Raw genomic sequence first — 56,461 nt, forward strand, 5'->3', positions numbered from 1 at the left:
AAATCCGGCGACGACGTCCTCCTCCCTGACAACGTCTACAACCCGAACCGCGAACTCGGCCGCTGGCTGCAGCAGGACTTCGGCATCACCGCGCGCTACTACGACCCCATGGTCGGCGCCGGCATCGCGGAACTGATCCAGCCGAACACAAAACTGATCTGGACCGAAGCCCCCGGCTCGGTGTCGATGGAAGTGCCCGACCTGCGCGCCATCTGCGCCGCCGCCCACGAGAAGAACGTGCTGGTGGCGCTGGACAACACCTGGTCCGCCGGCCTGGCCCTGCGCGGCTTCGACCTCGGCGTCGACATCGTCATGCATGCGCTGACCAAGTACCAGTCGGGCGGCTCGGATTTGCTGATGGGCGCCGTCATCACGCGCGACCGCGCCGTGCACGACAAGCTGGCCACCGCGCACATGCGCCTTGGCCTGGGCGTGAGCCCCGACGATGCCTACCTGGTGATGCGCGGCTTGCCGACCATGAAGCTGCGTTTCGACGCCCACGACCGGGCGGCGCGCAAGGTGGCGGCGTGGCTCAAGAATCGTCCGGAGATCGTGCGCGTGCTGCACCCGGCGTTCGAGGAGTGCCCGGGGCACGCATTCTGGAAGCGCGACTTTACGGGCGCCGGCGGGCTGTTCTCGGTGATCTTCGACGAGCGTTACACCGAGGTGCAGACGGACCGCTTTGTCGATTCGCTGGAATTGTTCGGGCTGGGGTACAGCTGGGGCGGGGCGAACAGCCTGGTGGTGCCGTACCGGATGGGGGCGATCCGCGGAAACTGGCAAGAGAAGGGGACGCTGGTTCGCTTCAATATCGGGCTGGAGGAGCCGGAAGATCTGATTGCGGATATCGAGCGGGCGTTGTCGGTGCTGTGAAACTGGCGCTAACTCTGTTCCGATGGAGTAACCGCGTGGGCACAAGTGCCCACCCTACGAAAACCGGGCCGGTAGGGTGGGCACTTGTGCCCACGCGGTACGGCGCCCGATCAATCGAAACCTGACCGGGGCGCATATACAGTCCCTGGGCCACAATCAATTACTGCTTCAACACCCGGCGCAAGGTGGTCGCCAAATCCTCAGCCGAGAACTTGGCCACATACGCATCCGCTCCCACATTCTTGACGTGCTCTTCGTTCGTGGTCCCCGACAACGACGAATGAATCACCACCGGGATATTCCCGAAGCGCGCATTCTTCTTCACGTTGCGGGTCAGGGTAAAGCCATCCATCTCCGGCATCTCGAGGTCGGTCAGCACCAGGGCCACCTTGTCGTTGATGCTCTTGCCTTCGGCTTCGGCCTGGGCCGCGATGCTGTTGAGCTGGTCCCAGCATTCCTTGCCGCTCTTGGTCATCACGTAGGGCAGGCCCATCGCGTCCAGGCCCTGCTCGATGAGGGCGCGCGCCACCACCGAGTCGTCGGCCGCCAGCACGATCGAGCCCGGCTTGATCTGGATGCGTGCACCGACCGCCTGCTGGCTGATGTCCGGGCCGGAGTCCGGGTTCATGTTGCGCAGGATGGTTTCCACGTCGAGCACCTGGGCCAGGCGGCCCGCTTCGCCGTTTTCGCCATCGAGGCGGGCGATGCTGGTGACCATGCCGCTGCCGGCGCTCTTTTCGGCCGACATCACCTGGCTCCAGTCCAGGCGCACGATTTCCTCGACGCTCTCGACGGCAAAGGCCTGGGTGGTGCGTGCGAACTCGGTGACCAGCATGATGTTCAGGCCGGTCTTCGGCTTGACGCCGGCAATCGCCGGCAAGTCCAGCACCTGGATGATCTGGCCGCGCAGGTTGACCACGCCCAGCACCTGCGGCGGCGAACCGGCCACCGCGGTGATGGTCGGCATGGCGACGATCTCGCGGATCTTGAAGACATTGATGCCGAACAGTTCGTTGCGCTCGCCGTGCTCGTCGCCGCCGAGGCGGAACAGCAGCAACTCGAATTTGTTGGTGCCCGTGAGGTTGCTGCGTTCGTCGACTTCCTGCTGTACCGATTTCATTTTTCGCCCTGGAGATTAGTGATGCCCTCAGGAAAGCATTCTAGCTGCGAATTTGCCGAAATGTGTAAAGACCACCTCAAAGAGGCATGGGTTTGTTGCTGTTCAGATCCAAAAAACCACGAATCAGACGATATGCCTTCCATACCCAGGCCACGCCCCAGACCAGGAAGGCCAGCGGGATGCCGACCACGGTGGCGAAAATGATACCGCCGACCACCATCCACAGCACGTAATACCAGAAGGAACGGATCATCCAGCTGTGGTGGCTGTAGACCATGCCCACGGTGTCCGGGCGTTTGACGTAATTCACGATCACCGGCAGGATCGACAGCGTGCCGAGCGAGAAGAAGAAGGTGGCTGCATGCACCAGGTAGAGGATGCGCGCGAGTTGCTTGGCGTCTTCGGTATCGCCGTCGAGTACGAGTTGTTGCGACATGCTTGTCTCCTTCGGATCGGCCACGTTTGTCTCGATTGTAGCAGCCGCCCGTGGTAATTTCGCCAACTGCCCCAAGCGTGCGTGGCGTCCTACAGGTGCGACTCGACCCAGGCAGTGATGCGCCCGGCATCCATCGCCCCAGCCTGGCGCGCCACCTCGCGCCCGCCCTTGAACAGCACCAGCGTCGGAATGCTGCGGATTGCGAAGCGCGCCGACACATCCTGGGCGCATTCGGTATCGAGCTTCAACAGGCGCACCCGCGGTTCGAGGCGCTGCGCAGCCTGCGCGTAGTGGGGCGCCATCATCTTGCACGGCCCGCACCAGTCGGCCCAGAAGTCGACCAGCACCGGAATGTCGTTGCGGCCGACGTGGCGCGCAAATTGCTCGGACGTGACGTCCAGCGGTTTACCTGTGAACAAGGCTTGCGCGCACTTGCCGCAGACTGGGTTGTCGGACAGGCGCGCCGGCGCCAGGCGGTTGACGGCGTCGCATTGTGGGCAAACGATGTGGATGGGGTCGCTCACGGATTCTCCTCCGATGGTTGTTGCCGTGATTGTAAGCCGGCCACCGGAATCCTGTTGTCCTGGCGTCCCAAGCATGCGCCGCAGAAAGGACGCCGCGCGTAGAATCCGTCTTATCAATATTGCAAAATAGCGGACCACGATCCAATGACTGCGCCTGACCATGCCTGCACCCACCTCATCGGCTGCGCCGGCTGGAGCATCCACAAGGATGCTGCCCCCGCGTTCCCGGCCGAGGGCAGCCACCTCGAGCGCTACGCCGCCGTGTTCCCCATGGTGGAAATCAATACCTCCTTCTACCGCCCGCACCAGCCCAAGACCTATGCGCGCTGGGCCGAGTGCGTGCCCGAGGACTTCCGCTTCGCGGTCAAGGTCCCGCGCGCCATCACCCATGACGCCGCGCTGCGCGACGTCGATGCGCTGCTCGACAGCTTTGCCGGCGAAGTGCAGGTGCTCGGCCCCAAGCTGGGCGCGCTGCTGGTGCAGCTGCCGCCCAAGTTCGGCTTCCACGACCTCACCGTGCGCGACTTCTTCCTGCGCCTGCAGGAACGCTTCGGCTGCATGCTCGCCTGCGAGGGCCGCCATCCGAGCTGGTTCGGCGACACCGCCACCGAACTGCTGCGCGAACTCGGCGTGACGCGCGTGATCGCCGACCCGGCCGCCGGCCAGCCGGGCCCGCACGTGCCGACCACGCAGGACGTCTACATGCGCCTGCACGGCACGCCGCGCATCTATTATTCGGCCTACACGCCCGCCTTTTTGGCGGACCTGGTGCGCGAGCTGGCCGACTACGCGGCGGCCGGGCGCCGCGCCTGGTGCGTGTTCGACAACACGGCCGCCTTCCAGGCGGTGCCGAACGCCCTCGACGTCTTGCGTGCGTGCCGGGACGGAACGCCGCTGGCGCCGTAATACTGCGATACTGCGGCCATGGTCACGGCGACGTTTCGCTTCTACGACGAACTGAACGACTTCCTGCCGCGCGCGCGGCGCGGAAGGGAATTCGCCACGCCCTGCGCGCAGGCTGCCACCGTCAAGCACATGGTCGAGGCGCTCGGCGTGCCGCATACCGAGGCCGCGCTGGTCCTGGTGAATGGCGAAGCGGGCGGCTTCGGGCGGCTGCTGGAAGAGGGCGACCGGGTCGCGGTGTACCCGCGCTTCGCGACGCTGGACGTGACGGCGCTATCGCACTTGCCGCAGTTGCTGAAAGGGTCGCGTGGCTCGCAGGCGCCGCAGGAGTCCCAGGCTGCGCCGCGCTTCGTGGCCGACGCCCACCTCGGCGGCCTGGCGCGCCTGTTGCGCATGGCCGGCTTCGACACCCTGTACGACAACGGTTATCGCGACGACGAGATCGTCGCCATCGCGGCCGAAGAAGACCGCATCGTGCTCACGCGCGACCGCGAGCTGCTGAAGCGGCGCGCCGTCAGCCAGGGTTGCTACCTGCATGCCATCAAGCCGGAACTGCAGTTGCGCGAACTGTTCGGGCGCCTCGGCCTGGCGCCGGGCGCCCAGCCGTTTTCGCTCTGCCTGCACTGCAACCTGGCCCTGCGCGCGGTCGACAAGGCACTGGTGCTGGACGGGTTGCCGCCCTCGGTGCGCGAGTTGCATGAAGAATTCACGACCTGCGAGGCGTGCCGGCGCGTGTTCTGGAAGGGTTCGCACCACAGGCGCATGCAGGCGCTGCTCGACACGGTGGCCGAGGGCGCCAGGCATGGCGAACGGGGAGAGCCGGCAACATGAACGAGCGCGCCGTCCTGCCGTTCCCGGTGCGGGTGGAGTGCCCGCCCGGCGCCTGCGTGTGCGAGCGCGAACGTCTGCTGGCCGATCCCGCGGGCGACCATCGACCGCTGGCCATCGACCGCAAGCAGGAACAGAACCTGGTGGCGCGCATCGAGCGCGTGAGCGATTACCGGGACCTGCAGCACGTGCAGGCCCTGATCCGCCAGAACGTCGGCGCCGAACTGCGCATCGCGCCGGGGCCGAACGAGGTGCGCACGGTGCGCGGCATCATCGTCGTGCTCGAGGAAAAGCCGGGCCTGTGCAAGAAGGTGAGGCAGTCGGTGCCGGCCGCGGTGCGGCGGCTATTGCAGGAGCGGCCCGAGATCGCCTACGCCATCCTCGACGCGCACGATTTGTTCGGGCAATAGCGGCTCAGCGGTTCAGGAGCGCTGCAGCCCGCCGATCACGCTCGCGACCTTGGTGGTGATGACATCGACCGCCGGGCCGTTGGCGCCGTGCGGCAGGATCACGTCGGCGTGGCGCTTGGTCGGCTCGATGAACTGCTTGTGCATCGGACGCACCGTTTCCAGGTACTGGTTGACGATGCTTTCCACGGTACGGCCACGCTCGGTGATATCCCTTTGCATGCGGCGGATGAAGCGCACATCGGGCGCGGTGTCGACGAAGATCTTCAGCGACATCATCTTGCGCAGGTCGGCATCGTACAGGGCGAACAGGCCTTCGATCAGGATGATCGGGGCCGGCTTGACGGGAATGGTCTTGTTCGAGCGGTTGTCGATCGTGAAGTCGTATTCCGGCATTTCGATCGCTTCGCCGTTGCGCAAGGCGCGCACGTGCTGTACCAGCAGCGGCCAGTCGAAGGCCTGCGGGTGGTCGTAGTTCTGCTTGCGGCGTACTTCGGGGGTGAGGTCGGACTGGTCGCGGTAGTAATCGTCCTGCATCACGACCGAGACGACGTCGGAGCCGAACGAGGCGAGGACTTGCTGGGACACCGTTGACTTGCCACTGCCGCTACCGCCGGCGACACCAATGACAAACGGAGGGGTAAAGATTGCATTCATCCCGACATGATACCGGAGCAGCGGCTGAACCAACAAGGCTGAATGCGGCGCGTGGCGCATCGGCCATGCCGCGCCGCCCCCTGGCTGCTTACATCTTGACAAGGTATTTCAGGACGAAACCGGCCACCAGCGAGCCGGCCATCAGCAGCGACAGGCCGCCGTGCAGCGCATCGCTGCCGATCGACACCTGGCGCGACATTTCTTCCTTGCTGATCTTGCCGGGGCGCGACAGCACGACCGGACGCAGCAGGCCCTGGATGCCGAGCACGATCAGGCCAAAGCCGATCAGCGATTCGCCCACCAGGGCGCGCTGCAGGCCGAAGAAGAGCCCGCTGACACCCAGTATCATGCCGAACAGGAACCAGAAAGCGCGCGAGCCGGCGTAGAGCGTGAGTTTGGAAAAGTCCATGGATTTGTCGGGAGCGTTAAACCGGACATTATAGCGGTGCGCCCGGCCCGCGCAGGCGCAGCTGCCAGCGCGGGCCGAACACGACGAGCGCCAGCGACAGCACGACCAGCACGATGCCGGCCCATTGCCAGGGCGTGACGCGGTCGCCCAGCGCGAGCATGCCGGCCGCGATGCCAACCGGCGGCACGGCGAGGCTGAAGGGCGCCACGCGGTTCGCCGGATGGCGTTTCAGCAAGCCGGTCCACATCGCATACCCGAGGATGGTGGCGAACCAGCCGAGGTAGGCCAGCGACGCCCAGCCTGTCGGCGACAGGCCGCGCCAGTCCCAGCGCGTGCCTGGCGGATCGAAGACAAGCGACAGCAGGACAAAAGGCGGCACCGCCACCAGGCTGCTCCAGACCATGAAGGACAGCACGTTGAAATCCGGCGCGATGTCGCGGATGCGCCGCACCACGATGTTCGAGGCGCCCCACATCGCGCCCGAGGCGACGGTGAGGACCAGGCCGATGACCGTTACCTCCGAGCCGCGCCCGAAGAAATCGGCGCAGAAGCAGGCCAGGCCCAGCGCCGCGATCGCCATCGCCGCCTGCAGCGGCCGTCCGACGCGTTCGCCCAGCAGCACGTAGCCGAGCAGGGCGGTAAAGAAGACCTGCATCTGCAGCATCACCGGCGCCAGCGCCGCCGACATGCCGGCGCGCAGCGCCAGGAACAGCAGGCCAAACTGGCCAACGCCCTGGAACAGCCCGTACAGCAGCACCCAGCGCGCCGGCAGGCGCGGCGGGCGCACGAACAGGGCCAGCGGCAGGAAGGCGAACAGGTAGCGCCCGGCGCCGAGCTGGAAGGGCGTCAGCTCGCGCAGGCCGAGCTTCATGGCCACGAAGTTGGTGCCCCAGACCAGCACCACGCACAGGGCGGCGAGATAATCCTTGCCGCCGAGCGCGCCGCCGGACGTGGGACCGGGCTCAGTGCGCGTGGCCGCCCCCGAGGTAGGCCGCCACCACCTTCGGATCGTGCTTCAGGCTCTCGGCCGGGCCATGCACCGAGATGCGGCCGTTCTCCAGCACGTAGCCATAGTCGGCTACGTTCAGGGCGGCGGCGGCGAACTGCTCGACCAGCAGCATGGTCACGCCCTCGGCCTTCAGGCGCGTGATGATGCGGAAGACTTCCTCGACCAGGATCGGCGCCAGGCCCATCGACGGCTCGTCGAGCAGCACCACGTCCGGGTTCAGCATCACGGCGCGCGCCATGGCCAGCATCTGCTGCTCGCCGCCGGACAGCGTGCCGGCCAGCTGCTCGCGCCGCTCCTTCAGGCGCGGGAACAGTTCCATCGCCCGTTCCAGGTCGCGCTGGACGTCGCCTTTCGGCCGCGCGCGGGTAAAGCGCGGAAAGGCGCCCAGCAGCAGATTGTCGGTCACGCTCATGGTGGCGAACACGCGCCGTCCTTCCGGCGAGTGCGCCAGGCCGCTGCGCGCGATGCGGTGCGAGTCCAGGCCGGTGATGTCCTTGCCGTCCAGCGTGACGGTGCCGCCGCGCGGCTTGATCATGCCGGAGATGGCGCGCATGGTGGTGGTCTTGCCGGCGCCGTTCGAGCCGATCAGGGTCACCAGGCTGCCCTTCGGCACCTCCAGCGAGATGCCGTGCAGGACTTGCACCTTGCCGTAGGCCGCTTCCAGATTCTGTATGCTCAGCATGGTTTTTCCTCTCAGGTGCGCGCTGCGGCGCTGGCCGATGTTGGGGCCGATGTATCAGGCTGAACCGATTCGCTGGCGCCGCCCAGGTAGGCCTCGATGACTTTCGGATCGGCCTGCACGCTGGCCGGGTTCCCCTCGGCGATCTTCTGGCCGAAGTCGAGCACCGTGACCGTGTCCGAGATCGACATCACCACGTCCATGTGGTGCTCGATCAGGATGATGGTGATGCCATGGTCGCGGATCTTGCGGATGATGGCCATCAGCTCGCGGATGTCGGGGGCGGTGAGGCCGGCGGCCGGCTCGTCGAGCAGCAGCAGGCGCGGGTTCAGCCCGAGCGCGCGGCCGATCTCCAGCAGGCGCTGCTTGCCGTAGGGGAGGTTGCGCGCTTCCTCGTCGGCCAGGTCGGACAGACCCACGAACTCCAGGATGGCCGCGGCGCGCTTCCTCGCCGCCGCTTCCTCGCGGCGCAGGCGCGGTGTTTTCATCATCGCATCGAACACGTTCGAGCGGAAGCTGTGGTGCAGGCCGACCAGCACGTTCTCGGTGGCGGTCATTTCGCCGAACAGCTGCACGTTCTGGAAAGTGCGCGCCACGCCGCCGAGGGCGATCTGCGCCGGCGAACGGCCGGTGATGGTGTCGCCCGCGAACACCACCCTGCCGGCGGTCGGCTTGTAGATGCCGGTGAGGACGTTCATCATCGTGCTCTTGCCCGAGCCGTTGGGGCCGATCAGGCCGTGCACGGCGCCGCGCTGCACGTTCAGGTCGACCTGGTTCAGCGCCTTCAGGCCGCCGAACTGCATCAGGATCTGCTCGGCGCGCAGCAAGTCGCCGCTGCCGCTGCCCATTGCTACGCCCTCGAACGGGTCGGTCTGGCGGTCGGCGTCCAGCGCGCGGGTATGCGCCACGCGCCGCCCCAGCAACTGGCGGAAGAAACCGACGATGCCGTCCTGCAGGTAGTAGACGACGAACAGCGTCATCAGGCCGAAGATGGTCAGGCGCCAGTCGACCATGTTCTCGATGCGGTAGGCCCAGACGGCCAGGCCGATGGTGGCGACCAGCGGCACCAGCACCTTGCGCGCCGTGGTGCGTCCGCGCGCCAGGGCAATGCCCGAGCCCACGACGCCCAGCACGGCGGCGGCCAGCGCGATCTGGCGGAACAGCACGATGTCGGCCAGGAGGCTGGGCAGCATGACGACGATGATGGCGCCGATAATCGAGCCGGTACGGGTCTTGCGTCCGCCCATGATCACCGCCAGCAGGAACAGGATGGTCAGCTCGAAGTTGTAGGTGTTCGGCGAGACGTATTGTTCCGAGTAGGCGTACAGGCTGCCGGCCAGGCCCGCCAGGCCGGCGCTGATGACGAAGGCATACACCTTGTAGCGGTACACCGACACGCCCATGCAGTCCGAGGCGATCGGGCTGTCGCGCAGGGCTTCGAAGGCGCGCCCGAAATGGGACTTGAGCAGGAAGTGCACCACGGTGAGCGCGGCCACCATGAAGATCGCCACCATGTAGAAGTATTCGGTCTCGTGCAGCTCGCGTCCGAACAGGCTCGGCTTGGTCAGCGTGATGCCCATCGGACCCTGCGTAATGAAGGACATCTCGTTGATCAGGATCTGGATGATGGTGCCGAAGGCAAGCGTCACCATGGCGAGATACGGGCCGGTCACGCGCAGGGCCGGCAGCGCGAGAATGGCGCCGAACAGCGCGGTCACCACGATACTGGCGGGCACCGCCAGGAACCAGGGCGTGCCGAAGTGCATGATCAGCACCGCCGTCACGTACGAGCCGATACCGAACAAACCGGCATGGCCGAGCGACACCTGGCCGGTGTAGCCGACCACGATGTCCAGCCCGAACAGCAGGATCGCGTAGATCAGGATGGTTTCGACCAGGTGCACGTAATACGGGTTGGTGACGAACAGCGGGAACAGCGCCAGCCCGACGATCCCGATGGCGGAAAACAGTACGGTGTTTTTCGTCATGGTCAGACCTTCTTGATGGCGGCTTTGCCGAACAAACCGGACGGCTTGATGGCCAGCACCAGCAGCAGCAGCAGCAGGGCCGGCACGTCCTTGTAGCCGGTCGAGATGTAGTAGCCGGCCGTGGTTTCCGAAATGCCCATGATCAGCCCGCCGACGATGGCGCCCACGCCCGAGGTCAGGCCGCCGATGATGGCGACAGCGAATGCCTTCAGGCCGAGCGAGGCGCCCATGGTGGCGCCGGTGAGGGTGACCGGGGCCACCAGCACGCCGGCGAACGCCGCCGTAGCCGAGGACAGCGCGTACGAGAAAGTGATCACGCGGCCGGTGTTGATGCCCATCAGGCCGGCGGCGTCGCGGTCGTTCGAGGTGGCGACCACGGCCTTGCCGTAGATCGACTTGCGGTTAAAGAGTTCCACCGCCAGCATGATGAGTAAAGCGCCGACGATCACCGCCACCTGCATCGGCTGCACGTTCGCGCCCATCACCTGGAACGGGGTCGAGTCGAGCGGCGAGGGGAAGGGCATGTCTTCCTTGCCCCAGATGTTTTCGGCGATGTTTTTGAAGATGATGGCCAGCGCGATGGTCGACATGATCCAGCCGAATTCCGATTTCAGCTTGATCGCCGGGCGCACGCCGATCCACTCGACAAAGGCGCCCTGGAAGGCGCCGAACAGGATGACGACCGGGATCATGACCCAGTAGCTGAGGTAGGGGCCGCCGTGCACGCCGCCGGTCAGGCTGAGGCCGACCAGGGCGCCGAGCATCAGGGCTTCGCCCTGGCCGAAGTTCAGCGTGCCGGAGGTGGCAAAGGTTAATTGGTAGCCGAATGCGATGACGGCATAGATCATGCCGAGTGCAATCCCGCTGAAGACCAGCTGCAGAAGAATTTCCATGATGTTCACCCTAAGAGGTCGTGCAAAAATCGCCATGGCTGCGTTGCCTCGTCTCGCCGTACGCTCGTACTGTCTTCGACTCGGCGCCTTGCACTGACGATTTTTTCACAAGCTCTGGTGGCAGCGTGTGCGCCGCCGGCCGACGATTACGAATGACTGGGCGGATGGATGCGCCCGCGGCCGGCTCCTTTGGCAGGAGCCGGCCGTGTCACAACAAGATGCAGCGTATGTGCAGCGTTACGTAAAGCGCTTACTTAGCCAGCACAACCCGCCCGCCACGCACTTCGCCGAAGCGGGTGTTCTCGAAGTTGATGGCTTCGTGGTCGTCTTTGCTGTAGGGCTTGTTATAGGTGGTGACCACGCCTTCGACCTTTTCGTTCAGGTTTTCCAGCGCGGCCTTGACCTTCGGGCCTTCGGTGCTGCCGGCCTGTTTCATGGCGGCGGCCAGCAGGTAGATGGAATCGTAGCCCTGGGCTGCCGACACGGCCGACGGCATGCGGCCGTTCGGCGGGCTGTAGGCCTTGGTATAGGCGTCGATGAAGGACTTGCGGCGCGGGTTGTCGGCGTCCTGGATGAAGGTTTGCGGCATGCGCGTGCCTTCCGCGTTCTTGCCGGCGTTGTCGATGAAGTTGGCCATGGCCAGAGTCCAGCTGCCAATCATCGGCACTTTCCAGTTCAGCTTTTCCATGCCGTTGGCAATTTGCGCCAGCTCGGGGCCGATGCCGTAGGTGAGCACGACGTCGGCGCCGGCCTGCTTGGCCTTCAGCAGCTGCGGCGTCATGTCGACGTCCTTCAGGTTGTATTTCTCGATCGTGACGGCCTTGATGCCTTTCTTTTCCAGTGCCTTTTCCAGGTCTTCGCGGCCGAGCTGGCCGTAGCTGGTGGAGTCGGCCAGGATCGCGATCTTCTTGAAGCCGCGGCGGGTCACGGCTTCCTCGACGATCATCGCCGACTGGATGGTGTCGTTGGCGGAATTTCGGAAGACGTAGTTCTCGGGCGTGTTGGCGAACTGCTTGGTGATGACGGAGCCGGTGGCGACGTTGTTCATGACCGGGATCTTGGCGTTCTGGTAGAAGCGCTGCGAGGCCAGGGCGACTGTCGTGTTGATGTAGCCGACGGTGGCGGCCACGCGCTCCTTGTTGATCAGCTCCTGTGCAATCTGCACGCCGCGTTCCGGCTTGGCTTCGTCGTCGCGCTCGACCATCTGCAGCTGGCGACCCAGCACGCCGCCCTTGGCATTGATTTCCTGTACCGCCAGCTTGACGCCGTCGCGCATCGACACGCCCATCGGCGCCGAGCCGCCGGTGAACGGGCCGGTGACGCCGATCTTGATCGGGTCCGCCGCCATGGCCGACATCGAGAAACCCAGTGCTACACCTGCAACCAATGCTTTCATCTTGAAATTCATTGCTGTCTCCGTAGTGTTTATTAGGTGTTTCGGTACGCTGGAAACCGGACAGAAAGGCACTGCCACAGCGCCATCGACGGATCATTGTAGGTTAGCAATTGGCCAACAGCAATCGATTGCTGTGACGCGTCGCACCATGCAAACGGAATACTCGGACGTAAGAAATCGGTAAGGGAAGGGGCGTATTCTGCTGCGCAAAAAAAAGGCCGCACGTGGTGTGCGGCCTCCCTGTTTTGGTGCATCGGTACGGCGTGGCGCAGTGAAACGCGCGACGCCGGGCGGTGCGCCGCGTGCGTCAGCGACGGTGGAACCGTGGCCGTGGCGCGTAGTGGCGATGGCCACCACCCCAGCTGCGGCCGAAGTTGAAGCCCAGCCCGATCGACACCGGCGGATACCAGTACGGGTCCTGCACGATGACCGGCGCGCCGTAGACAGGCGCCCCATAGACGGGTGCACCGTAGACCGGCTGCGGCGCATACACCGGCTGCGACGAATAGACGACGTTGTCCGGCGCCGGATTGACGACGACCGGTGAGCTGGTGACGACGCCGGCGTCGCCCGAGCGTGCGCCCGTGCCCATTGGCACCGGGGTGACCGATACCGTTTGCCAGCCGTTCGGATCCGCAGCCTGCGCATAGCCGCGCGTGCCGTAGTTGGCTGGCCCCGGATATTGGGTGGCGCAACCGGTGAGTGCCGCGAGGGCGGCAGAAATGACGATGAATTTTTTCATGGCGGTCCTCCTGATGACGCCATGATAGTTTGTCGGCGTACATTTTGGCGCGGAATTACAGCTTGTTACAGTGTAGGGGGCACCGGAAACCTTCGGTCGGCAAAGACGCCGCGCTTTCCGGTGGGCTCGGGTCCTGGTCAGTAGCGGTTCAGGAAATCCAGCGGCGGCGTGGTCGCCGCCACGAACGGCGCCAGCGGGAACGCGCTCGCTATTGCCTGGTAGCCGGCATCGTTCGGATGCAGGTGGTCGCTGCTGTCGTAGGCGGGCAGGATGCGCGCCGGGTCTTGCGGGTCGCGCAGTGCGGCCTCGATGTCGGCCACGGCGTCGAACTCGCCGCTGTTGCGGATCCAGCTGTTGGCCGCGCGCCGTACCGCCTCGCGCGCCGGCGTGTAGTAGACGAAGCCTTCCCAGGGCGGCAGGGTGGCGCCGATGACGCTGATGCCGTGCGCATGGGCGCGCGCGATCACCTGGCGGTAGCCGGCAATCAGGTCGGCCGCCGGAATCGGGTTCGAACTGGGGCTGTAGCTGATGTCGTTGATGCCGATGAGCAGCGCCAGGTAGCGCACGCCGGCGGTGGCCAGCACGTCGCGGTCGAAGCGCTCCAGCACGTCGTGGCCGGCGACCAGGGCGGTGGCGTAGTCGTTCAGCAGCAAATTGGCGCTGATGCCGCGGTTCACCACGCCGATGCGCCCGCCGGCGCCGAGCGAACCCTGCAGCCGTCGCACGAGGTAGTCGGGCCAGCGCCGGTTGACGTTGCCGGTGCTGCGCGCGCCGTCGGTGAGCGAGTCGCCGATGGCGACCAGGGTGGAGGCGGGCCCGTCGACGTCGACTTCGGTGAGGAAGGGCCAGGAGGTGATGGTGCGCGATACCGGCATCGCGATCGACGACGTGTAGTCGCCGGCCGGCGACAGGTAGCTGCTGGTGAGCGCCATGTCGTGCAGGGTGGTGGCCTGGACGCTGCCCGGCAGGTAGAGGCTGATCGCGAGGTCGGCCTGGGCCGGCACGCTGAGCTCGACCGGGTCGGACAGCGCCGGGGCGCCGGCCGGGATGGTGATGGCCGACTGGCCGCCAAAGGCGAGCGGGCGCAGCGTGGATTGCAGCACGGCCGAGCTGGACGAGCGCACGGCGATGCTGGCGGCGCCGATGCGCAGCGGGGTGCCGCCCATTTCGTTGGAAAAGCGCACGCGCACGCGGTTGCCGCCGATGCTGGTATGCACGACCAGGCGCAGGGTCTGGCTGGTGAAGCTCTGCGTGCTGGCGCTCGGTGGCGGGCCGGCCGGGGCGGCGCCCCAGGTGGCGCTCCAGTGCTCGCCGGCGCCGCTTTGTGCGTGCGCCGGCAGGGCCGGCACGGCGAGGCTGGCGGCCAGCAGTGGACCGGCGCGCAGGAAATTGCGGCGCGCCGGGCGGGCGCTGCGCCCGCTGGGTGGGACAGGCGAAAGCTCGTGCATACCTTAGGCTCCATGGACAATTTGCGGCACCGGAAAGCACGGCGTGCGGGCGGTGGCCGATGTGTCCAATTTATGCCTCCGGTATGGGCGACTCAAGAGAAGCCCGGCAGGGAGTTTGCGCTGGCGCAGGGAGTGTTTGGATTGGACTTGCGGTATGGTAATTCGTTGCAGGGCGCAAAGAATTTGAGCGATATTTCGGGCGTAGTTGACGCGTGGGCACGGGGCGCCCAGCGCGGCCCGGCCCACCCTACAATATCCGAAGCTGACAGCCCATGCATAAGTAGGGTGGGCGCCCCGTGCCCACGCGGTGAGCCGCTGCGATCAGGCCAGTACCTTGAGGATACCGTCCAGCCCGCTGAAGTTGAGCGCCACGTCGGCCTGGGCACGCACCACCGGCTTGGCGCGGAAGGCCACCGACAGGCCGGCAATGCCCATCATCCTGAGGTCGTTGGCGCCGTCGCCCATGACAATGGCCTGCGAGGCCGGAATGCCGAGCTCCGCGCACACGCGTTCCACGGTGCGCCGCTTTTCCTCGGCGTCGACGATACCGCCGACCACGCGCCCCGTCAGGCGTCCGTTCTCGATTTCCAGCACATTCGCATGCGCGTAATCGAGCCCCAGGCGCTGTTGCAGCCGCTCGGTAAAAAAGGTGAACCCGCCCGACACCAGCAAGGTTTTCAATCCCGCCGCCTGCACCGCCGTCAGCATCGCTTCGCCGCCCATCGAGATGCGCAGGCGTTCCGCGTACACACGCACCAATGCCGATGCGTCCAGCCCTTCCAGCAGGGCCACGCGCCGCGTCAGGCTGGCCGCGAAATCGAGCTCGCCGCGCATCGCCGCCTCGGTGATCTCGGACACCTGGGCCTTCAGGCCCTGCATGTCCGCGATCTCGTCGATGCACTCGATGGTGATCAGGGTCGAGTCCATGTCCATCACCACCAGCCTGAAGTCGGCGAGCGTGCGGCCGGCTGCGATGAAGGTAGCGTCCACGCCGGCCGCATAGGCCGCTGCGGCCACCCGGTCGCGCACGTCAGGCGAGGCATCCACGTCTTCGAAGCGCAGCGCGTGCTCCGAGATCGCCGCGGACCGTGCCGGACGCGCCAGGGCGGCAACGTCCGTCAACAAGGCCTGCGCGGCGCCAGGCCCTTGCAATACCAGATTCATCGTCATGTTTCTTATGCCAGCAGTTGTTTGATGGTTTGCTTCACCTGCGTCACGCGCGTTGCCAGGTCCGGCATGGCGGCGGTAATGCGCAGCTTGTCCTGGCCGGCGAGCTTGATGTGGCGGTTCTTCTGGATCAGCGTGATGATCTTGATCGGGTCGATCGGCGGCTTTTCCATGAACTGCAAACTGGCCGCTTCGCCGTGGGCGTCGATCTTGACGATGCCGACCGTCTTGGCGGCGATGCGCAGGCGGTGGGTCTCGATCAGCGCCTTTACCTGTTCCGGCAGTTTGCCGAAGCGGTCGATCAGCTCTTCCTGCATGTCGTCGATCTTGCCCTGGCTTTCGCAATTGGCCAGGCGTTTGTAGATCGACAGGCGCTCGTGCACGTCGCCGCAGAAGTCGGCCGGCAGCAGGGCCGGGCAGTGCAGATTGATCTCGGTGGTGGTCGACAGCGGCGCGGCCAGGTCCGGCTCCTTGCCGGCTTTCAGCGAGCGCACGGCCTCGTTCAGCATGTCGGAGTACAGCTGGAACCCGATCTCCAGCATTTCGCCGGACTGGTTCTCGCCCAGCACTTCGCCGGCGCCGCGGATTTCCAGGTCGTGCATGGCGAGGTAGAAGCCGCTGCCCAGTTCTTCCATCTGCTGGATCGCGTCCAGGCGGCGCTGCGCCTGCTTGGTCAGGCTTTGCACGTCGTTCACCAGCAGATAGGCATAGGCCTGGTGGTGCGAGCGGCCCACGCGCCCGCGCAACTGGTGCAGCTGGGCCAGGCCGAACTTGTCGGCGCGGTGCATGATGATGGTGTTCGCGGTCGGCACGTCGATGCCGGTCTCGATGATGGTCGTGCACAGCAAAATGTTGAAGCGCTGGGCCACGAAGTCGCGCATCACCTTTTCCAGGTCGCGCTCGTGCATCTGGCCGTGGGCGATGCCGATGCGCGCCTCCGGCAGCAGCTCGCGCAGCATCGCATGGCGGTTCTCGATGGTCTCGACTTCGTTGTGCAGGAAGTAGATCTGGCCGCCGCGTTTCAGCTCGCGCAGGCAGGCCTCGCGGATCACGGAACCGTCTTCGCTGCGGACAAACGTTTTGATCGCCAGGCGCTTTTGCGGCGCGGTGGCGATGATGGAAAAGTCGCGCAGGCCCTCCAAGGCCATACCGAGTGTCCTCGGTATGGGAGTTGCCGTGAGCGTGAGCACGTCGACCTCGGCGCGCAGGGCCTTCAGCGCTTCCTTCTGGCGTACGCCGAAGCGGTGTTCCTCGTCGATGATGACGAGACCGAGACGCGTGAACTTCACGTCCGGCGACAGCAGTTTATGGGTGCCGATCACGATGTCGAGGGTACCGTCGGCCATGCCCTTGATCGCGTTGTTGATCTCCTTGCCGGTGCGGAAGCGCGACAGCTCGGCGATTCGCACTGGCCAGTCGGCGAAGCGGTCGGCAAAGGTTTGCGCGTGCTGCTCGGCCAGCAGCGTGGTCGGGGCGAGAATGGCCACCTGCTTGCCGCCCATGACGGCGATGAAGGCGGCGCGCAGGGCTACTTCGGTCTTGCCGAAGCCGACGTCGCCGCACACCAGGCGGTCCATCGGGCGGCCCGAGGTCATGTCCTTGATCACGTTGATGATGGCCTCAGCCTGATCCGGCGTTTCGTCGAAACCGAAGCTCTGCGCGAAGTTCTCGTAGTCGGTGCTGGAATACTCGAAGGAGTGACCCTGGCGCGCGGCGCGGCGCGCGTACAGGTTCAGCAGCTCGGCGGCGGTGTCGCGGATCTGTTCGGCGGCCTTGCGCTTGGCCTTGTCCCACTGGCCGGAACCGAGCGAGTGCAGCGGCGCATCTTCGGGCGAGGTGCCGGAGTAGCGCGAAATCACGTGCAGCTGCGACACCGGCACATACAGCTTGGTGTCCTTCGCATATTCCAGGTGCAGGAACTCGGTCTCGCCTTCGCCCAGGTCCATCGACGTCAGGCCCATGTAGCGGCCGATGCCGTGGTTGATGTGCACCACCGGATCGTTGATCTTCAGCTCCGACAAATCGCGCACCATGGACTCGACCTGGCTGGTCGCTTCCTGCTTCTTCTTGCCGGCGCGCCGGCCCGAGCCCGCGTACAGTTCGGTCTCGGTGATGAAGGCAATGCAGCCGCTCGCATCTTCGAACAGCTCGAAGCCAGCCTGCAGCGGCGCCACGCCCAGCGCCAGTTTGGCACTCGATGCGCGGAAGCCTTCGAAGCCTTCGACCGGCGCCACGTCCAGCTTGTACTCGTTGAAGTACTGCTGCAGGGTTTCGCGGCGGCCGTTCGATTCGGCGCAGATCATCACGCGGCAGTTCGTGCGTGCGAGATAGGCGCGCAGGTTCGCCAGCGGGTCTTCCAGGCGGCGATTCACGGCGATGTCGGGCACCGGCGCCGACAGCTCGGAGCTTGTGGTTTGCGGCTCGCGCGGGATGTTCCAGCGCCCATGCGGCTTGGCGCAGGTGAAGAACTGCTCGGCGCCGAGAAAGAGTTCGGCGGGTTCCAGGATCGGGCGTTCGCGGTCGCTTTTCAGGAAGCGGTAGCGCGATTCGGTGTCAAGCCAGAAGCGCCCGATGGCGGCGTCGATGTCGCCCACCATGGCCAGCGGGCCATCCTTCGGCAGGTAGTCGAACAGGGTGGCCGTCTCTTCGAAGAACAGCGGCAAATAGTATTCGATGCCGGCCGAGGCGATGCCGCTGCCGATGTCCTTGTAGATGGGCGAACGCGACGGGTCGCCCTCGAAACGCTCGCGCCAGCGGCCGCGGAAGCTTGTCCTCGCCGCTTCGTCCATCGGGAATTCGCGACCCGGCAGCAGGCGCACTTCGCGCACCGGGTACAGCGAGCGCTGGGTGTCGGCGTCAAACGTGCGGATGGTCTCGATCTCGTCGCCGAACAAGTCCAGGCGGTAGGGCAGGGCCGAGCCCATCGGGAACAAATCGATCAGGCCGCCGCGCACCGAGTATTCGCCGGGCGACATCACCTGCGACACGTGGGTGTAGCCGGCCAGGGTCAGCTGGGATTTCAGCTTGGCTTCGTCCAGGTTCTCGCCCTGGCGGAAGAAGAAGGTGTAGGCAGCCAGGAAGGACGGCGGCGCAAGGCGCACCAGGGCCGTGGTGGCCGGCACCACCAGCACGTTGCAGTGGCCGTTGCCGATCTCGTGCAGCGTCGCCAGGCGCTCGGACACCAGGTCCTGGTGCGGCGAGAAGGCGTCGTAGGGCAGCGTCTCCCAGTCCGGCAGCAGGTGGCAGGACAGTTTGCCGTCGGCGAACCAGGCGATTTCGTCGAGCAGGCGCTGGCCGTCGCTGGCGTTCGCCACGATGACGGTGAGCATCTGTTTTTGCGCCTTGAATGCGAGGCCGGCAATGGCCAGGGCATAGGCGTCGGAGGAACCGGCGAGGGCCGGCAGGACGAAACGGTTACCCGCTTTGGGGAGATGTTTGTTGAGATCGAAAGGCATGCAGGCGGTGCTTCTCGCTGGAGAAAAATCGGGGGCCGATGGGCTGCTCATTATAGACGAACGACCATCATTTCGCCCCGCACGCGAGGGCAGCCCGCCAGGACGGCCTCCCGATCAGCGCCGGCGCATGTTCGAGACCACCAGCCCCGCCAGGATCAGGCCGAAGCCGGCCGCGTGGTAGGACTGCGGCGCCTCGCCCAGCAGAGGCCAGGCGGCCAGGGTGGCGAACAGCGGGATCAGGTAAAGCGACATGCTGGCGCGTGCCGGGCCGGCCATGCTCACCAGGCGGTCGAAGCAGAAATAGGCGCCCAGGCTCGGCACCACGGCCAGGAAGGCCAGTGCGATGTAGAGGCGGCCGTCGCCGAAGTTCGGCGTCGTGCCGGTCCAGGCTTCGAGCGCCGCGAACGGCGCCAGCACCAGCGCACCGCCGCCGATCAGGCTGGCCAGCTTGACGGTGGCCGGCATCGGCGGCAGCGGCAGGCGGCGCCCGAACACGGTGTACAGGGCCCAGCCGCTGGCGGCCGCGATCACCCACAAGTCGCCCTGGCCAAAGCTGAGCGAACCGAGCGCCTCGGGATGGCCCTTGGACAGCACCAGCAGCGCGCCGCCGATCGCCAGCAGCATGCCGGCGGCCTGGCGCTTGGACAGCGGCGCCTTCCATACCAGGGTTTCGATCAGGGTCACCACCGCCGGGCAGGCCGCGAAGATGATCGCGATGTTGGCCGCGCTGGTATGGCGTGCGCCGATGTATTGCGGGGCGACCGCCATGCCCATGCCCAGGCCCGACAGCAGCAGCAGGCGCGGCCAGTTGGCCAGCAGTGTGCCGCGCAGCGCCCACAGGCGCGGGCCGACGGTCGGCATCAGAATGGCAAAAGCGAGGGCCCAGCGGCCAAAGGCGAGGAAGACCGGCGGAATCGCCGCGCTCTCGGCCCAGCGCGCCACCACCAGGTTGGCGGCAAACAGGGCGGGCGCGATGAACATGAGCGGCAGTTCGCCAGCGAAAGGATCGTTACGGTAGCCTAGGGCGCTGCGGGAAACTGCTTCTGTCACGAAAACTCCGAAATTCGATTGCTGCGCTGCCGTAAACGCACTTGTATCGACAAGCGCCACGGCAGCAAATTGATATGTTTGACTGGGAGACATCGATTTTACTGCGCCGCACAAAAAATATTCTTTCGTATCCGATGGAGATTGGCCGAGGGTTGTGAAAGTTCTTCTATGCTTGAGCTAAAATGTAGAAGAATTATCTTGTGACTTACTTTTTTGGAAAGGAGGCCTGGCGATGAAGGATGGCGTGCTCGACGAGATCGACCGCAAGATACTGCGCACCCTCGCACGCGACGGGCGCATCAGCAACCAGAAGCTGGCCGAAACCGTCAACTTGTCGCCCACGCCGTGCTGGCACCGCGTCAAGGCGCTGGAGGAATCGGGGCACGTGCAGGGCTATGTGGCAGTGCTCGACCAGCGCGCGCTGGGGGTGCCGGACACGGTGATCATCGAGGTGACGGTGGACCGGCATGACGACGAGATCTTCCAGGCGTTCTCGGATGCGCTGGCGGATTTGCCGGAGGTGATGGAGGCCTACCTGCTGTCGGGCGAGTACGATTATTTGATCAAGGTGGCGGTGTCGGGGACCGAGGGGTATGAGCGCTTCCTGCGGCAGAAGCTGTACAAGCTGCCGGGGGTGAAGCATACGCGCTCGACGTTTACGCTGCGTTGCCTGAAGCGGGCCGCGTCGGTGGCGCCTTGATGTTGTAGAAGTTGTTGTTGACGTTGTAGGGTGGGCACTTGTGCCCACGCGGTACCACGCGCGCCCGTCGAAATTGAACGCCCGGCGGACAGGTTATCGGCGGGTCACCGGCCGTACTGCGTGGGCACGAGTGCCCACCCTACAAGCGACGGTATCGGCGCCTGGCGGATTGGTTACCGGATGACCGGCCCTGTACCGCCGTCACGCCTGCGGCTCATGCACATCCGCCTCGCTCACCGGCTCGGCGGCGATCTTCTCGTCGGCCAGCGCCTCGTCCTCGGCATCGGCCTCCAGCCCTTCCTGCGTCGCGCCATGCCGGCGGTCGTAGGCCAGCTCGACCAGCATCGGGAAGTGGTCCGACCCGAACGCCGGCAGGCGCTGGATATGCGCCAGCGTGAAATGCTTGCTGTGGAACAGGTGGTCGAGCGGCCAGCGGAACAGGGGAATGCCGGCGTGGAAGGTGTTGAACATGCCGCGCCCGATGCGCGGGTCGAGCAGGCCGCTGATCTTGCGGAACAGGCGCGTGGTGGTCGACCACGCGACGTCGTTCAGGTCCCCGGCCACCACCACCGGCGTGTCGAGGTCGGCGACGCTGCGCGCCACCACCAGCAGCTCGGCGTCGCGTTCGGTCGATTCCTCGTGCTCGGTCGGGCTGGGCGGGGCCGGGTGCAGGAAGTGCATGCGCACCTTGCGGCCCGACTCCAGCACGATCATGGCATGCATCGAGGGGATGTCGTCCTCGACCAGGAACTGGATCGCCGTGTCTTCCAGCGGCAACTTCGAGTACACATGCATGCCGTACAGATTGTCGAGCGGGCATTTCATCGCATGGCAGTATTCGTCTTCCAGGGTGTCGAGATGGCGCTGCCGCCAGGCGTCCGACTCCAGGGTGACGAAGATGTCGGGCCGGTGCTCGCGGATCAGGGCCAGCAGGCCTTCGGCATTGTGGTTCGGCGCCAGCACGTTGGCGGTGAGGATGCGCAGGCGCTCGTCGCGGTCGCCCGATACCGCCGCCTTGACCTCGTTCGGGAAGACCCGGGTGTAGGGAATGATCCACCAGGCCTGGTAGGCCAGGCAGGCAAGGGTGATGGCGAGCAGGATGACGGTTTCGTAGTCGCGCAGGTCGAGCAGGGACAGCTGGGCGACGAGGACCGCCAGCGCCACGGCGGCGATCTGCAGGCGCGGAAAATCGAGGTCGCGCACCAGCCAGGTCGTGCGCCGCGAGAGCGGCACGAGGGTGGCGAGCGCGATCAGTACAACCAGGGTGGCAAGGATGGGAAAGGCCATGGCGGAGCAGTATTTTTGTTATTCGGTACTGCCAGTATGCCCGTGTCCGCCTGCTTCATTTGTTCGGAAACGAACATAGCCATTCGCCACGTCAGGCGCCTGCCACGCCTTCGCTTTCAGCTTTGCTTTCGTCCTGGCCTGCATCGTGATCCTGCACCTGCGCCGGGCGCCGGTTCGCGATCCCGAACGGCACGTGCACCATCGGGATGGTGCCGCCCGGTGCGGCGCGCAGGTGCGACATCTGGTCGTCGAAGAAGATGTGCGGCTTGAACACGGCCAGCACGCGCGACTTGTCCATGCCGCCCAGGAAAAAGGTCTCGTCGGGCGACACGCCCCAGCTTTTCAGCGTGGTGACGACGCGCTCGTGCGAGGGCGCATTGCGCGCCGTGATGATGGCGATGCGCACGATGCGCCGGTAGTGTGGATCGGCGCGCGCGGCCCCGTCCTCCAGGCCCTGCAGCACCGCCAGCTGGCGGAACAGCGTCGCCAGCGGCCCCACGCTGTGCGGGCGCGCCACGTGCAGGGTCTCGTGGGCGTGGAATTCGCCGAGGTCGTTGTTGCGCTTGAAGACAGTCTCGGATTCGTCGTCGGCCAGTACGCCGTCGAAGTCGAAGGCCACGCGCAGTTCCAGGTCGCCATCCTCGTCGGCGATCTTCGACGGCAGCACCAGCCCGGCCGGGTAGTCGACGGCGATCGCGTTCTTGACGTCGTCCTCGTTCGCGCTCAGGAACAGCGAAGCATTAAAGGCCGGCAGGTAGGGATAGGGCGGCTTGCCGTTCATGAAGGCGGCGCGCGAGATGTCCAGGCCATGGTGGGCGATCGAGCGCATCACGCGCAGGCCGGTCTCCGGAGAATTGCGCGAAAACAGCACCACCTCGACCGGGGCCTGCTGCGGAAAACAGCGGTTGATGTTCAGGAAGCGCCGGATGAAGGGAAACGCCACGCCCTTGCCGAGGATGGTGTCGAGGTGCCGCTCCTGGTAGTCGCGGTAGGCGTCGGCCCCGTGCTCGAGGTAGACCTGGTGCGACTCGGACAAATCGAACAGCGCGCTGGAAGCCACGCCAATGACGAGTTTCTGTTCTATCGGGAAGGGCATTCAATCCTCGGTTCCTGGTTGATCGGCCAGCTGATCATAACAGGGCCGCAGGCGCGTACCGAGGATGGCGCCAACCAGCGGGTGGTCGGCGCCAATCACGCCGGCATCGGCGAGCAGGCGCAGCTTGGCGAGGCGGTCGCCCTGGGCCAGCACCTGGCCCAGGGCCGAGGATTCCAGCCGATTGCCTTCGAGGATGGCGCCGGCCACGGTTTCCGGGAATTCCCAGTGCAGCGCGATGCCGTAGGCCATGCGCCGCGCCAGCGCAAACAGCACCCCAACCACGCTGCTGGATGCCGGCAGCGCCTTGCCGTCGCAGACCTGGTCGATCAGGCGGAAGGCCACCACGAGGCCGACGTTCTGCACCAGGCCGGCGAGATAGGCTTCGAACGGGTCGGCGCCGGTGGTCGGCGCCAGCGTGCTGGCCGCCAGCGCGCATTTCTCGGACTGGCGCCAGATCTGCGGCGCCACCTGTTTCGCGAAGCGCCCGGTCTGCGTGCTGATGATCGGACGGAAGGCCACGCGTGCCAGCAGCATGCGCAGGCCGTTGCGCCCGAGCAGGATCAGCGCCCCCTGGATGGTGCGCACCGGGGCCGGCGGCCGGTAGTACGAGCTGTTTGCTTCGCGGATGACTTCGCCCACCAGCACCACGTCCTGCGCCACCATGCGCGCGATGTCGGCGCCCGAGACGCTGTCGTCGCGCAGGCTGCGCAGCAGTTCCGGAATCACCGAGGGCACGCGCGGCACCAGCTCGGCCGCATACGCCGGCCGCTGCGCCAGGCGCGCCAGCTCGGCCAGCACCAGGGCCTCGGTGGCCGCGTCGGCGGGCGGTGCGGGGACCGCTGCGGCGGCCGCGCCGGCGCCGGCCAGCCAGCGATAAAAGGCCAGGTCGAGCGCTGGGCCGGGATCGTGGGCTGGCGCCGACGCGGCGGAGGCGGACGGCGCAGGCGTCGCCGAGGGCGCAACCGGAGTGGCAGCGGGCGTAATGGCAGGAGCGGGGGCGCCGGCAGCGGCGTCAGCCTGTGCGGGGCGGCTGTCCGGCGACCGCGGCGCGGCGCCGAACAAGCGCGCGATCCAGTTCTTCATGATGGGAGGTGTCGGCCGGGGAAGGCCGGATTCTACCAAGCCGCGGCAAAACGCGTTGCCGGGCCGGCGCTGGGGTGCGGCGCTTCAAAGGGGCGCAGCACTGCGGCACGCCTCCGGGGCGCGCCGCGATGCGACATGCAACTCAACGGCCGATGGTGCCGGCCGTGCTGGTGCCAGTGGTGCCAGTGGCGCCAGGGGTGGCCGAGCTGCTGCCGCCGCTGATGCCGATGTTACCGTTCGGCTTCGGCGCCGGGTTTTCCGGCGACTCGGTCATGGGCACGCTGCTGCCCGAGCCGCTGCGCATGCTGCCGGACGTGCTCGAGCCGGTCGAATCGGTGGTGCCGGTGGAAGTGCAGGCGGCCAGGCCCAGGCTCATCAGGCCGGCCAGGAGAATGCTGGTGGAAGTGCGCTTCATGGTGGTTCTCCGTTGGTTGTCGAGGCATGCATCATGTGAGCACTCGCGTCTGCTTTCCATGGGGAGAGACGAGCGCCCGTCCAGGCTTTAGCCGGGGTGTGCCGCAATCAGCGGTTGGCGTTGCCGTTGCTCAGCGGGGCATTGTCGAGCTGGCCCGCGGTGCCGGGCACGCCGGCCTGCACGCCGGTCGAGTTGCCGGTGGTTCCGGGCGCGCTGCTGTTCATGCTGGACGTCGAGCTCGAACCCATCGACGAGCTGGTGGTGTCGGTGCTGCTGCAGGCGGCCAGGCCCAGGCCCATCAGGCCGGCCAGGATGACGCTCGTATAAGTGCGTTTCATGGTGATCCTCCGTTGGTATTTGAGGACTTCATCATGCGAGCGCTCTCGACAATTTGCTATAGGAACACAGCGAGAACGCGTGTAGGAGATGCCGGACAGTCAAGGCAGAGCGACGATCGTGAATTACCCTGCGCGGCCGCCCGGTCCGGCGTGCTGCACCAGCCAGGGCACCAGCGCATCCGAGGGCAGGGGGCGGCTGTAGAAGTAACCCTGCCCCTTGGCGCAGTGCTGGGCCCGCACCGCCCGGGCCTGGGCCTCGGTCTCGATGCCTTCGGCCACCGTGTTCATGCCCAGGCTGCTGGCGACCTTGACGGTGGCCTCGATCAGCACCTGGTGGTGGTGGCTGGTGTCGGCCTTGCAGACGAAGGAACGGTCGATCTTGACGGTGTCGACCGGCAGCAGGTGCAGGCTCGACAGCGAAGAATAGCCGGTGCCGAAATCGTCGAGTGCGAGCTTGATGCCGAGCGCCTTCAGTTCGTGCAGGCGTAACTGGGTCTGCTCGTCCTGGGCGGCCAGGCTTTCGGTCACTTCCAGCTGCAGGCTGGCAGCCGCCATGCCTGTTTGCGCCAGGATGGCGGCGACTTTGCCGGTCCAGTCCGGCTGGGCCAGCTGGGCGCGCGACAAATTCACCGCCACCAGGCGCGGTGCGGCAGCGCCCAGTTCGCGCTGCCAGCGCATGAAGTCGGTGCAGGCGCGCAGCAGCACGAAGTCGCCGATCTGGTCGATCAGGCCGCATTCCTCGGCCACGCCGATGAAATCGAAAGGCGGCACCAGGCCGCGCACCGGGTGCTGCCAGCGCACCAGCGCCTCGACCCCGGCCGCATGGTCGGTGCTGCCATCCGGGTTCAGGCCGACAACCGGCTGGTAGACCACGAACAGCTGCTCCTCGGCCAGCGCGGTGCGCAGCTGGGTCTCGATGTCGGCGCGGCGCGCGGCCCGTTCGCGCATGCTGGCCTCGAACACCACGTGGCGTGCGCCGCCGGCGCGCTTGGCCTCGACCATGGCGATGCTGGCGTCGCGCATCACGGCATCGGGGTCGGCGGCCGTGCTGCCTGCCTCGTCGTCCATCCCGTCGCTCCAGAACACGCCGATGCTGGCGCGGCAGGCCACCTCGCGCCCGGCCACCATGTGCTGGCTCGCCAGCGCGTCGAGCAAGCGCGTGGCCACGCGCTCGGCTTCGTCGCGCTGGCGCAGGCCGTCGAGCAGGACCACGAATTCGTCGCCGCCCACGCGCGCCACCAAGTGGCCGCTGCCGGCGGCGGCGTCGATGCGGCGCGCGCCGGGCGGCATGCCCCAGCCGCGTTCGGCCATCGCCGCCAGCAGCTCGTCGGCCAGGGTCACCAGCAACTGGTCGCCGAGGGCCTGGCCGAGGGTGTCGTTAATCTGGCGGAAGCGGTCGAAGTTCAGGAACAGCAGGGCGAACTGGCCACCGCCGCCGATGCGCGGGCGCGCCAGCATCGCTTCCAGCTGCTCGCGCACGGCGGCGCGGTTCGGCAGGCGCGTCAGGGCATCGGTGCGGGCGGCGCTGCGCAGGCGCCGGCGCAGGGTTTCCTGCTCGCGCTGCATCTCCAGCGTGGCGTCGGTGATCACCGCCATCAGGCGCTGGGCGTCGAGTTTCAGGAGGCTGATCGACAGCACCTGGGGCGCGCCCGGCGCCGTATAGGCTTGTTCGAGCGGCAGGCGCAGCGCTTCGCAGACCACGCCCGACGGCTCGGCGAAGGCGTCGGCCAGCTGCTTTACCTGCGGCGCCACGTTGTCGAGCACCGCGAACAGGTTGTCGAGGCCGGCGTCGGTGGCGAGCGGCATCAAGAGGCTGGACGCCATCGGGTTGAGCATCTCGACCGCACCGGCGAGGTCGGTCTGCACGAGCCCGATGGGAGCGCGGTAGAGGAACTGGACCAGCGCCTCGTAGGCGTCGATATTTTCAACCTGCATTGCGGCTTCGCTGTGGAATGTCTTCATTGTCGCTCAATCCGGAAGTCCAGGAGGCCACGCAGTTGCGCCCGCGGCCCTTGGCGAGGTACAGCGCCTGGTCGGCGCGCCTGATCAATTCGTCGATGCCGCCGGCGCTGTCGCACTGTCCCTCGGCGCCGGGCAGCAGCAGCGCCACGCCGGCGCTGACAGTGTAGGCGATTTCGCCGCCGTCGCTCGGCACCAGGCGCGTCGCCACCAGTGCGCGCAGGCGTTCGGCACTGGCCAGCGCTTCTTCCTCGCCGGTGGAGGGGAGCAGCACGGCGAATTCCTCGCCTCCCAGGCGCGCCACGGTGTCGACGATGCGGAAGCTGTCGCGCAGGGCCTCGGCAAGGTCGACCAGCACGCGGTCGCCGGCCGGATGGCCGTAGCGGTCGTTCACGTTCTTGAACAAATCGGCGTCGAACAGGACCAGGGCCAGCGGGCGCGGCGTGTGCGCCGCGCGGTCCAGCTCCAGTTCGGCGGCCTCGAAAAAGGCGCGCCGGTTTGCCAGGCCGGTCAGGTGGTCGCAGAAAGCGGCCTGGCGCCGCTTTTCGCTGGCGGCGCGCTTGTCGCTGATGTCGCGCAGGATCAGGGCGTAGGCGGGCGCCTGCGGCTCGTCGAGGCCAAAGGCTTCGCGGTCCGGCAGCGGCGCGATCAGCGCGCTGGCCCAGAACTGGCTGGCGTCGGCGCGCAGGCGCAGGCCTTCGTCCAGGCTCCAGCCGTTGCAGTCGGCCTCGCGCAGGCGCAGGCCTTCGTCCAGGCTCCAGCCGTTGCAGTCGGCCTCGCGCAGGCGGTCGAGCAGGTGCTCGGGCGTCATGGCGCCGGGCGGATAGAACACGGAATACGGCGAGCCGACCACGTGTTCGCCGAAGCCGGTGACGCGCGCGATGCTCTCGTTCCAGTCGACGATGCGCCCAAGGCGGTCGAGCGAGACCAGGGCGTAGTCGCTGATGCGGGTCAGGATCGCGTTCAGCCAGGCGTCGCTCTGGCGCAGCTGGCGCTCGCGGCGCACCTCGGCGGTGACATCCTGGATCACGGCCATGATGCGCGCATCGTCGAGTTTCAGCAGCGTGAGCGAGAGGATCTGCGGCGCGCGCTTGCTCTGCTCGGCGGCGCGCAGGTGGATGTGCAGGCCCTCGAAGACCATGCCCTGCGCGCGCGGATACTGCGCGCACTGCAGGCGCAAACCGGGCGCCACGCCTTCCAGCGCGGCGAACAGATTGGTCAGGCAGCCGTCGGGCGAGAGCGGCATCAGCAACTGCGCCGAGATCGGGTTGATCATCGCGATCTCGCCATCGAGGCTGGCCTGCACCAGTCCTACCGGCGCCAGATACAAGAACTGGATCAGGGCCTCGTGTTCGGCGCGCAGCTGCTCGGCGCTGTCTTCCGCCAGTATCACCGGCGCTGGACCAGCACGTAGCGGTTGGCGCCGCCGGCGCTTGCCAGCAGGCGCAACTTGACCTTGATCGGGCGCATGCGCAGGGTCAGCACGTAGTCGATGGTATCGTCGAGTTCGCTGGCTTCGTCGGCCGCATCCTCGAAGCGCTGGGCCACCAGGAAATTGTTCAGGCAAGGTGCGACGTTGGTAAACAGCGGCTCCCCGATCACACGCTGTGGCGACAGACCGGCCGCCTGTGATTCCACCGCGTTGTAGCGCTGCACGATGGTCTCGGCATCGAAGCCGATCACGCCGAATTCGAGCGCGTCGAGCTGCTCCTGGCTGCTCGCGTCGAGCAGGTTGGCCAGGCCGGGCGTATCGAAGGAGGGGGTGGCGATGGTCATGATGGGCTGGCTCCGGATGGACCGACATTAAGAATTGTCAAAATTGACGTTAGGAAATAGATGTTGGCAGTGTTCAGCAATTGTGTCAATTGTGCGCGCTAGTGTCTTTACAATTGTTGGCCGCGAATTGACATATGTTGTGGTCAGATGGCACCATCACCAACTTTAATTGCCGAGATGGAAACAATGGAGCAGTGTGCACCGCGTCGGAACTGGTGGCAAGAAGAATCGGTGCTGCGCCGCGTCGTCGGCGACCTGGCGGCGGCCGAGCTGGCGCTGGCCAGGCCGGGGCGGGCGTTGCCGGCGTTGCCCTGGTCCGTCGATATCGACCTGGCGGCCGATCTCGGCGCCGATTCGCTCGACCTGATGGCGGCCGCCACGGCGCTCGGCGACCTGCTGCAGTTCGGGCAGGCCGGCATGCAGGACGCGCTGCTGGGCCGGCCGCGGCTGGCCGACTGGGTCGTTGCGGCGCGCGCCAGCCTGGCCGGTTTCGATGCGCAGCTGGTGTTCCGTACCTCGGGCAGCTCGGGCATGCCGAAGCGCTGCACGCACAGCCTGGCCGGGCTGTGGCGCGAGGTCGACGAGCTGGCGCAGGTGCTGCCGGGACGGCGCCGCGTGCTCAGTGCCGTGCCGGCGCATCATATCTATGGCTTCCTGTTCACGGTGCTGTTGCCGCAGGCTTGCGCAGGGGACGAGACGCTGCCGGTGCTGGACCTGCGCGGCATGTCGCCTGCGGCGCTGGCAGGGCAGGTGCAGCCGGGCGACCTGGTGGTGGCGCATCCGGACTGGTGGCGCCAGGTGGCGGCGCTCGGCCTGGCGTTTCCGGCCGATGTGGTGGGCGTATCGTCGACCGCGCCGTGCCCGGACGAGGTGGCGCGGGCGCTGGCGGACGGCGGCCTGCGGCTGGTGCAGGTGTATGGCAGTTCGGAGACGGCGGGCGTGGGCTGGCGCGAGGGGGCGGGTGAACCGTATCGGCTGTTTTCGTACTGGCGTGCAGGGGCCGAGGGCGGGGTGGAACGCCCGGGCGATGGCGGCACAACCGAGCGCTTAGCCCTGCCGGACCGGCTCGACTGGAGCGATGACCTGCACTTCCTGCCGGCAGGGCGCATCGATGAGGCGGTACAGGTTGGCGGGACCAATGTCTTTCCAGCGTATGTGCGTGAGGTGCTGGCCATGCACCCGGCCGTGCTGGCGTGCCAGGTGCGTTTGATGCGGGTCGATGAAGGTAGCCGCTTGAAGGCTTTCGTCGTGCCGCACCCAGGTGCTGGCGAAGCGGCCGACTTGCGCCCGGTGCTGGACGCATGGGTTGCCGCGCGCCTGACGCCGCCGGAGCGGCCTGCCGCCTTCTCATTCGGCCCCTCGCTGCCGCGGGGGCCTGGGGGCAAACTCGCCGACTGGATCATCGACGCCTGGGAGTGACATAAAAACAACTGGGGTCAGGTCTGCCATCGTGACACGAGCTCTGCATTAAACCTCGGGATTGGCCTGTTCGAACACAGCAATCGCCCTGCTGACTGTCCGTGTGGATACGCCGAATGCCGCTGCGATCTGCGGCATCGTGAAGACCGCCGCACGGTAGGCCCTGGCCATCGCTTCATTCCTGTCGTCATACTTTGCCCGGTATGCGGCCAGGGGCAGTGCCACGGCAGCACGTTCGATCCTTGCGGTTTCCGTCAGATCATCCGACAACTGCAACTCCTGGTGCCTTGCAACGAACGCGTCGTCGCCCAGCAGCACGCGGTAGCGCGTCGCGCGTAGCGGACTGTCCTGACCATATCCCGCCAGGACAAATCTGCGGTACGCCTCCACCGCAGCAGGGCGCGTGCTGCCGAACTGGCTGAGCAGGTAGTCGCACGCATGCCAGGGTGGTGGACAATGCGACAGTGCCAGGATGTGATAGCTGCTCCATGGCCAGGCGTCGGGCGAATGCACCATGTTCGCACGCACAGGATTCAGCACGATGTAGCGCGCGACTTCCAGCAGATAGGCTTCCTTCTGGACCAGGATGGCCTTATAGCGCCCCTGGAGTACATGCCCCGCCAGTCCGTGCCGGCGATTGAAGTATTGGGAATAGGCGCCATTCAGCTGGCGCATGCCCAGGCCCAGGTTGGGGTGCGGCGTTTCCACCAGCAGGTGGAAATGGTTCGTCATCTGGCACAAGCTGTGGACAACGAAGCGGTGCCGCCGGCATACCTGCCCGAGCGTATCGAGCCATGCGCGGCGGTCGGCGTCGTCTCGGTAGATGGCGTTGCGCCGATTGCCACGTGCGGTCACATGGTAAAGGGCGCCGGGAAATTCAAGTCGAAGTGGTCGCGTCATACCCGCTACGGTACGGATTGCGGGCCGGGTGACGCTGAGCTTGCTCAGTCCATGACGACGCTCATCGACAGTAGAGCTTGTGTCTGGATGGCAGACTTGACCCCCGTTGTTTTAGCGCGACGGGTCGGCCAGCGGATGCGCGAGGTCTGGCCCCGGCTCCGGCTGCATTACCTCTTCATCCTCCGACAGCCCATCCGGATTCTCCTCGGTCGTCTCCGGCGCGACGTCGATCCCGCGGAACTGCGGCAGCTCGGCAAACTCCGCAAACACCAAGTCGTCGTTCTCGCGCACGATGCCTTCCGGCTCCGGGCGTTCCTGGGCCGGGTGCTTGGCCAGGGCCACCTGCATGTAGTCGAGCCAGATCGGCAGGGCCAGCGTGGCGCCGAATTCGCGGCCGCCCAGCGAGCGCGGTTCGTCGTAGCCCATCCAGGCCACCGCGACGATATTCCCGCCGTAGCCGGCGAACCAGCCGTCGATGGCGTCGCTGGTGGTGCCGGTCTTGCCGGCGATGTCAGGTCGGCCGAGGCGCTTGGTGGCGGCGGCGCCGGTGCCGTAGCGGGTGACGTCGCGCAGCATGCTGTCGGTGATGTACGCGTTGCGGGCGTCGAGCACGCGTGCGGCTTCCTGGCGCGGGGCGGCAGGCTTGGTTTCCTGGATGACCGTGCCGTCGCCGTCGACGATCTTTGAAATCAGATACGGCTTCACCGCGAAGCCGCCGTTCGCGAACACGGCGTAGGCGCTGGCCATCTGCAGCGGCGTGACGGCGCCGGTGCCGAGTGCCAGCGTCAGATTCTTCGGATGGCGCGCCAGGTCGAAACCAAAGCGGCCGAGGAAGTCGTGGGTATAGGGTACTTCGAGTGCGCGCAGCAGGCGCACCGTCGGCACGTTCTTCGAGTGCGCCAGTGAATAGCGCATCGTGATTGGGCCGCTGAAGACGTTGTCGTCGTTCTGCGGCGACCAGGTGGCGCCGGCGTTCTCGCCCGGCATGTCGAGCGCCTCGTCGAGGATCAGGGTGCCCGGCGAATAGCCCTTTTGTACCGCGGCCGAATACACGAAGGGTTTGATCGCCGAACCCGGCTGGCGCCAGGCCTGGGTCACGTGGTTGAACTTCTGCAGGTTGTAGTCGAAGCCGCCGACCAGGGCCTGGTAGGCGCCGGTGTCGGCGTCGATGGCGACAAAGGCCGCCGCCACCTGCGGCACCTGGCTGATCGCCCACTCCTTGCCATCTTTCCCTGCCTTGGCGATGCGGACCACGGCGCCCGGCGCCAGGCGCACCGACTCCTTGGCCTTGTCGGTCAAGGCGTTCGCCGCGAACTTCAGGCCGGCGCCAGTAATGGAGATGGTGTCGCCGTCGATGGTCTCGACCTGCACGCGTTTCGACGAAGCCTGCAGCACCACGGCCGGCTCCAGGCCATCGCTCGATGGACGCTTCTGCAGCGCGTCGACGATCGCATCTTCGCGTTCTTCAGGATCGACAGGCAGCTCGATCCGCGCTTCCGGACCGCGGTAGCCGTGGCGCGCGTCGTAGGCCAGCACGTTGCGGCGCACCGATTCGTAGGCCGACTTCTGGTCGGCTTCGCGGATGGTAGTGGTCACGCGGATGCCGCGCGTATAGGCTTCTTCCTTGAACTGCGCGAATACCGCCTGGCGCGCCAGTTCGGCCACGTACTCGGCATGGGCGCCGAATTCCTGCGGACGCGAATGCACGCGCATCGGTTCCTTCAGGGCTTTCGCATACTGGGCGTCGTCGATCTGGCGGAGGTCGTGCAGGCGGCGCAGCACCTGTTCCTGGCGCTGCTTGGCGCGCTTCGGATTCACGGCCGGGTTGTTGCGCGCCGGGTTTTGCGGCAGGCCGGCCAGCATCGCGGTCTCCGCCACGCTCAGCTTGTCGAGGTCCTTGCCGAAGTAGGCGCGCGCCGCGCTGGCAAAGCCGTAGGAACGCTGGCCCAAATAAATCTGGTTCATGTACAGCTCGAGGATCTGGTCCTTGGTCAGCGCATCCTCGATTTTATAAGCGAGGGCGATCTCGTTGATCTTGCGGGACAGCTTCTTTTCCTTCGACAGGAAGAAGTTGCGCGCCACCTGCATGGTGATGGTCGAGGCGCCGCCGGAACCGAAGCCGCTGCGCAGGTTGGAACCGACCGCGCGCGCGGCGCCCATCCAGTCGATGCCGCCGTGCTCATAGAAGCGCGCATCCTCGATGGCCAGCACGGCGTTCTTCATCATCGGCGGGATCTGCGCGATCGGCACGAAGTCGCGGTGCTCTTCGCCGAACTCGCCGATCAGCACATTGTCGGCGGTGTAGATGCGCAGCGGGATTTTCGGCTTGTAATCGAGGACGGCGTCGATCGGCGGCACCTTCGGCACGATCGCGGTGAATACATACAGCACCACGCCGACGATGAAGATCACGATCGCGGCCAGGACGAAGAAGATGAAGCCGCCTTCGCGGCCCTTTGGAGCAGGCCGCAGGGGCCGGGTGGACTTGGTCAAAACGGTTCTCGCTTGCTGATGGCCGCACGGTCGATGCGGCCCGGTTTCATGCATCATGTCGGCGCATTATAATCCGCTTTCTTTCGCCTCAAGCATGTGCCATAGTCTCGCTCCAGGCCTGCGCCAGACTGGCCGGAACATCCAGAACACAAGGAACACGATGCCCTACGATCCCGCTCCTCCCGCCGTGAAGCCGTATATTCCGGCCACGGCGCAACTCCCCGAAATGACCATCCGCGCCCTTGTCATGGGCGTGGTATTGGGCATGGTCTTCGGCGCCTCTTCGCTGTATCTGGTGCTGAAGGTCGGCCTGACCGTCAGCGCCTCGATTCCCGTCGCCGTGATCGCCATCACCCTGTTCGGCATGTTCAAGAAGATGGGCGGGCGCGAGTCCACCATCCTGGAGAACAGCATCACGCAGACCGCCGGTTCGGCCGGCGAGTCGCTCGCCTTCGGCCTGGGCGTGACCATGCCCGCGATTATGATCCTCGGCTTCGACCTCGAGATCTCGCGCGTGATGCTGGTCGGGATCCTGGGCGGCCTGCTCGGCATCCTGATGATGATCCCGATGCGCCGCACCATGATCGTCGACGCCCACCGCGAACTGAAGTACCCGGAAGGCACGGCCTGCGCCGAAGTGCTGAAGGCCGCGGCCACCGACACCTCGCGCGAAGCGGCCGGCGAAGTGCGCGTCGAAGGTTCCGACGCCGCCGTTGAGGCCAAACGCCGCGCCGCCATCATCTTCGGCGGCTTCGGCCTTGGCCTGCTGTACAAGGTGGCCAACGTCTCGCTGAAAGGCTGGAAGGACGTCGCCAACTTCGAGTTCGGCGCGCCGCTGAAGGCAGGTTCGGCCGGCGCCGAGCTGTCGCCGGAACTGGTCGGCGTGGGCTACATCATCGGCCCGCGCATCGCCTTCACCATGGCGGCCGGCGGCGTGCTGTCTTACCTGATGCTGATCCCGATGATCAAGTTCTTCGGCGAGCTGCTGACTGTGCCGCTGTCGCCCGGGACCATGCTCATCAAGGACATGTCGCCGGACGACATCCGCGACGCTTATGTGCTGTACATCGGCGCCGGCGCCGTGGCGGCGGGCGGGCTGATTTCGCTGGTGCGTTCGTTGCCCTCGATCTGGAATGGCTTGAAGGGCGGCCTTGCCAGTATGAGCAACAGCGGGGGCAAAGGTAAAACCTCGGCGGCGGGCGAACTGCGTACCGACAAGGACATTCCCTTCAAATGGGTGGCGATCGGCTGCCTGGCGATCATCGCCATCATCACCTTCGCCACGCCGCTGCACATGAATTTGCTGGGCGCGCTCCTGATCCTGGTGTTCGGCTTCCTGTTCGCCACCGTGTCCTCGCGCCTGACCGGCGAAGTCGGTTCCTCGTCGAACCCGATCTCCGGCATGGCCGTGGCCACGCTGCTGTTCACCTGCCTGATCTTCCTGCTGATGGGCTGGACCGGCGGCCGTTATTACGTGACCGCGCTGTCGGTCGGCGCCATCGTCTGCATCGCGGCGAGTAACGCCGGCACCACCTCGCAGGACTTGAAGACCGGCTTCCTGGTCGGCTCGACGCCGCGCCTGCAGCAGTACGCCATCCTGTGCGGCGCCTTTGCGTCGGCGCTGATCCTGGGGCCGATCCTGCTGAAGCTGAACGATGCCGGCACCGTGTACGTACCGGCGGCCCAGGTGGCGCCTGGCGTGACGGTCGACGTGTCGAAGCTGACCGAGACGGCGCAGCTGCAAGGCCCGCAGGCCGAGAGCGACAACAAGACCTACAAGGTCTGGCGCAAGCTTGACACCGTTGGTGGGCCTGAGGGCAAGTACCTGGTCGCCGACGACGGCAAGCTGGCCTACCTGGTCGACCCGGGCATCAACGGCCACTACCACCAGCGTCCGGACGGCACCGAAGTCAAGAAATACGATGCGCCGAAGGCGGTGCTGATGTCCTACATCATCAAGGGCATCCTCGACCAGCAGCTGCCGTGGACGCTGGTGCTGTTCGGCGTGATGATCTCGGTGGTGCTGGAACTGGCCGGCATCCAGGCGCTGGCGTTCTCGGTGGGCGTGTACCTGCCGCTGGTGTCGACGCTGCCGATCGCGGTCGGCGGCGCGGTGCGCTGGGTGGCGGACCGCCGCAACAACAAGCTGCCGCAGTACGCCAAGCTGAATGACGAAGAGCGCCAGGCGGCGGGCGACCGCAGCTCGGGCACCTTGCTGGCCTCGGGCTACATCGCCGGCGGTGCGCTGGCGGGGATCGTGATTGCGATCACGGCGGGGGTGATGACCAACTTCGACAGCATGATGGCGAAGTGGGCGGAAGGCTCGAATCCGTTCTTTGCGGGGGTGAATGCGGACTTGCTCTCCTTATTGCCGTATGCGGCGATCGTGCTGTTGCTGTACTGGGTGGCGCGCGAGCGGGCGCAGAAGTAAAGCAGAACGGGCGCCGATGGCGCCCGTTTTCATTGGTGGTCGATGCGTCGCGTGGTCATTGATGCTCAGACCGCGTGGGCACAAGTGCCCACCCTACAACGGGGCGTAGGGTGGGCACTTGTGCCCACGCGGTCTTACCGTATGCATCGACGCGGCCTCAAACAAACGCCAGATCATGCGCTTGAATCACATCATCCAGTCAAGCATCCGTATGGCCGAACCGATACCCCAGCTCAAGCACCGCGCCACCCGCCCGAACAAGTCATGCGCCGACAAGGGCCCGCGAACTGGATGGTAACGCGGTGCAGGAATAAAAAAACGGCAGCCCGCAGGCTGCCGTCTTTCATTGAAGCGCGATGATGCGCGCTTACTTCACGCCGTGCATCAGCTTCTGGATCAGTGGTGCGATCAGGAACAGCAGGATGCCGCCGCCGACCAGCCACTCCAGGCCCGACATGTAGCCGTCGAGTGCCGAGTTGATCGACATGCCCGACGAACCCGAGACGTGCGAGGCGAAGATGCCCGACAGGTTGTTGCCGATACCGGTCGACAGGAACCAGCCGCCCATGCCCAGGCCAACCAGGCGCACCGGCGCCAGCTTGGTCACCATCGACAGGCCGATCGGCGACAGGCAGAGTTCACCGATTGACTGGATCACGTAGACCATGAACAGGGTCCAGAACGGGATCTTGCCGGCGTCGTTGACGAGGGTCGACAGCGCGTACACCAGCAGGCCGAAGGCCAGGCCGTTGAAGATCAGGCCGAGGCCGAACTTGCGCGGGATGGAAGGGTTGGCGTTGCGGCGGCCCAGCATGACCCAGATCGCGGCGATGATCGGCGCGCAGGCGATGATGGCGACCGAGTTCACGCTCTGGAACCAGGCAACCGGGAAGATCCAGCCGTTCAGGTCACGGTCGACGATCTTGTCGGCCAGGAAGGTGAACGAGCTGCCCGCCTGTTCGAAGAACATCCAGAACAGGATGTTGAAGACGAAGATGATCATCATGGCGATGGTCTTGTCGCGCGCGACCTTGCCGTTGCGGATACCTTCGACCATCAGCATGACCGCCAGGGCGATGAACAGCACGGTCAGGATCACCTGCAGGGTGTCGGCGCCGAGTTTCAGCAGGAAGTACACGCCAGGGATGACGACCAGGCTGCCGACGATGACGGCGATCGAGCGGCCAGGACCTTGCGCGTTGGCGTCGGGGGCGCCGATGCCGGCCAAGGTCTTGCGGCCGATGTAGAACCACACGAGGCTGATCAGCATGCCGATGCCGGAAGCGAAGAACACGACCTTGTAGGCGGGCATGTCCGGGCTGCCGAAGCGCTCGGCCAGTACCTGGGTCAGGATCGGCGCGATGAAGGCGCCGGTGTTGATGCCCATGTAGAAGATGGTGAAGCCCGAATCGCGGCGCGTGTCATTCAACGCATAGAGTTTACCGACCATGGTCGAGATGTTCGGCTTGAACATGCCGTTGCCGACGATGATGGTCGCGAGGCCGAGCTTGAAGATGTCTTCGCTCGGTATCGTGATCATGAACAGGCCGGCCGCCATGAACACGGCGCCGATCAGGATCGAACGCTGGTAGCCGATCACGCGGTCGGCGATCAGGCCGCCGAAGACGGCGCCGGCATACACCAGCGCGAGGTAGGACCCGTAGGTCAGGTTGGCACTCGCCTGGCCGACGGCGCTGCCTTCATAGAACTGGGCGACGATGTAGAGCACCAGGGCCCAACGGATGCCGTAGAAAGCGAAGCGCTCCCAGAATTCGGTCATGAACAGCATCCACAGCGGTGCTGGGTGGCCCATGATTTGTTTGAATTCTGGAATCGCGCCCTTGTCGGCGGGTGTAGCAGCTGCACCGCTCATGCGGGTCCTCCCGAAATAGTTTTTAAAAAGCTCTCGTAGTCGGAAGGCCGTGACAATCCCGCCTTCCAATCCGCACGCATTTTAGTGGAAATTGCAGAGCACAAGAAAATTATTTGCCATTGTGGTAAACACGCGCGCGCATGGTGCAGCGCCGCACAAACAGCACGCACGGGGACGGGCATGCCGGGCGCCTTTGTCGTATATTGGTGAAAAGCCAGTTTCGTTTACAAGAGCGTTATAAAAGGAAGGCCATATGAACTACGAAGTCGTCGACACTCTCATTTCTCCAGAAGGCCGGCTGGAAGTCCTGTCCAAGGCCGAAGTGGCCAAACTGCTCGACACCAGCCAGGGCGGCCTGTATTCCGTATTCCGCAAATGCGCGCTCGCGGTCCTGAACTGCGGCAGTTCCATCGACGATGGCAAGGAACTGCTGGAGCGCTACAGCAGCTTCGATATCAGCATCATCCAGCGCGAGCGCGGCATCAAGCTCGATATCCGCGGCGCACCGGCCATCGCTTTCGTCGACGGCAAGATGATCAAGGGGATCCACGAACACCTGTTCGCCGTGCTGCGCGACATCGTGTTCGTGAATTTCGAAGTCACCGACAACCCGCGTTTCAATTTGTCGTCGCCGGAAGGCATCACCGATGCCGTGTTCCATATCCTGCGTAACGCGAACGTGCTGCAGACGCAGCGCAATCCGAACCTGGTGGTGTGCTGGGGCGGGCACTCGATCAACCGCGTCGAATACAACTATTCGAAGGAAGTCGGCTATGCGCTCGGCCTGCGCGAACTCGATATCTGCACCGGCTGCGGCCCGGGCGCGATGAAAGGCCCGATGAAGGGCGCGAACATCGGCCACGCCAAGCAGCGCTTGCAGAACGGGCGCTATCTCGGTATTTCCGAGCCGGGCATCATTGCCGCCGAATCGCCGAACCCGATCGTGAACGACCTGATCATCATGCCGGACATCGAGAAGCGCCTGGAAGCGTTCGTGCGCGTCGGCCATGGCATTTGCGTGTTCCCGGGCGGGGCGGGTACGGCCGAAGAGATCCTGTACATTCTCGGGATCCTGCTGCATCCGGACAATGCCGAGATGCCGTTCCCGCTCATTTTCACGGGTCCGGCCACGGCGCGCGAATACTTCGAGCAGATCGACGGCTTCATCGCCCAGACCCTGGGCGACAAGGCGCGGGCACGCTACAAGATCATCATCGACGATCCGGATGCGGTGGCGCGCGAGATGGCGGCCGGGATCAAGGGGGTGCGTGAATTCCGCAAGGCCAGGAGCGACGCCTATTACTTCAACTGGCTGTTGAAGATCGACCAGGAATTCCAGCGGCCATTCAAGCCGACGCATGAAAACATGCGCAACCTGTCGCTGCACAAGAACCAGGAAACCCATTTGCTGGCGGCGAATCTGCGCCGCGCGTTCTCGGGCGTGGTGGCGGGGAACGTGAAGGAAGAGGGGATACGCGAGATCGAAAAGCACGGCAAGTACGAGATCCATGGCGACCCGGAGATCATGGGACCGATGGATGCGCTGCTGGCGTCGTTCGTGGAGCAAAGCCGGATGAAGCTGCCGGGCAAGGCGTATGTGCCTTGCTATACCATCGTCCAGTAGGGTGGGCCGGGCCGCGCAAGGCACCCCGTGCCCACGCGGAAGCGTGCGCAGTGTTAGCGGTTCAAAGAGAGCCGAGTTAGCGCTTCCGTAGTCGTTTTCTCGTGGGTGTGCACCTTGTGCCCACGCGAACGCGTGAGCCGTGCTGGCGTCATTTGGTGCGCGACACGTGGCAAGTGGCGGCGCATCCCAAAGCGTCATGTTGGCGCCGTCGCAGTCGCACACGTTCCGGAGCGAGTCATTGAAGCCACCGAATTCGGATGAACACGTAACCGCGTGGGCACGGAGTGCCCACCGTACGGTTGAGGCTACCAATGCAAGCGGCGCCGGCGATGGGATCGCATGCCGCAATATAAAAACGGGGCGCCTCAAGCGCCCCGTTTTTATCGAATCAAACGACGATCAGTCTTCCTTGCGCAAATGCGGNTACCAATGCAAGCGGCGCCGGCGATGGGATCGCATGCCGCAATATAAAAACGGGGCGCCTCAAGCGCCCCGTTTTTATCGAATCAAACGACGATCAGTCTTCCTTGCGCAAATGCGGGAACAGCAGCACGTCGCGGATGTTCGGCGAATCGGTCAGGATCATGATCAAACGGTCGATGCCGATGCCGCAGCCGCCGGCCGGCGGCATGCCGTATTCCAGCGCGCGGATGTAGTCGGCGTCGTAGTACATCGCTTCGTCGTCGCCGGCTTCCTTGGCTTCGACTTGCGACAGGAAGCGTGCGGCCTGGTCTTCCGGATCGTTCAGCTCCGAGAAACCGTTGGCAATCTCGCGGCCGACCATGAACAGCTCGAAGCGCTCGGTGATGCCGGCGCGGGTGTCCGATGCACGGGCCAGCGGCGACACTTCGACCGGGTAGTCGATGATGTAGGTCGGTTCCCAGAGCTGGGCTTCGGCGGTCTCTTCGAACAGCGCCAGTTGCAGCGCGCCCAGGCCGGCGGTGGCGAAGGGCTTGACGCCGAACTTCTTCAGTTCAGCCTTGATGAATTCCGCGTCTTCCAGCTGCTCGGCGGTATAGCCCGGTGCGTACTTGTTGATGGCCTGGACGATGGTCAGGCGCTGGAAGGGCTTCGACAAATCCAGCTCGCGGCCACCGTAGGACAGCACGGCCGTGCCTTGGGCGTCCACCGCGGCCTGGCGGATCACGGCTTCGGTGAAGTCCATCAGCCAGGTGTAGTCGGTGTAGGCCGCGTAGAACTCCATCATCGTGAACTCGGGGTTGTGACGGATCGACACGCCCTCGTTACGGAAGTTGCGGTTCACTTCGAACACGCGGTCGAAGCCGCCCACCACCAGGCGCTTCAGGTACAGCTCGGGCGCGATCCGCAGGAACATCTGCATGTCGAGCGCGTTGTGGTGGGTGATGAAGGGTTTCGCCGCGGCGCCGCCCGGGATCGGGTGCAGCATCGGGGTCTCGACTTCCATGAAGTCGTTCTTTTCCATGAAGCGGCGCATCGACGACAGCGCGGCGGTACGCGCCTTGAAGGTGCGGCGCGTGTCTTCGTTCATGATCAGGTCGACGTAGCGCTGGCGGTATTTGGTTTCCTGGTCGGCCAGGCCGTGGAATTTGTCCGGCAGCGGGCGCAGGGCCTTGGTCACCAGGCGCAGGGTCGTGACCTTGATGGTCAGCTCGTCGACCTTGGTCTTGAACAGGGTACCTTCGACGCCCAGGATGTCGCCCAGGTCGTAGCTGCGGAAGGCTTCCATCGCCGCTTCGCCGGTGGCGTCCAGGGTCACGTAGATCTGGATGCGGCCGTCGGCGCGCACGCCGGAGGCATCCTGCAGGGTGGCGAAGGCGGCCTTCCTGCCGGCTTCGCGCTTGAGCATCATGCGGCCGCCCAGCACCACAGGAATCGCTTTCGCTTCCAGCTCTTCGCGGGTCAGCGCACCGTAATGCTCGTGCAGGTCGGCGGCCTTGTGCTGCGGCTTGAAGTCGTTCGGGAAGGCGACGCCTTTTTCGCGGATCGCGGACAGCTTCACGCGGCGCTCGGCCATGATCTTGTTTTCGTCGGCCGCCGGCGTGGCTTGCACGGGCGCGTTTTCTTGGTTTTCGGTGGTCATATTGGTACTCGTTTGATTTGATCAGGCGAACAGCTCGTCGAGCGACAGCTGCGAGAAGTCGGAGACGATCGTGATCACGTTGTCGAATTCGGCAAAGGCCTCGGCCGGCAGGGTGGTGGTCAGCACCACGGCGCGCATGCCGGCGCGCCGCGCCGCTTCCACGCCCAGCGGCGCGTCTTCGAAGACGATGCAGTCGGCAGGTTCCGCGCCGCAGCGTTTCGCCGCTTCGAGGAAGACGTCCGGGTGCGGCTTGCCGCGTGCTACATCGGTGGCGCCGACAATCGCGTCGAAGTGGCGGCGCAGGTCCAGGCCGTCGAGCGTGAACTCGACGTTGGCCGGCGGGGCGGCGGTGCCGACCGCCAGCGCGATGCCATGCGACTTCGCATCGGCGATCAGGTCTTCGAATCCTTCGACCGCCTTGCGGTGCGGCGCGTACAGCTCGCGGTAGACGGCTTCCTTCTCGTGGTTCAGCGTCATCACCTCGTCGTCGAGCAGGTGTTCGCCGAAGTGCGAGCGGATGATTTCCCCGCCCTGGCGGCCGGCCGTCGCGCGGAAGAATGCGTCCGCGTCGATGGCATGGCCGCGCCGTTCGAAGAAGGCGATCCACGACTTCGTATGGAAGGCCATGTTGTCGACGATGGTGCCGTCCATGTCGAAGATCAGCGCGCGCTTGACGACGCTCATGCGCCGACGCCTTGCTTCAGCGAGGCCGAGATGAAGTCGTCCAGGTCGCCGTCCAGCACGTTCTTGGTGTTGCCGGTCTCGAAACCGGTACGCAAGTCCTTGATGCGCGATTGGTCGAGCACGTAGGAACGGATCTGGTGGCCCCAGCCGACGTCGGTCTTCGAGTCTTCCAGCTTCTGCTGTTCGCTCATGCGGTTGCGCAGTTCGAGTTCATACAGTTTCGCGCGCAGCATGTCCCAGGCTTCGGCCTTGTTGCGGTGCTGCGAACGGTCGTTCTGGCACTGCACCACGATGCCCGACGGGCCGTGCGTCAGGCGCACCGCGGAGTCGGTCTTGTTGATGTGCTGGCCGCCCGCGCCGGATGCGCGGTAGGTATCGATGCGCACGTCGGCCGGGTTGATCTCGATTTCGATCGAGTCGTCGACTTCCGGGTACACGAACAGCGAGGTGAACGAGGTGTGGCGGCCGTTGGCCGAGTCGAACGGGGACTTGCGCACCAGGCGGTGCACGCCGGTTTCGGTGCGCAGGTGGCCATAGGCGTACTCGCCGTCGACCTTGATGGTGGCGGTCTTGATACCCGCGACCTCGCCCTCGGACTGTTCCAGGATTTCGGCCTTGAAGCCCTTGCGTTCGCAATAGCGCAGGTACTGGCGCAGCAGCATCGAGGCCCAGTCCTGGGCTTCGGTTCCGCCGGCGCCGGCCTGGATGTCGATGAAGCAGCTCGCATGGTCCATCGGGTTGCTGAACATGCGGCGGAACTCCATCGCCTCGATGATCTTGCCGATCGCGTCGGCGTCGCCGCCGATGGCTTCCAGGGTATCGTCGTCGCCTTCTTCGCGCGCCATCTCGAACAGGTCGGAGGCGTCGGCCAGGTCGGCCTTCGCTTTTTCAAGCGTCAGCACGACGGCTTCGAGCGCCTTCTTTTCCTTGCCGAGATCCTGGGCCCGTTTCTGGTCGTTCCAGACGGTGGGATCTTCGAGTTCCTGGTTGACCTGTTCTAGTTTCTCTGACTTCCGATCGAAGTCAAAGATACCTCCGAAGTTCGGCTTCACGGCTGGTCAGGTCGTTCAGCAGGGCGGAGATGGCGTTGATGCGTTCAGCTTCCATGATCTTGGCGTCGTAAGTGAGTTAAATCGAACCTTCGATTATACCTTAGGCCGTCGTCATGGCGACTGGGCGGATGCCGCGTTTCGGCGCTTTCTTGGCATGGATTGCGCCGCTGCCGTATCATCGCCCGGTTCCCAATCCGAAGATGCTCATGCGTTATCCAATTTCTTATCAAATCGCCATGGCGATGTTGCCCGCATTGCCGGCTCTGACTGCCGCGCCTGTCATGGCAAAAGATGCGCCGAAAGGTGCGAGCGCCGTCCTCGCCGTGCTCGAGACCACCGACCTGCACGCTACCGTGGTCGGCTACGATTACTTCAAGCTGGCCGCCGAACCGTCGATCGGCCTGGACCGCACCGCGACCCTGATCGCGCAGGCGCGCGGCGAGTACGCGAATACCGTCCTGTTCGACAACGGCGACACCATCCAGGGCACGGCGCTGGCCGACTACCAGGCACTCGTCAATCCGGTGCGCTGCGACCAGACCCTGGGCATCTACAAGGTCATGAACGCGCTGAAGTACGACGGCGCCTCGATCGGCAACCACGAATTCAACTACGGCCTGGGCTTCCTCGGCCAGGTGACCGGTCAGCAGTTCAAGGTACCCGGCATCGACCAGCCGAAGAAATGCGCCGGCCCCGCTTTCCCGCAGGTGCTGGCCAACGTCTACAGCGTCAGCACGAAGAAGCCGCTGTTCGCGCCTTACCGCATCGTCGAGAAGGAAGTCAGCGCGCAAGACTCCAAGGGCCGCGCCATCAAGGCGAAAGTAAAGGTCGGGATCATCGGCTTTACGCCGCCGGCCATCATGTCCTGGGACAAGCGCTGGCTGGACGGCAAGGTCTACACCACCGGCGTGCGCGAAGCGGCCGAGAAGTACATCCCCGAGATGCGCCGCAAGGGCGCCGACGTGGTGGTGGTGATTTCGCACGGCGGCCTCGATGGCAGTCCCTACACGCCGGACATGGAAAACGCCGGCTATTACCTGGCGCAGGTGCCGGGCGTGGACGTGATGCTGCTCGGGCACTCGCACCAGCTGTTTCCGAACGCGGCCAGCACCGCGCCGCAGTTCAACCTGCCGAACGTCGACAAGGTAAAAGGCTTCGTGCATGGCGTGCCGACCGTGATGGCGAACCTGTGGGGCAAGCACCTGGGCGTGGTGGCGCTGACCCTGCGCGCCGACGGCAAGCGCTGGACGATCGACAAGACCAAGACGACCGTCGAGGCGCGCGCCGCCCAGAATGCGGACAAGTCTTTCGTGGAACCGAGCGCCGAAGTGCAGGCGCTGATCCGCGCAGAGCACGAAGCGACCATCGCGTACGTGAAGACGCCGGTCGGCAGCAGCGACTTCCGCCTGACGACCTACTTCGTCGACGTGGGCGACCCGTCGGCGATCCAGGTAGTGAACCAGGCGCAGACCGCCTACGTGAAGAAGTACGTCGCGGCCAACCTGCCGCAGTATGCGAAGCTGCCGGTGCTGTCGATGTCGGCGGCCTTCAAGAACGGCTTTGCCGGCGCCTTCGACTACACCGACGTCGCGGCCGGCCAGCTGGCGATGAACAATGCGGCCGATTTGTACCTGTATCCGAACGCGCTGCACGCGGTGAAAATCGACGGCCACGGCCTGAAGGCCTGGCTGGAAATGGCGGCGCGCCGTTTCAACACCATCGACCCGGCGAAGAAGGAGCCGCAGGAGCTGGTGAATCCGAACTTCCCGAGCTATAACTTCGATACCGTGACCTCCGATGAGATCAGCTACGAGATCGACGTCACCCAGCCGCCGGGCGGGCGCGTGAAGAAGCTGATGCTGCGCGGCGCGCCGCTCGACCTGGCGCAGGAGTTCATCGTTGCGACCAACAACTACCGCGCTTCGGGCGGCGGCAACTTCCCGGGACTCGATGGCAGCAAGACCATCTTTGCCTCGCCGGATACCAGCCGCGACGTGTTGATCGGCTATGTGCGCGATACGAAGCACCTGACGCGCAAGGCCAATGGCAAGGCGCGCAGCTGGCGTTTCGCGCCCGTGAAGACGGCGGGGCCGGTGGTGTTCCATACGGCGCCGGGCATGCTCGGCATTGCGCAGGAGGCGGGGCTGGAGAATGTGAGCCTGCTGCAGGCCGACGATGGGCTGGGCAAGGGGTTTGCGCTGTACGCGGTGGATTTGGTTAAATGAGGGCCAAATGACGATGACGGCGCTGCTGCTGGCCTGCATGACCGCTTGCATGCTGGCGGCGCATGCCGGCGCGGCGCCTGCCGAGGCGCCGCCTGATGCCAGGTCGGTTTACCAGCTGGCGCTCAAGGTGCGCAATGGCGAGGGTGTGCCGGCCGATCCGGTGCGTGCCCGCGAGCTGCTCACGCAGGCGGCACAGGGTGGCGTGGCACCGGCGATGTTCGTGTTGTCGAACATGCTGGCGGCGGGTGAGGGCGGTCCACTTGACGCGAAAGAGGCCCGGCGCTGGCTGGAGATGGCGGGCGATCTGGAGTATCCGGAAGCCTTGCAGCAGCTGGCGATGACGGAGCCCGATCCGCGCAAGGCGGAGCTGCTGATGCGGCAGGCGGCGCATGCGATGATGCATCGAGAGCGGTAGGGTGGGCACTTGTGCCCACGCGGTCTCGCCATCCGCATCCAAACACACGTGACGAAAACCCCGATACGAGCATCGTCGATGTTTGCAGGCTGTGCGGAACGCATCTGTACCATACCGCGTGGGCACAAGTGCCCACCCTAGGGTTCAAGCAGGTGGCTGATCGTGGTCTACGCGTGGCCACGGGAGCCCGCCCCACGCAAAACACCGCCGCGGCGGTGCTGACTTCGGCCTTTATTTCCGCTCGCGCCCGATCTCCGCGGCGGCAATCGCCGCCAGGTCGAGCAGCGCCTGCAGTTCGTTTGCGCGCAGCTTGCGCGGTTCGCGGTCGATCACGCACAGGGTGCCCATGGCGTGGCCGTCCTGGTCGCGCAGCGGGACGCCGGCGTAGAAGCGGATGTGCGGGTCGGCCAGCACCAGCGGGTTGCCGCTGAAACGCTCGTCCGAGGTCGCGTCTTCCACCACGAAGGGCTTGTCCTGCAGGATGGCGTGCGAGCAGAAGGCCCATTCGCGCGGGGTCTGCTGGGGCGCCAGGCCGACGCGCGCCTTGAACCACTGGCGTTTGGTCGTCAGCAGCGAAATCAGGGCGATCGGCGAATCGGTGGCCATCGAGGCCAGGCGCACGATGCGGTCGAAACGGTCTTCTTCCGGGCTGTCGACCAGGCCGGATGCGGCCAGCGCGGCCAGGCGCGCGTTTTCGTCGGCCCCGACCGGGAACGGCGTGCCGGGTTCGGCAAGGTATTCGGGATCGTTGGGAGTCGGCGGCACGCGGCGGCCGGTAGCCCCGGCTTCGTGGCCCCCGACCTTGTTCATCAAGGCCCGGATCAGGCTCTCGCGCGTACGGCGGTGGCCACCCGGGGTTTTCCATGATTCGATCGCACCGCTTTCCATCCAGAGCTGGACGGTACTTGTGGCGACGCCCAACATGCGCGCGGCTGCGCTCGTGGTGAGGATGGGATCCTCGTCCGTATAGTTGCTGGTCATCAATATTCCTACTTTTCTTGAAGTATAGCCGATTTGATGAAACTACTTAAGCGCTATCTTGAAGTAACGAACCCTCGTGATTAAAGCAACAAATACCGCAATTTAGGTTGCCAAAAAACAATTGATAGTGGACAATCTGCCGCAAATCTGTCATTCCCGTGTACATACGGACCCCTACCTTCCTGCCAGGAGCACACATGAAATTTTTCCAAGCGCGGCTTGCGGTCCGGCTGTATACCGCCTTTGCCGCGGTGCTGGTCGTTACATTGATCCTGGCCGGCTTCGCGATTTCACGTGTGAACAGCATCGAGACCGCCCTGGTCGAGGTCGAGTCCTTCCACAGTGCCCAGCTCGAGCCGCTGTACGCCGCGCGCGAGGCGCTCGGGCAGACCGGCATCGCCGCGCGCAATGCCTTCATCTTCCACGATGCGGCGCAGGCGACCCGCGAGCTCGACATCCTCGACACGCAAAAGGCGGCCTATCTGGCAGCCATGAGCCGGCTCGATCCTGTCCTGGGCGGCAATGCCCAGTACGGGAAGGTCAAGGAGGGCATGCTGGCGATGGCGCGCGAACTCGAACGTCCGCGCAAGTACCGCACGAGCGGCGACATGGAAGGCTACGGCACCTTCCTGGTGCAGGAATGCAGCCCGTTGCGGCGCCAGATCGTGGCCGACATCGGGCTGCTGGTGCAGGAGCTGCAGGGTCAGACCAACCAGGCCGGCGCCGCTGCCGTTGCCGAAGCCGACGGCGCGCGCTACTGGATCAGCGGCCTGGCGGTCCTGTGCGCGCTGCTGTGCGCCGTGATCGGCTTTACCATTTCGCGCAACCTGCTCGACCAGCTGGGCGGCGAGCCGGCGTATGCGACCGACGTCGCGCGCGCCATTGCCCAGGGCCAGCTGCACCAGCAGGTGGACACCCGCCGCGCCCTCCCGAGCAGCCTGCTGTCGGCCATGAGCGCCATGCGCGACAGCCTGAGCGGCATCGTGGCCAAGGTACGCGGCGGCACCGATGCGATTGCCTCGGCCTCGGCCGAAATCGCCACCGGCAACCTCGATTTGTCGGCCCGCACCGAGTCGCAGGCCGCGGCGCTGGCGCAGATCGCCGGCTCGATGAAACAGCTGATCGGCTCGGTGCGCCAGAACGCCGACTACGCGGCCCAGGCCAGCACGCTGGCAGGCGAAGCCTCGAAGGTGTCGGTCGAAGGCGGCGCTACCGTGGACGGCGTGGTCTCGACCATGAACCTGATCCAGGAATCCTCGCGCAAGATCGAGGAGATCATCAGCGTCATCGACAGCATCGCCTTCCAGACCAATATCCTGGCCTTGAATGCGGCGGTGGAAGCGGCGCGCGCCGGCGAGCAGGGCCGCGGCTTTGCCGTGGTGGCGAGCGAGGTGCGCAACCTGGCGCACCGCTCGGCGGCAGCGGCCAAGGAAATCAAGGTGCTGATCGAGGATTCGGTGAGCAAGGTCGGCGCCGGCACGGCGCTGGTAGCCCAGGCCGGCGAGACCATGCGCAAGGTGGTGAGCGGCGTGCAGCGCGTGAACGACATCATGGGCCAGATCTCGAGCGCGACGCGTTCGCAGAGCGAGGACATCGAACACGTCGACTCGGCCATCGTGCGCCTGGACGAGATGACGCTGCAGAATGCGGCCCTGGTCGAGGAAGCGTCGGCGGCGGCGCAGTCGCTGCGCATGCAGGCCGACGAGCTGGCGGCGGTGGTCAATACCTTCCAGCTCGAGTCGGGCGAAGCGGCCACCGGCATCGAGCCGCCGCGCCGCGTGCGCCAGCCGGTGCCGGCGCTGGCGGGCTGAGTTCAGGGCAAGCCGGCCAGGCGGCCGGCGCCTGCTTCACGGAGGCGCAGTTTAGTTGATTTGCTTCTTGTCGGGCTGCACCAGGATGAAGGGGTGCACGACCGACGCCCATAGTTCGACTTCGCCGGCGGCCCAGCTCTGGGCCTGCACATCCGACACCTTGGCGATCTTGCCTTCGCCCATCCAGCGCGCAATATGCTCCTTGTCGTCGTGCGAGATGCGCACGGCGATGTCGACCAGGTCGAGCGTTTCGCTGACGTAGATCACATTGCCTTGCGCGAAGTGGCGCTCGAGTTCGTCCCAGCGGACGCGGCCGGTTTCGCGGTTGATCTTGTCGTGCAGTTCGGTGTCGTTGTCAGGATTCGTTTTCATTCTCTAGATAATTTCGATGCGCGGTTGCGGCGTACCCGCCCATGTTAACCGATAGGCCGGCCCCTTGCGTACATTGCCGACCAGCGCGGGGCGAAAGCACGCCAGGTTGACGCCTTCGGGACGGCGCACGCTCGGATAGATCACGCCCATCGACCCCAGGTCGAGCAGCTCGGCCGCCAGCGCCTGGGAAGCGATATAGCTTTGCGGATCGAGGCAGCCGGCAAAATTCTCGATGCCACGGATATCGTGGAAGCTGGCATTGAAATCGGCCAGCATGGACTGGTAGGTCACGCTGTCGTCGAAGCGATTGATTTCCTGGTACTCGACCGTCTTGTGGAAGCTGACCTCGGCCAGCGCCGTCTCGGCCTCGAAGGCGCAATACCAGGCGCCGCGCGTGCCGTCGTTGAAGCGGCTGCCTTCCGGGCGCGCATAGGTATAGGCTGCGTTGACGATGCGGAAGTTCGGCACGCCGAAGACCAGTTCGTCGACGCCGATGCCGGGCAACAGGCCGGCCTCGCCGCGCAGGCGTTCGTTGGTGGCGTTTTCGAGGTCGAACAAATCGCGCAGGAGCCTGTTGTCATCGGCCAGTGGCGCCAGCACCGAATCCTCGAGGTCGGCAAAGCGCGAGGGGATCAGGCGGCAGGTGTCGAACTGGCGCAGCGCCGTCAGTTGCGGAACGACCGCCAAGATCAGAGCCCTCCGCGGCGCGCGTCGAGCAGCTGGCGCACGGTTTGCATGGCCAGCATGCCGCCGCCCAGCATCAGCACCAGCGGCGTGCGCCCGCCGAAAATGATGTTGGTGTTCGGCAGGTGCACCCATTCGTCGGCGAGTTTGTCGCCGTACAAAATGTGCAGGGCCTTGTAGATACCTAACAGATAAGAGATGCGCGTGATGCGGTCGGCTTCGAGCACGCGGTCCGGGTTCTTTTTCCAGTCGTAGAAACTGGACGCGGACAGGCCGCCGAGCAGCTCGCGCGCATCTTCGTCGCGCAGCTGCCAGGCGGCGGCCAGTTTGAAAAAGCCCTTCAGGGCCGATTGGGACAAGCGCTCGCGCTCGGCACGTGAACTGAGGTCGACCAGCACGGTCGGCTCGAAGCGGCTCTTCGGGTAAGCATAAGCGAGGTTCATGGTTTCCTCCGGTTTTGGAGTATTTATACTCCTATTTCGGAGGCATTGCAACTCTGGTTGTCAAGCCGGATAGACCGTGACAGAATTGCCGTCGACTTGTCAAAAGGAAAAGGATATTTCCATGCATTGGCGATCGAAGGGGATGATGAAGGGAATGCCGAAGTGGATGACATGCGCGCTGGCAGGCGTGCTGGCGGCGGTCGTGCTGGCCGCCTGCATGGCGCGCGGCGCGGGCGGCACGCAGGACGAATTGCGGCAACAGGTGATGGAGACGGAACGCGCGTTTGCCGCGAGCATGAAGGCGCGCGACTTCGAGGCGTTTGGCGGTTTCCTGTCGAAGGAGGCGGTGTTCATGGGACCGGGCGGGGCGAAGCGTGGGCGCGATGCGGTAACGCAGGCCTGGCGCGGGTATTTCGACGGGCCGACTGCGCCGTTCGCCTGGACGCCGGATGACGTGCAGGTGCTCGATTCGGGCACGCTGGCCTACAGCAGCGGGCCGGTGCTTGACGCATCGGGCAAGCAGATCGGGCGCTTCAATTCGGTATGGCGGCTGGAAGGGCCGGGGACGTGGAAGGTCGTGTTCGATCGCGGCTGCGATTGCGGGCGGTGATCTTGGCCCTGCGTTGGCTGGACTTGCTGTTGTAGGGTGGGCACTTGTGCCCACGCGGTACGGCGGTTGATGTGTCGAACCGCTCATTCGATCACGGTCTGCTTGCTCCACGGTCTCGCGGCACTTGACGAGAACGCAGCGGTACGACCGCGTGGGCTCAAGAGCCCACCCTACGAACACCCGGTTATTCCGCAGTCGCGGTCTGGTCATTCCGTAGTCATTCCGCATTCGCGGGCCCGGTCATTCCACCGTCGCGAGCCCGGCCATTCCGCCATCGCGAGCCGGTCACGCCGGCTCTGCATGCTCCACCAGCAGCTGCACCTTGGTCACGCCGTTATACTCGTTCGCATCGAGCCGGAACGCCACGCGCGCACGCTCGCCCAGCCCGTCGGTGTGCCCGAACCAGATCGCATCGTAGCGCCGCCCGTTCTTTTCCAGCAGCAGCTTCAGGTGCTTGTCTTTCAAGATCCGTTGGCTCATCACGCGGAATTCGTCGCAGAACACCGGCGGCGCAAAGCCTTGCCCCCATACCTGCCCATCGCACAGCTCGATGAACTGGGTCGAATAGAACTCGTCTTCCAGCGGCCCGTCGGTCTCGACCACGCGTTCCAGCTGGGCTTCGCTGAGCCAGGCGCGCCCGACCGCCTCGAAGGCCTCGCAGAAGGTGGCAAGGTGCTCGGCCTTGATGGTCAGCCCGGCCGCCATCGCGTGGCCGCCGAACTTGTCGATCAGCCCAGGCACGCGCTTCGACACCAGGTCGAGCGCATCGCGCATGTGGAAACCGGGGATCGAGCGCCCCGAGCCCTTGATCAGGCCCACGCCGCCTGGCGCGAAGGTAATCGTCGGCCGGTAGAACTTTTCCTTCAGGCGCGAGGCGACGATGCCGATCACGCCCTGGTGCCAGCCTTCGTCGAACACGGCGATCGTGCTGCTGTTCGAGGGCTGGAAGTCGTCCAGGTGCAGCAGGGCGGTATCCTGCATGTCGGCTTCGATCTCGCGCCGCTTCAGGTTGATTTCGTTGAGCTGCTGGGCAATCGCCCAGGCGCGGCCTTCGTCGTCGGTGGTCAGGCACTCGATGCCGAGCGCCATGTCTTCCAGGCGCCCGGCGGCGTTCAGGCGCGGGCCGACGGCAAAGCCGAGGTCGAACGGCGAGGCGCTGCGCGCTTCGCGCCCCGCCACCCGGAACAGCGCCGCCACGCCGGCATGCATGCGCCCGGCGCGCATGCGCTTGATGCCCTGCGCGACCAGGATGCGGTTGTTGGCGTCGAGTTTGACCACGTCGGCCACCGTGCCCAGGGCCACCAGGTCGAGCAGGTTGTCGAGTTTCGGCTGGTTTTGCGCATCGAACACGCCGCGGCGGCGCAGTTCGGCGCGCAGGGCCAGCAGTACATAGAACACCACACCCACGCCGGCCAGGTTCTTGCTGGGGAAGCCGCATTCGGGCTGGTTCGGATTCACGATCACGCGCGCCGGCGGCAGGGCGTCGCCCGGCAGGTGATGGTCGGTGACCACGACCTCGATGCCGCGCCGGTTCGCCTCCAGCACGCCCTCGACGCTGGCGATGCCGTTGTCGACCGTGATGATGACGTCCGGGTTCTTCTCGCGCACCGCCAGCTCGACGATCTCGGGCGTGAGGCCGTAGCCGTGCACCACGCGGTCGGGCACGATGTAATCGACCTTTGCCCCCATCGCGCGCAGGCCGCGCAGGGCCACGGCGCAGGCGGTGGCGCCGTCGCAGTCGTAGTCGGCGACGATGGTCATGTTCTTGTGCGCGCCAATTGCGTCGGCCAGGAACACGGCGGCGTTGTCGATGTGCTTCAGGCCGCCGGGCGGGGCCAGCGCGGCCAGTTCGCTGGCCAGTTCACGCACATCAAGCAGGCCGCGCGCCGCGTAGATGCGCGCCAGCACAGGGTGGACGCCGCCCTGGCGCAGCAGCTCGGAGGCGCGGAAAGGGCAGGGACGGACGGAGATGCGGGTTTTCACAGCAGGGATTCCAGGGTATTGCGGCGCCAGAACTTGCGTTGCGCCATTGCGTTGGTGGTGGCTTCGAGCAGGGCGTCGCGGTGGCTCAGCACCAGCTTCACTTCGCGTATGCGGCCGTTCTTCAAACTCTCCAGGATGGGGGCGAACAGCTGGGCTTCAAGCTGTGTCATGACGCCGATCCAGCCGCCCCAGTCGGCCGCGGCCGCGTACGAAGCAGCGCTGCCGCACACTAATAGGGTGTCGCCGTCGATCGCGGACGTCAATCCGGCCAGGTCGGACGAGCTTGTGCCGGCCAGCTGCGCCAGCCAGGCTGCGGTATCGAAGGCGGCCAGCCTGGCGCCGTTGACGGGCATGCCGGCCGCGCTGGCGGCACTGGCCGCACCCCAGGGCCAGAAGGCGTTCACGGCCGGCAGGCGGCGCGCTTCGCGGGCAGCGTTCACCGGATGCGTGTGCCACAGGATCTGGATTTCGTTCTGCAGGCGGCGGAAAGCGGCGGCGCGCTCGCCCAGCGGCATCCAGTCGGTCAGGTCCATGCCGAGGGCGGCGTCGGGCGTGGCGGTGTCGAGGCCGGCCCAGTCGTCGGCGCGCAGGAACCAGGTCTGGGCGTCGCCGTAGAGCAGGGCGTGGCCGGCTTCTTCCACGTAAGGCCGAGCCGCATCGAACAGGGCGCGGCTGTCCGCCTCGGCCAGGCCCAGGTGGCGCGGGTCGCCCATCATCAGGTGGGTGCGTGCGATTTCGATGTGCACCGGGTTGACGATGAACCAGGTCCCGCCGCTGGCTTCCAGCCCGTAGCTGCGCATGGCGGCGCCGGCAAAGGCGGGTTGGCCGGTGCTGCCCAGGCCGAGCGTGCGCGCGAGCCAGGTCTCATGGGGCAGGGCGCGCACGGACTCGTCGGCGGGCAGGCGCCGCTGCGCGCCCGTGCGCGACAGCAGGCTGGCCAGGGCGGGCGCCTGCAGGGCGCGCACCAGGTCGGGGGCGAATTCGGGAACGGGAAGGGCGGAGGGCAGGACAAGCGTAATCTGGGACATGCCGTGATTGTAGGCGAAAACGGCTGGCGCCACGAGGCGCGGCGCCGCCAGCGGCCCACCCGGACGGCAAGTACGTGACGCCCTTGCCACAGCGTTGCCACGAGTTTGCCACAGCGTCAGCACCGTGTGCGCCCTGTCATGGATGAGCTTTGCGTGGCATACTGCGAGATCAGTTGTCAAACTCTACAAATTTCATGAGCATCATCCAGAAACTGCCGTACGAATGGGCAGTCGGCCTGCGCTACACGCGCGCCGGCAAGCGCAGCGGACGGAATCGCTTCATTTCCTTCATCTCCATGATCTCGGTGGCCGGCATTGCGCTCGGCGTGGCCGCCCTGATCGTGGTGCTGTCGGTGATGAACGGCTTCCAGAAGGAAGTCACCGACCGCATGCTGTCGGTGCTGGCCCACGTCGAGATCTTCGACGTGCGCGGCGCCATGCCCGACTGGCGCGCGGTGAGTCGTGAGGCCGCACGTAACCCGCAGGTGGCGGCCGCGGCGCCTTTCGTCGAAATCCAGGGCATGCTGCTGCGCGACGGCGTGATGAAGCCGGTGCTGGTGCGCGGCGTGCTCCCAGGCGAGGAAGCCAGCGTCTCCGACGTCGCGCGCGAGATGAAGCAAGGCAGCCTCGACTCCCTCACGCCCGGCTCGATGAACATCGTCATCGGCCGCGCCCTGGCCGATGCCCTGCATGCGGGCGTCGGCGAACGCGTCACCATGCTGCTCGGGACGTCCGGCGCCACGGAAGGGGGCGCCCCGGCCGCGCCGCGCACCAAGACCTTCATCGTCTCCGGCATCTTCGAGGCCGGCCACTACGAATTCGATTCCATGCTCGGCTTCGCCCATCTCGAAGATGCGGCGCAGACGGTCGGCCTGGCCGGCCCGGTTGGCCTGCGCCTGCGCCTGCACGACCTGCACCAGGCGCCGCGCGTGGCGGCCGAGCTGCGCCAGAGCATGAACCAGGATTACGTCATGCGCGACTGGTCGCAGGTGAACACCATCTGGTTCGCCGCCGTCGGCTCGCAAAAGCGCATGATGTTCATCATCCTGACCCTGATCATCGCGGTGGCCGCCTTCAACCTGGTCTCGACCCTGGTCATGACGGTGAAAGACAAGCAGGCCGACATCGCGATCCTGCGCACCCTCGGCGCCTCGCCGCGCTCGATCATGAAGATCTTCATCGTGCAGGGCACGCTGGTGGGCGTGCTGGGTGGCCTGCTCGGCGTGACGCTGGGCGTGGCGGTGGCAATGAATGTGGACGTGATCGTGCCGGCCATCGAGCGCGTGCTCGGCATCCAGTTCATCTCGAAGGAGATCTACCTGATCAGCGAGATTCCCTCCGACCTGCAGTGGTCCGACGTCGGCAGCATCGGCGGCGTGGCCGTGCTGCTCGCCTTTTTCGCCACCCTGTACCCGAGCTGGGCGGCGGCGCGCGTGAAGCCGGCCGAAGCCCTGCGCTACGAGTGACCCCGTTTTACCGACCCTGCTATAGAACACCTCATGAGTCTCTTACATAAACTGCCGTTCGAATGGCTGGTCGGCCTGCGCTACACGCGCGCAGGCAAGGGCACGGCCCACAGCGGCTTCCTGTCCTTTATTTCGCTGATCTCGGTGGCCGGCATCGCCCTGGGCGTGGCGGCCCTGATCATCGTGCTGTCGGTGATGAACGGCTTCCAGAAGCAGGTGACCGACCGCATGCTGTCGGTGCTGGCCCACATCGAGGTTTTTGATGCGCGCGGCGACATGCCGCAGTGGCGCGAAGCCGCCGCGCAAGCGCTGAAGAACCCGGCCGTGCGCGCCGCCGCGCCTTTCGTCGAATCCCAGGGCCTGCTGCAGCAGCGCGAAGGCGCGATGCGTCCGGCGACGATCCGCGGCGTGCTGCCGGAAGCGGAACGCACCATCTCGGATGTAGCCAACACCATGGTCCAGGGCAGCTTCGAGTCCCTGAAACCCGGTACCTTCAACATCGTGCTCGGCTACGCGCTGGCGTCGTCGCTGAACCTGCAGGTGGGCGACAAGGTGACCATGCTGCTGGCGCAGGCCCAGACCACGCCGGCCGGCATGCTGCCGCGCATGCGCAGCTTCACCGTCTCTGGCCTGTTCCGCTCCGGGCATGCCGAATTCGACGCCGGCATGGCTTTCGTCAGCCTGGGCGATGCGGAAAAGATGGAGCGCCTGTCGGCGCCGGCCGGCCTGCGCCTGCGCATCGCCGACATGCATCAGGCGCCGCAGGTGGCGGCCGAGCTGGAAAAGTCGATGCCGGGTAAGCTCGAGATGCGCGACTGGTCGAAGCTGAACGCGGTGTGGTTCGGCGCCGTACAGACCGAAAAGAAGATGATGTTCATCATCCTTACCCTGATCATCACGGTGGCCGCCTTCAACCTGGTCTCGACCCTGGTGATGACTGTGACCGACAAGCAGGCCGACATCGCGATCCTGCGCACGCTGGGGGCGTCGCCCGCATCCATCATGAAGATCTTCATGATCCAGGGCGCGCTGGTCGGCATCCTCGGCGCCGTGGTCGGCGTGGTGGGCGGCGTGCTGGTCGCGCTGAACATCGATGTCATCGTTCCATTCATTGAACATTTGTTGGGAGTGCAGTTCTTGTCGAAGGATATCTACCAAAACAGCACCGTGCCGTCGGACCTGCGCTGGCCGGACGTATTCAAGATCGGCGGCGTCGCCGTGCTGCTGGCCTTTGCGGCCACGGTCTACCCGAGCCGCTCGGCCTCGC

The 56,461-nt window shown here is 65.6% G+C and carries 49 protein-coding genes (2 of these 49 only partly in view); 14 read left to right on the plus strand and 35 right to left on the minus strand.

Features of this window, described 5'->3' with window-relative positions:
* On the plus strand, positions 1-873 hold the 3' portion of the coding sequence (locus tag QWL29_RS06210; protein WP_305822013.1) for a cystathionine beta-lyase. 291 nt of this gene lie to the left of the window's left edge; the window shows 873 of its 1,164 coding nt (coding positions 292-1,164); its start codon lies off the left edge, out of view; its stop codon occupies positions 871-873.
* 160 nt (positions 874-1,033) lie between these two features.
* On the opposite strand, the gene QWL29_RS06215 is transcribed toward QWL29_RS06210, so the two are convergent.
* From QWL29_RS06215 to trxC, 3 genes are all read right to left on the minus strand, one after another.
* On the minus strand, positions 1,034-1,993 hold the full coding sequence (locus QWL29_RS06215) for a chemotaxis protein (RefSeq protein ID WP_305822014.1): 960 nt from the start codon (positions 1,991-1,993) through the stop codon (positions 1,034-1,036).
* A 76-nt stretch (positions 1,994-2,069) separates the two neighbouring features.
* The gene (locus QWL29_RS06220; RefSeq protein WP_305822015.1) at positions 2,070-2,429 is read right to left on the minus strand and encodes a DUF4870 family protein; all 360 of its coding nucleotides are present in this window, start codon (positions 2,427-2,429) and stop codon (positions 2,070-2,072) included.
* An 89-nt stretch (positions 2,430-2,518) separates the two neighbouring features.
* Entirely contained in the window at positions 2,519-2,953 is a 435-nt protein-coding gene (gene trxC, locus QWL29_RS06225) for a thioredoxin TrxC (protein ID WP_305822016.1), read from the minus strand.
* 144 nt (positions 2,954-3,097) lie between these two features.
* On the opposite strand from trxC, the gene QWL29_RS06230 reads away from it, so the two are divergent.
* The 3 genes from QWL29_RS06230 to QWL29_RS06240 are packed head-to-tail and all read left to right on the plus strand — an operon-like array spanning position 3,098 to position 5,094.
* The gene (locus QWL29_RS06230; protein ID WP_305822017.1) at positions 3,098-3,859 is read left to right on the plus strand and encodes a DUF72 domain-containing protein; all 762 of its coding nucleotides are present in this window, start codon (positions 3,098-3,100) and stop codon (positions 3,857-3,859) included.
* An 18-nt stretch (positions 3,860-3,877) separates the two neighbouring features.
* Complete coding sequence (locus QWL29_RS06235; RefSeq protein WP_305822018.1) at positions 3,878-4,687, plus strand: Mut7-C RNAse domain-containing protein; 810 nt, start codon at positions 3,878-3,880, stop codon at positions 4,685-4,687.
* Positions 4,684-5,094 carry a hypothetical protein gene (locus QWL29_RS06240; protein ID WP_305822019.1) on the plus strand — a complete coding sequence of 137 codons (411 nt, stop codon included), beginning with the start codon at positions 4,684-4,686 and terminating at the stop codon, positions 5,092-5,094. The genes QWL29_RS06235 and QWL29_RS06240 overlap by 4 nt, the downstream gene beginning before the upstream one ends.
* A 12-nt stretch (positions 5,095-5,106) precedes the next feature.
* On the opposite strand, the gene udk is transcribed toward QWL29_RS06240, so the two are convergent.
* The 12 genes from udk to QWL29_RS06300 all read right to left on the minus strand — a co-directional run bounded on the left by udk (position 5,107) and on the right by QWL29_RS06300 (position 19,984).
* Entirely contained in the window at positions 5,107-5,748 is a 642-nt protein-coding gene (gene udk, locus QWL29_RS06245; RefSeq protein WP_305822020.1) for a uridine kinase, read from the minus strand.
* 88 nt (positions 5,749-5,836) lie between these two features.
* Entirely contained in the window at positions 5,837-6,157 is a 321-nt protein-coding gene (locus tag QWL29_RS06250) for a hypothetical protein (protein ID WP_305822021.1), read from the minus strand.
* A 28-nt stretch (positions 6,158-6,185) separates the two neighbouring features.
* Positions 6,186-7,067 (minus strand): EamA family transporter, encoded by an 882-nt coding sequence (locus QWL29_RS06255; RefSeq protein ID WP_305822067.1) that lies wholly within the window; start codon positions 7,065-7,067, stop codon positions 6,186-6,188.
* Between the two features lie 52 nt (positions 7,068-7,119).
* The gene (locus tag QWL29_RS06260; protein ID WP_305822022.1) at positions 7,120-7,848 is read right to left on the minus strand and encodes an ABC transporter ATP-binding protein; all 729 of its coding nucleotides are present in this window, start codon (positions 7,846-7,848) and stop codon (positions 7,120-7,122) included.
* Between the two features lie 11 nt (positions 7,849-7,859).
* A complete protein-coding gene (locus QWL29_RS06265; RefSeq protein WP_305822023.1) occupies positions 7,860-9,833 on the minus strand; it encodes a branched-chain amino acid ABC transporter ATP-binding protein/permease in 1,974 nt (657 codons plus the stop codon).
* Between the two features lie 2 nt (positions 9,834-9,835).
* On the minus strand, positions 9,836-10,726 hold the full coding sequence (locus QWL29_RS06270; RefSeq protein ID WP_305822024.1) for a branched-chain amino acid ABC transporter permease: 891 nt from the start codon (positions 10,724-10,726) through the stop codon (positions 9,836-9,838).
* 250 nt (positions 10,727-10,976) lie between these two features.
* Positions 10,977-12,134: an ABC transporter substrate-binding protein gene (locus QWL29_RS06275; protein WP_305822025.1), complete on the minus strand. Its 1,158-nt coding sequence runs from the start codon at positions 12,132-12,134 to the stop codon at positions 10,977-10,979.
* 295 nt (positions 12,135-12,429) lie between these two features.
* Positions 12,430-12,864 (minus strand): hypothetical protein, encoded by a 435-nt coding sequence (locus QWL29_RS06280; protein ID WP_305822026.1) that lies wholly within the window; start codon positions 12,862-12,864, stop codon positions 12,430-12,432.
* 137 nt (positions 12,865-13,001) lie between these two features.
* The gene (locus QWL29_RS06285; protein WP_305822027.1) at positions 13,002-14,312 is read right to left on the minus strand and encodes an SGNH/GDSL hydrolase family protein; all 1,311 of its coding nucleotides are present in this window, start codon (positions 14,310-14,312) and stop codon (positions 13,002-13,004) included.
* A 321-nt stretch (positions 14,313-14,633) separates the two neighbouring features.
* Positions 14,634-15,476: a phosphoserine phosphatase SerB gene (gene serB, locus QWL29_RS06290; RefSeq protein WP_305822028.1), complete on the minus strand. Its 843-nt coding sequence runs from the start codon at positions 15,474-15,476 to the stop codon at positions 14,634-14,636.
* Positions 15,477-15,487: 11 nt separating this feature from the next.
* Positions 15,488-18,934, minus strand: coding sequence for a transcription-repair coupling factor (mfd, locus tag QWL29_RS06295; protein WP_305822029.1), 3,447 nt, complete (start codon positions 18,932-18,934; stop codon positions 15,488-15,490).
* Positions 18,935-19,048: 114 nt separating this feature from the next.
* On the minus strand, positions 19,049-19,984 hold the full coding sequence (locus tag QWL29_RS06300) for a DMT family transporter (protein ID WP_305822030.1): 936 nt from the start codon (positions 19,982-19,984) through the stop codon (positions 19,049-19,051).
* Between the two features lie 232 nt (positions 19,985-20,216).
* Between QWL29_RS06300 and QWL29_RS06305 the strand changes: the two genes are divergently transcribed.
* Complete coding sequence (locus tag QWL29_RS06305) at positions 20,217-20,684, plus strand: Lrp/AsnC family transcriptional regulator (RefSeq protein ID WP_229435394.1); 468 nt, start codon at positions 20,217-20,219, stop codon at positions 20,682-20,684.
* 201 nt (positions 20,685-20,885) lie between these two features.
* Here the strand turns inward: QWL29_RS06305 and QWL29_RS06310 are convergent, their stop codons facing one another.
* The 8 genes from QWL29_RS06310 to QWL29_RS06345 all read right to left on the minus strand — a co-directional run bounded on the left by QWL29_RS06310 (position 20,886) and on the right by QWL29_RS06345 (position 28,638).
* Positions 20,886-21,971, minus strand: a complete 1,086-nt coding sequence (locus QWL29_RS06310) for an endonuclease/exonuclease/phosphatase family protein (RefSeq protein ID WP_305822031.1) — start codon at positions 21,969-21,971, stop codon at positions 20,886-20,888.
* A 91-nt stretch (positions 21,972-22,062) separates the two neighbouring features.
* Complete coding sequence (locus tag QWL29_RS06315) at positions 22,063-23,067, minus strand: 5'-nucleotidase (protein WP_305822032.1); 1,005 nt, start codon at positions 23,065-23,067, stop codon at positions 22,063-22,065.
* The gene (locus tag QWL29_RS06320) at positions 23,068-24,150 is read right to left on the minus strand and encodes an HDOD domain-containing protein (protein WP_305822033.1); all 1,083 of its coding nucleotides are present in this window, start codon (positions 24,148-24,150) and stop codon (positions 23,068-23,070) included. It abuts the gene before it with no gap.
* Between the two features lie 142 nt (positions 24,151-24,292).
* Complete coding sequence (locus tag QWL29_RS06325) at positions 24,293-24,565, minus strand: hypothetical protein (protein WP_305822034.1); 273 nt, start codon at positions 24,563-24,565, stop codon at positions 24,293-24,295.
* A gap of 107 nt (positions 24,566-24,672) precedes the next feature.
* Entirely contained in the window at positions 24,673-24,903 is a 231-nt protein-coding gene (locus tag QWL29_RS06330; protein WP_305822035.1) for a hypothetical protein, read from the minus strand.
* A 123-nt stretch (positions 24,904-25,026) separates the two neighbouring features.
* A complete protein-coding gene (locus tag QWL29_RS06335; protein ID WP_305822036.1) occupies positions 25,027-26,865 on the minus strand; it encodes a putative bifunctional diguanylate cyclase/phosphodiesterase in 1,839 nt (612 codons plus the stop codon).
* Positions 26,828-28,255, minus strand: coding sequence for a sensor domain-containing diguanylate cyclase (locus QWL29_RS06340; RefSeq protein ID WP_305822037.1), 1,428 nt, complete (start codon positions 28,253-28,255; stop codon positions 26,828-26,830). Before QWL29_RS06340 ends, QWL29_RS06335 begins: the two co-directional genes overlap by 38 nt.
* On the minus strand, positions 28,252-28,638 hold the full coding sequence (locus QWL29_RS06345; RefSeq protein ID WP_305822038.1) for a PAS domain-containing protein: 387 nt from the start codon (positions 28,636-28,638) through the stop codon (positions 28,252-28,254). The genes QWL29_RS06340 and QWL29_RS06345 overlap by 4 nt, the downstream gene beginning before the upstream one ends.
* A 231-nt stretch (positions 28,639-28,869) precedes the next feature.
* Here QWL29_RS06345 and QWL29_RS06350 point away from each other — a divergent pair, with 231 nt between their 5' ends.
* Positions 28,870-30,057, plus strand: coding sequence for an AMP-binding protein (locus QWL29_RS06350; RefSeq protein WP_305822039.1), 1,188 nt, complete (start codon positions 28,870-28,872; stop codon positions 30,055-30,057).
* Between the two features lie 48 nt (positions 30,058-30,105).
* On the opposite strand, the gene QWL29_RS06355 is transcribed toward QWL29_RS06350, so the two are convergent.
* Together QWL29_RS06355 and QWL29_RS06360 are read right to left on the minus strand one after the other, a co-directional pair.
* On the minus strand, positions 30,106-30,957 hold the full coding sequence (locus QWL29_RS06355) for a transposase (protein WP_305822040.1): 852 nt from the start codon (positions 30,955-30,957) through the stop codon (positions 30,106-30,108).
* A 111-nt stretch (positions 30,958-31,068) separates the two neighbouring features.
* On the minus strand, positions 31,069-33,504 hold the full coding sequence (locus QWL29_RS06360; RefSeq protein ID WP_370663671.1) for a penicillin-binding protein 1A: 2,436 nt from the start codon (positions 33,502-33,504) through the stop codon (positions 31,069-31,071).
* Positions 33,505-33,610: 106 nt separating this feature from the next.
* Here QWL29_RS06360 and QWL29_RS06365 point away from each other — a divergent pair, with 106 nt between their 5' ends.
* Positions 33,611-35,881: an OPT family oligopeptide transporter gene (locus tag QWL29_RS06365; RefSeq protein WP_305822042.1), complete on the plus strand. Its 2,271-nt coding sequence runs from the start codon at positions 33,611-33,613 to the stop codon at positions 35,879-35,881.
* Positions 35,882-36,248: 367 nt separating this feature from the next.
* Here the strand turns inward: QWL29_RS06365 and QWL29_RS06370 are convergent, their stop codons facing one another.
* Entirely contained in the window at positions 36,249-37,754 is a 1,506-nt protein-coding gene (locus tag QWL29_RS06370; protein WP_305822043.1) for a peptide MFS transporter, read from the minus strand.
* A gap of 253 nt (positions 37,755-38,007) precedes the next feature.
* On the opposite strand from QWL29_RS06370, the gene ppnN reads away from it, so the two are divergent.
* The gene (ppnN, locus tag QWL29_RS06375; RefSeq protein ID WP_305822044.1) at positions 38,008-39,378 is read left to right on the plus strand and encodes a nucleotide 5'-monophosphate nucleosidase PpnN; all 1,371 of its coding nucleotides are present in this window, start codon (positions 38,008-38,010) and stop codon (positions 39,376-39,378) included.
* Positions 39,379-39,895: 517 nt separating this feature from the next.
* Here the strand turns inward: ppnN and lysS are convergent.
* The 3 genes from lysS to prfB all read right to left on the minus strand — a co-directional run bounded on the left by lysS (position 39,896) and on the right by prfB (position 43,231).
* Positions 39,896-41,440 carry a lysine--tRNA ligase gene (gene lysS / locus QWL29_RS06380; protein WP_305822045.1) on the minus strand — a complete coding sequence of 515 codons (1,545 nt, stop codon included), beginning with the start codon at positions 41,438-41,440 and terminating at the stop codon, positions 39,896-39,898.
* Between the two features lie 21 nt (positions 41,441-41,461).
* A complete protein-coding gene (locus QWL29_RS06385; protein ID WP_305822046.1) occupies positions 41,462-42,124 on the minus strand; it encodes an HAD family hydrolase in 663 nt (220 codons plus the stop codon).
* Positions 42,121-43,231 (minus strand): peptide chain release factor 2 gene (gene prfB, locus QWL29_RS06390; RefSeq protein ID WP_305822047.1). Its coding sequence is split into 2 segments (ribosomal slippage): positions 42,121-43,149 and positions 43,151-43,231, totalling 1,110 coding nucleotides; the frame shifts between segments, so codons are not numbered across the junction. Before prfB ends, QWL29_RS06385 begins: the two co-directional genes overlap by 4 nt.
* A gap of 181 nt (positions 43,232-43,412) precedes the next feature.
* On the opposite strand from prfB, the gene QWL29_RS06395 reads away from it, so the two are divergent.
* Together QWL29_RS06395 and QWL29_RS06400 are read left to right on the plus strand one after the other, a co-directional pair.
* Positions 43,413-45,401, plus strand: a complete 1,989-nt coding sequence (locus QWL29_RS06395; RefSeq protein WP_370663669.1) for a bifunctional 2',3'-cyclic-nucleotide 2'-phosphodiesterase/3'-nucleotidase — start codon at positions 43,413-43,415, stop codon at positions 45,399-45,401.
* A 7-nt stretch (positions 45,402-45,408) separates the two neighbouring features.
* Positions 45,409-45,816: a tetratricopeptide repeat protein gene (locus QWL29_RS06400; RefSeq protein ID WP_305822049.1), complete on the plus strand. Its 408-nt coding sequence runs from the start codon at positions 45,409-45,411 to the stop codon at positions 45,814-45,816.
* Between the two features lie 231 nt (positions 45,817-46,047).
* Here the strand turns inward: QWL29_RS06400 and QWL29_RS06405 are convergent, their stop codons facing one another.
* Positions 46,048-46,797, minus strand: a complete 750-nt coding sequence (locus QWL29_RS06405; protein ID WP_305822050.1) for a GAF domain-containing protein — start codon at positions 46,795-46,797, stop codon at positions 46,048-46,050.
* 197 nt (positions 46,798-46,994) lie between these two features.
* Between QWL29_RS06405 and QWL29_RS06410 the strand changes: the two genes are divergently transcribed.
* Complete coding sequence (locus tag QWL29_RS06410) at positions 46,995-48,608, plus strand: methyl-accepting chemotaxis protein (RefSeq protein WP_305822051.1); 1,614 nt, start codon at positions 46,995-46,997, stop codon at positions 48,606-48,608.
* 51 nt (positions 48,609-48,659) lie between these two features.
* On the opposite strand, the gene QWL29_RS06415 is transcribed toward QWL29_RS06410, so the two are convergent.
* Genes QWL29_RS06415 through QWL29_RS06425 form a run of 3 tightly spaced genes read right to left on the minus strand, consistent with a single transcriptional unit; the run spans position 48,660 to position 50,107 of the window.
* Positions 48,660-48,980, minus strand: coding sequence for a DUF2288 domain-containing protein (locus tag QWL29_RS06415; RefSeq protein ID WP_305822052.1), 321 nt, complete (start codon positions 48,978-48,980; stop codon positions 48,660-48,662).
* A gap of 3 nt (positions 48,981-48,983) precedes the next feature.
* A complete protein-coding gene (locus QWL29_RS06420; protein ID WP_370663670.1) occupies positions 48,984-49,667 on the minus strand; it encodes an RES family NAD+ phosphorylase in 684 nt (227 codons plus the stop codon).
* Between the two features lie 2 nt (positions 49,668-49,669).
* Positions 49,670-50,107, minus strand: coding sequence for an MbcA/ParS/Xre antitoxin family protein (locus tag QWL29_RS06425; RefSeq protein WP_305822053.1), 438 nt, complete (start codon positions 50,105-50,107; stop codon positions 49,670-49,672).
* 76 nt (positions 50,108-50,183) lie between these two features.
* On the opposite strand from QWL29_RS06425, the gene QWL29_RS06430 reads away from it, so the two are divergent.
* Complete coding sequence (locus QWL29_RS06430; RefSeq protein ID WP_305822054.1) at positions 50,184-50,717, plus strand: YybH family protein; 534 nt, start codon at positions 50,184-50,186, stop codon at positions 50,715-50,717.
* Between the two features lie 285 nt (positions 50,718-51,002).
* On the opposite strand, the gene recJ is transcribed toward QWL29_RS06430, so the two are convergent.
* Both recJ and QWL29_RS06440 read right to left on the minus strand, forming a co-directional pair.
* Positions 51,003-52,700: a single-stranded-DNA-specific exonuclease RecJ gene (gene recJ / locus QWL29_RS06435; protein ID WP_305822055.1), complete on the minus strand. Its 1,698-nt coding sequence runs from the start codon at positions 52,698-52,700 to the stop codon at positions 51,003-51,005.
* Positions 52,697-53,728 (minus strand): hypothetical protein, encoded by a 1,032-nt coding sequence (locus tag QWL29_RS06440; RefSeq protein ID WP_305822056.1) that lies wholly within the window; start codon positions 53,726-53,728, stop codon positions 52,697-52,699. Before QWL29_RS06440 ends, recJ begins: the two co-directional genes overlap by 4 nt.
* A gap of 194 nt (positions 53,729-53,922) precedes the next feature.
* Here QWL29_RS06440 and QWL29_RS06445 point away from each other — a divergent pair, with 194 nt between their 5' ends.
* Positions 53,923-55,194 carry a lipoprotein-releasing ABC transporter permease subunit gene (locus QWL29_RS06445; protein ID WP_305822057.1) on the plus strand — a complete coding sequence of 424 codons (1,272 nt, stop codon included), beginning with the start codon at positions 53,923-53,925 and terminating at the stop codon, positions 55,192-55,194.
* Positions 55,195-55,227: 33 nt separating this feature from the next.
* A protein-coding gene (locus tag QWL29_RS06450; protein ID WP_305822058.1) for a lipoprotein-releasing ABC transporter permease subunit crosses the window boundary here: on the plus strand, positions 55,228-56,461 show its 5' portion. Its footprint extends 35 nt past the window's final position; only the first 1,234 of its 1,269 coding nucleotides appear in the window; the start codon lies at positions 55,228-55,230; the stop codon falls past the right edge of the window.

This window comes from Massilia brevitalea, assembly GCF_030711405.1.
In the GTDB taxonomy this organism is placed as follows: Bacteria; Pseudomonadota; Gammaproteobacteria; order Burkholderiales; family Burkholderiaceae_D; genus Telluria; species Telluria brevitalea.

Excerpts from the sequence above, each read along its gene's own strand:
- QWL29_RS06275 (WP_305822025.1), bottom strand. The coding sequence starts at position 12,134 with ATGAATTTCAAGATGAAAGCATTGGTTGCAGGTGTAGCACTGGGTTTC.
- QWL29_RS06385 (WP_305822046.1), bottom strand. The coding sequence starts at position 42,124 with ATGAGCGTCGTCAAGCGCGCGCTGATCTTCGACATGGACGGCACCATC.
- QWL29_RS06315 (WP_305822032.1), bottom strand. The coding sequence starts at position 23,067 with ATGCCCTTCCCGATAGAACAGAAACTCGTCATTGGCGTGGCTTCCAGC.
- lysS (WP_305822045.1), bottom strand. The coding sequence starts at position 41,440 with ATGACCACCGAAAACCAAGAAAACGCGCCCGTGCAAGCCACGCCGGCG.
- QWL29_RS06235 (WP_305822018.1), top strand. The coding sequence starts at position 3,878 with ATGGTCACGGCGACGTTTCGCTTCTACGACGAACTGAACGACTTCCTG.
- QWL29_RS06415 (WP_305822052.1), bottom strand. The coding sequence starts at position 48,980 with ATGAAAACGAATCCTGACAACGACACCGAACTGCACGACAAGATCAAC.
- QWL29_RS06240 (WP_305822019.1), top strand. The coding sequence starts at position 4,684 with ATGAACGAGCGCGCCGTCCTGCCGTTCCCGGTGCGGGTGGAGTGCCCG.
- QWL29_RS06440 (WP_305822056.1), bottom strand. The coding sequence starts at position 53,728 with ATGTCCCAGATTACGCTTGTCCTGCCCTCCGCCCTTCCCGTTCCCGAA.
- QWL29_RS06445 (WP_305822057.1), top strand. The coding sequence starts at position 53,923 with ATGAGCATCATCCAGAAACTGCCGTACGAATGGGCAGTCGGCCTGCGC.
- QWL29_RS06250 (WP_305822021.1), bottom strand. The coding sequence starts at position 6,157 with ATGGACTTTTCCAAACTCACGCTCTACGCCGGCTCGCGCGCTTTCTGG.
- QWL29_RS06230 (WP_305822017.1), top strand. The coding sequence starts at position 3,098 with ATGACTGCGCCTGACCATGCCTGCACCCACCTCATCGGCTGCGCCGGC.
- QWL29_RS06280 (WP_305822026.1), bottom strand. The coding sequence starts at position 12,864 with ATGAAAAAATTCATCGTCATTTCTGCCGCCCTCGCGGCACTCACCGGT.
- QWL29_RS06405 (WP_305822050.1), bottom strand. The coding sequence starts at position 46,797 with ATGACCAGCAACTATACGGACGAGGATCCCATCCTCACCACGAGCGCA.
- ppnN (WP_305822044.1), top strand. The coding sequence starts at position 38,008 with ATGAACTACGAAGTCGTCGACACTCTCATTTCTCCAGAAGGCCGGCTG.
- QWL29_RS06335 (WP_305822036.1), bottom strand. The coding sequence starts at position 26,865 with ATGAAGACATTCCACAGCGAAGCCGCAATGCAGGTTGAAAATATCGAC.
- QWL29_RS06410 (WP_305822051.1), top strand. The coding sequence starts at position 46,995 with ATGAAATTTTTCCAAGCGCGGCTTGCGGTCCGGCTGTATACCGCCTTT.
- QWL29_RS06325 (WP_305822034.1), bottom strand. The coding sequence starts at position 24,565 with ATGAAGCGCACTTCCACCAGCATTCTCCTGGCCGGCCTGATGAGCCTG.
- QWL29_RS06260 (WP_305822022.1), bottom strand. The coding sequence starts at position 7,848 with ATGCTGAGCATACAGAATCTGGAAGCGGCCTACGGCAAGGTGCAAGTC.
- QWL29_RS06220 (WP_305822015.1), bottom strand. The coding sequence starts at position 2,429 with ATGTCGCAACAACTCGTACTCGACGGCGATACCGAAGACGCCAAGCAA.
- QWL29_RS06360 (WP_370663671.1), bottom strand. The coding sequence starts at position 33,504 with ATGCATGAAACCGGGCCGCATCGACCGTGCGGCCATCAGCAAGCGAGA.
- QWL29_RS06395 (WP_370663669.1), top strand. The coding sequence starts at position 43,413 with ATGGCGATGTTGCCCGCATTGCCGGCTCTGACTGCCGCGCCTGTCATG.
- QWL29_RS06305 (WP_229435394.1), top strand. The coding sequence starts at position 20,217 with ATGAAGGATGGCGTGCTCGACGAGATCGACCGCAAGATACTGCGCACC.
- QWL29_RS06215 (WP_305822014.1), bottom strand. The coding sequence starts at position 1,993 with ATGAAATCGGTACAGCAGGAAGTCGACGAACGCAGCAACCTCACGGGC.
- QWL29_RS06270 (WP_305822024.1), bottom strand. The coding sequence starts at position 10,726 with ATGGAAATTCTTCTGCAGCTGGTCTTCAGCGGGATTGCACTCGGCATG.
- udk (WP_305822020.1), bottom strand. The coding sequence starts at position 5,748 with ATGAATGCAATCTTTACCCCTCCGTTTGTCATTGGTGTCGCCGGCGGT.
- QWL29_RS06355 (WP_305822040.1), bottom strand. The coding sequence starts at position 30,957 with ATGACGCGACCACTTCGACTTGAATTTCCCGGCGCCCTTTACCATGTG.
- QWL29_RS06330 (WP_305822035.1), bottom strand. The coding sequence starts at position 24,903 with ATGAAACGCACTTATACGAGCGTCATCCTGGCCGGCCTGATGGGCCTG.
- QWL29_RS06425 (WP_305822053.1), bottom strand. The coding sequence starts at position 50,107 with ATGAACCTCGCTTATGCTTACCCGAAGAGCCGCTTCGAGCCGACCGTG.
- QWL29_RS06365 (WP_305822042.1), top strand. The coding sequence starts at position 33,611 with ATGCCCTACGATCCCGCTCCTCCCGCCGTGAAGCCGTATATTCCGGCC.
- mfd (WP_305822029.1), bottom strand. The coding sequence starts at position 18,934 with ATGCCTTTCGATCTCAACAAACATCTCCCCAAAGCGGGTAACCGTTTC.
- QWL29_RS06285 (WP_305822027.1), bottom strand. The coding sequence starts at position 14,312 with ATGCACGAGCTTTCGCCTGTCCCACCCAGCGGGCGCAGCGCCCGCCCG.
- QWL29_RS06370 (WP_305822043.1), bottom strand. The coding sequence starts at position 37,754 with ATGAGCGGTGCAGCTGCTACACCCGCCGACAAGGGCGCGATTCCAGAA.
- serB (WP_305822028.1), bottom strand. The coding sequence starts at position 15,476 with ATGAATCTGGTATTGCAAGGGCCTGGCGCCGCGCAGGCCTTGTTGACG.
- QWL29_RS06400 (WP_305822049.1), top strand. The coding sequence starts at position 45,409 with ATGACGATGACGGCGCTGCTGCTGGCCTGCATGACCGCTTGCATGCTG.
- QWL29_RS06310 (WP_305822031.1), bottom strand. The coding sequence starts at position 21,971 with ATGGCCTTTCCCATCCTTGCCACCCTGGTTGTACTGATCGCGCTCGCC.
- QWL29_RS06265 (WP_305822023.1), bottom strand. The coding sequence starts at position 9,833 with ATGACGAAAAACACCGTACTGTTTTCCGCCATCGGGATCGTCGGGCTG.
- QWL29_RS06345 (WP_305822038.1), bottom strand. The coding sequence starts at position 28,638 with ATGACCATCGCCACCCCCTCCTTCGATACGCCCGGCCTGGCCAACCTG.
- QWL29_RS06320 (WP_305822033.1), bottom strand. The coding sequence starts at position 24,150 with ATGAAGAACTGGATCGCGCGCTTGTTCGGCGCCGCGCCGCGGTCGCCG.